Genomic DNA, 56,872 nt, shown 5'->3' with positions numbered 1-56,872 from the left:
TTATAGATAGGGGTATTTTACCATAAAACAAGCAGGATATCAACACGGCTCCTCCGCACTTCGTGCTCTCGGATCCGTGACACACATTCGCATTCCGGACTATTGGCATTCGCAGCTCTGGGTATTAACTCGGCTCCTCCGCACTTCGTGCTCTCGGATCCGTGACACACATTCGCATTCCGGACTATCGTCCTACATGCTCATGTGTGTTTGATTTGCTAATAAAGTCCCAGCCTCGCCTGCAAGCAGTCGGTCTGGGCTTTATTGCAAATCTTAATATCCCAGGTAGCTTAAGTTCAGATCCACATTGCCGCTGATGCCGCTGACTTTTCCTGTGGATTTGTATTGCCACAGATCATAGCGTCCGGTGTAGGTGGGTGCTGCTGCATACTGGGCCAGCCAGATCTTGTAGCCACTCAGTGCACTTGCATCCATCTTCTGGCTGAGCCAGGTCTTGTTGGCATACACACCTGCGGTGTATCCTGCATTCTGAATGGTATTGCAGAATGCCTTACATACTGCCGTTCTGGTAGCGGAATCGATCTTATCACCTCTTCCGCCGCTTCCTTCCACATCCAGGAATACCGGATAGGAAATCTTGTAACCGCTGATACGATCCAGTACCATGGAGGCTTCCTGTACTGCCTCGACCTCATCCACTGCCTGGGTAAAGAAGTATACACCCACTTTCAGTCCTGCTGCCGTAGCTCCCTTGATGTTGGTCTTGAAGGTAGGATCATCGATCAGTGCTCCCTGAGAGGAACCGCGATAACCCACACGGATGATCACGTAGCTGACACCGGAATTCTTCACGGCGTTCCAGTCAATTTTTCCATTCCACTTGGACACATCGATTCCCATGGTGCCGGAACCAACTACCAGAGATCCGTCACTGGCAAAATTGTATTTTGCGCCCTGAATGACCTGTTCTCCGGTAACCTTGTTGCCATCCGCTGTAAAGAAATAAAGCTTTCCGTCCAGTGTCTGCCATCCGGTGTATTTCACATCACCTTTGATAAAGAACTTAGAGGCAGTAAAGTAATCCGCATAGACTGCTTCACGATAGCTGTCACCATCCTGTACATACAGCTGTACACCGCTCTTGTCTTTCAGCTTGGTAGTTTTATCTTCTCTCGCATTGGAAGCCTTTACTGTTACTGTGCACTTGGCTTCCACCTTGTTGCTGCCTTCTGTATACGTTACCGTTACCGTAGCACTTCCCGCTTTCACGCCGGTGATAGTAATGGTCTTGCCGCTTACAGCCACAGTTGCTATACCGGTATCACTGGAAGCCGCACTTACGGTTCCACTTCCGCTGACTTTTGCGGTAACTGTATCCGTTGCCTTCGGATAAGTCGTCACTGCCGTTTTATCCAGAGTAATTGTCGCCGCCGGAGTCGCTGTAGGGGTTGCCGTAGGGGTCGCTGTAGGAGTTGCCGTAGGGGCAGCTGTCGGGGTTGCCGTAGGGGCCGCTGTAGGAGTTGCTGTTGCCGTCGGGGTTACTGTCGGAGCCACTGTGGGCTCTGCAGTCGGGGTTACTGTCGGAGCCACTGTGGGCTCTGCAGTCGGGGATACTGTCGGTTCTTTTGTAGGTTCTGCTGTCGGTTCCGCTGTTGGTTCTGCTGTAGGTCCTGCTGTAGGAGACACTTCTGCCATCCGCAGGAACTTACCGCTGTAAGCCACCGTTACGGTCTCCGGATTGGTAATGGTATCCTTGGATACTTCTTTATAAGTATTGGCAGTTGCGGTACTTGCCACCCACTGCACAGTATCCTGCAGTGTGGACTCTACAGTAGTATCCTTGATCTGTGTATCCTCTTTTGCAGCATTGATCTCAGATTCTTTCTTGATCTCATTGGAGACATCGACCTTTTTATAGGCGATATCTTTCTTTACTTCTACTTTCTGTGCTGCTGTCGGCAGAACATAGTCCTTGTATTTATCATCCGTCAGTGCGTTTACCGCTACGGAATAATTCCCCGGCGTAATACCCTTTTTATAGATAATACCGTCCATATCGTCATCAGTCCAGGTCTCGGTCTTGCCGTTGGGATCTGTGATGGTTACGCTGAAGGGTACGTTGGAGATCAGCTTGCCGGTCTTTTTATTGTTGAATTTGATCTTCAGATCCTTCTGTACAGAGACCAGCTCCAGTTCTACCGTACCGCCGTTGGTGTACTCTGCCTCTTCATATTCCTTCTGTTCTTCCGGATCTTCTTCTACCGCATTGGCTGCCGCGATCTTTGCCATCTGTGCGTCTGCCACTGCCAGAAGTCCCTGCTCACCGATCATCTGGATGCCGTCCAGCTGTGTTCCCACGCTGACGAACTCCGATACCTGTCCATCCACTGCCCGGGCACTGGCATAGACACTTCCGGTCACGATAGCCAGAATCAGTACCGCCACTCCGGTAGCTGCCATGATCCGGTCCATGGTACTCAGGTTCAGGAATTTTGCCCAGATTACAGCAATTCCGCCCTGCTTTTTGCCCCCGGTCTTTCTCCTGCCCGTGGGAGCCGGCTCTTCCTCGTAATCCTCGTCGGCATAATACTCTTCATCGTCACTCTCTTCGATGTACTCCACGTCATCGGCATAGTACTCCTCACCGTCTTCTTCTCCGGTGTACTCTTCCTCATCGGCATAGTACTCCTCACCGTCTTCTTCTCCGGTGTACTCTTCCTCATCGGCATAGTACTCCTCACCGTCTTCTTCTCCGGTGTACTCTTCCTCATCGGCATAGTACTCCTCACCGTCTTCTTCTCCGGTGTACTCTTCCTCATCGGCATAGTACTCCTCACCGTCTTCTTCTCCGGTGTACTCTTCCTCATCGGCATAGTACTCCTCACCGTCTTCTTCTCCGGTGTACTCTTCCTCATCGGCATAGTACTCCTCACCGTCTTCTTCTCCGGTGTACTCTTCCTCATCGGCATAGTACTCCTCACCGTCTTCTTCTCCGGTGTACTCTTCCTCATCGGCATAGTACTCCTCACCGTCTTCTTCTCCGGTGTACTCTTCCTCATCGGCATAGTACTCCTCACCGTCTTCTTCTCCGGTGTACTCTTCCTCATCGGCATAGTACTCCTCACCGTCTTCTTCTCCGGTGTACTCTTCCTCATCGGCATAGTACTCCTCACCGTCTTCTTCTCCGGTGTACTCTTCCTCATCGGCATAGTACTCCTCACCGTCTTCTTCTCCGGTGTACTCTTCCTCATCGGCATAGTACTCCTCACCGTCTTCTTCTCCGGTGTACTCTTCCTCATCGGCATAGTACTCCTCACCGTCTTCTTCTCCGGTGTACTCTTCCTCATCGGCATAGTACTCCTCACCGTCTTCTTCTCCGGTGTGCTCTTCCTCATCGGCATAGTACTCCTCACCGTCTTCTTCTCCGGTGTACTCTTCCTCATCAGCATAGTACTCTTCGCCGTCTTCTTCTCCGGTGTACTCTTCCTCATCGGCATAGTATTCCTCGCCGTCGTCTTCTCCGGTATATTCTTCCTCGTCCCAATCGTAACCATCCTGTACGTCTTCTTCCCAGTTACGGTCCGGACGTTTTGTATGGTTAAATAATTTTTTCATCTGATCTATCCCTTCTGCTCATAATTCTCGGTGTAACAATTCCGTAACATTATAGCATTGTATTTTCCCCACATCAAGGCATTCACCCATTTCTTCAGAATTTCTTAAATCTTTCTAATATTATGGACTTTCTTTTCGTATAATAGTAAAATCAATATAACTCTTTTTACCACTACATTATTGAATTACCTGAAACGGAGAGAATACATGAAACGAAACAATAACAACCATAATATCCACGCATCTTCTGTGAATGACATGCCGGATATTGAGATTGTAGATCTGGAAAACGACACAATGCAAGACACAGATTCTGGTAATTTCCATTCCGGGAATACTCGTTCCGGTTCTGTGCACAATTTCCATACCGATTCCGATGACGACATAGAAGACCTTTACGTAGATGCCGATGAAGAAATCCCTGAGGGCGAAGAGTCTGCGGCCCCTGCCGGTATCCGGCGCTTTCTGAATTTTCACGTACTGTTTGCTCTCGTGCTTCTTATTGTTGTCGGCGTGGTAGGATACCGCGTCACACACTGGGGACAGAGGATCAGCCAGTCCGACATCTTCAAGGACGGACAGGGTTCCTACGACGACAGTTGGGATTCCATCCTTCCCCTGACCGACGAAAACGGTCAGATGATCATTAATGATGCTTCCAATATCGTTGTCTTCGGAAATGCTCCCTTCGCAGATGACAGGGACTCTTCCGACAATCTGGCCAATCTGATCGCCAAAGAGACCGATACCACCGTTTATAACTGTTCCATCAGCGGAAGTTACCTTGCTGCACAGCAGTTAAACTACGACCCCACCGTTGCCCCCATGGATGCTTACTGTCTCTACTGGCTGGTGAACCTGGCCGTTGGGGTTCCTCTGGATGGCTACTACACCGATGCAGCCAATGCTCTGGGCGACAAGACACCGGCCGAAGCAGAGGAAGTAATCAACACACTGAAAACTCTGGATTTCAACACGATCGACACCGTTGCCATTATGTATGATGCTACCGATTATCTGTCCGGCAATGCCATGTACAGTGATGAGAATCCCACGGATCCCACGCAGTTTACCGGCAATCTGGAGGCCAGCATTGAAGTATTGCAGAACTATTACCCCCAGATCCGCATTATCGTCATGTCTCCGACCTATGCATATGCTGTGGATGAGAACGGCGACTATGTAAGCTCCGATATGTATATTTACAACGGCCGTGATGTCTTATCCACTTATGTGATCAAGGAATGTTACTCCGCCAATATCCACAGCGTATCCTTCATGGATAACCTGTACGGCAGCATTACCGAAGACAATGCCGATGAATATCTTGTCGACAATCTGCACCTGAATGTAAAAGGACGTAAGCTCATCGCCAAACGTTTTGAATACTTCCTGAATTACTATTCCAAGGATTATGCATCCCAGGAAAAATAATTCCGGTCAAAAAAGGCTCCCGAAGCAGCCAGTTACTTTGCTGCTCCGGGAGCCACTTGTTTTTCCCTGAAATCTCATTCCTTCATAAAGTAATACAGATCCACTGTGGAATCTTTGTAGATCACATATCCGTGCATTCTTCCGAATTCTTCAAATTCCTGATCCTGCATCTTCCCCACCAGTTTTTTATCTTCCGACAGGATCACATAGGCGCAGGCCTCTTCTCTGGCCAGTTCTGCCAGCTCCTGTGCATCAATGACCTCCTGCTCCATAACATCATAAAGATCATTCTGCACCGTCCACTTGCTCACCATAATGTCCCTGCCGTAGGGCATACAAATCACATTGGAATACTGTCTCACATACTGCAGCAGTTCTCCCGGGAATGCCGCCATGACTTCTCTGCCCGGAACCTCAATGGTATCACAGATATCCACAACGCTCTGGGGTACATGATACGCATTTTCCGCCTTCTGAAAATTGGGATTCCTGTAGATCAGACTGCCGGATATCGTAAACAGCACAATAGCCAACGTTATCCCCACATATCTTTTTCTACCGGCGAGTTTTCCACAAAGCTGCACCGTACCGAAAGCAATCACCGGTGTCACAGGCAACAACCACAGGATCCGGTAATAGATTTCCCCATCCGCCATCTGAGAGACGATCTTCGCCACCAGCGGATTAAAAAAGACAAGCAGCAATACTAACGGCACATAAAGAAACATCACCCGGATATATTTTCTTTTCTCTGTGAGCCACAGATACAGCAGACTCACCAGGAACCACAGAACGATCAGTCCGGTCCCCATATATTCCTGAAACAGCTTTAAAGCATCCATTCTTCTCCTCCGGTCCTATCATCCCAACAGCAAATACATTCCGGCATACACAATGCAGGGAATACAACAGCCGATCAATGGCAGTATGAGTTTCCATTTTCTGTAACTGACCGCACCACAGAGCCCGGCCGTTCCCACCAGCATGCATGCCAGCAATGCTCCCATGGTACTGGCCAGACAGCAGGCCGTCATCACAGATCCCAACAGCACCCAGAAACCGACAGTGATCTTCTGTTCTTCCTGTATTTTTCGAAGCAGTGTCAGCAGCAGGAAAAATATCATGGGGATCAGGATACTTCCCAATGCAGCCTTCCCCTGTCTGCTCCTGGCAATCATAAAATTCTCTACAGTATAATAAGAATAATCTCCGAAAAGCACCAGCACTTCCGTACAGAGTAAAAATGCAGGCAACGCCCATTTCTTCCGGTATGCGCCCTCTCCTGCGAATAATACCCTGCTTCCCAGAAGATAGAATACTCCGTAAGTCATGGAGATCAGAGCGACCGGCACCAGAGTCTTCGCCACGATCACCGTAGTGATGCCGGTCATCTGGGCCAGCCATGCGATCCAGATAGGAAAAGGTGCCAGCCCGTGTCTCACATCCAGTTCCGTATGCATTCCCGTATAAGGGATCTTCTGATACATCCTGCCGGATTCCTCTGCCGCTGCGGAGATTGCCACATAATAGGCATCGTCACCATCACCGTAGACCATCAGCACTGCCAATACCAGCTGCACCAGCAAAAGCACACCAGCCAGCACCCACAAAATAATCTCTGCTTTCTCCGGCTTTGCTTCCCGGACTGCCCGCAGAGTACGGGACTGCCGGAAATACCGGACCGTTGCCGCTGCCAGCAGCACCAGGATGTAGCCGCAATAAGCTACGGTCACCATCCACATACGGCCTTCCAACAGGATCACCGGCACACAGATCACCTGAAATCCCGCCCATAGCAGCATCTGACCACTAATCCACAGAAATACCGGATTTCTACAGGGTTTATCCACATTTAAAAAACAATTTCCCACCCATGCCGGTATCGCTACCAGCAGAACGGCAAGCCACAGCAAACGAACTGCGATCATGTTTCAACCTCATTTCTGTCTTCTTATCATTTCATTCCTTATCTGGAAAACATATATATCATATCTCCGTGCACGCCTTCCGAAAGCAGAAGTTCCTCCGACGTATAACCATACTTATCCCGGAGCACAGACACTGTTGCTTCTTTATCCACACCCGGTTTAATCAATACGATCACCCGGTCCAGTGCCTCCACGGATTCCGTATCCTTACGTTCCTTCAGTTCCTCTGCCGTTACCAGCAAAGTTTTGGTGTAATGCATAAATTCCGGCAGGTTCTGATAATAGCCCACTCCCGCATAAACGCAGATGCATGGGAACTCCTCATATTCTTCCGCCAATGCTTCCTGACTGGCATATCCCTGATAGAGGTATTCCCCATCATAGGCCGCAAGCCGCAGCCCCTGTACCACCACGAGCAACAGCACCAGCATGCCTCCCATGATCTGTTCTTTCCATCCGGAGATCTCTGTCAGTTTTTTTCCAAGGAGACACAATAGCAAAGCAAGCAGCAATGCCACAAACGGAAACAACGGCATAATATAGCGGTCCACCAGATACGGTGACATGCGGGATGCCAGCAGAAAATATCCGGTCACCGGCACCATCAGCATCCAGGCCGCATCTCTTCCGGAATTTTCACCTTTCTGTTCCTGTTTCCCGGCCCGGAAGCTCAGATACAGCTTTCCCAGAAGCAGGATCGCTCCGGCGGCACATCCGCCGGTCAGAAGAGGCGCTCCCACTGTCCGATCCGCCAGAATTCTGCCAAATGCAGCCAGTCTCTGTCCATAACCGGCAAATCCGGAGGCCAGATTGCCGAGAGCTTCCGTCCCTCTTCCGCTGGAGAACACATCCGAAATTGCAAAAGGGAACAATACCAGTCCGATCACTGCAGCGATCACCATGGACCGGATATAGCACCATAATTCTTTGTTCCTGTGCCGGTACAGCAGGATCACTGCGGTAACCGCCGCCAGCAGAAGGCAGTAAAACAGGAAAAAATACTGTGTCAGGAAACCCAGCACCGTAATAGCGATAAGGCCCTTGTTTTTCTTGTCAAACCCGTTATTCTTCCATTTTTCCACATGGACGGAAAACAGGGCGACACACAGACAGGAAAGCAGCCCATACATACGGATCAGCAGCACCGTAGCCAGTGCTCCGGTACTCATTCCATAGAGCAGCACCGCCAGGATCCCCAGCTGTCTTCCCTTTCCTTCCAGGGAAAACACATCTGCCAGCTGTCTCCCCAGCCGCAGTAAAAGCCACAATGTAATTCCCAGACAGACCAGATTGATGCTGCATCCAAGCCACGGTGACAATGTTCCCCGAAAGACAGAACTCATGGTATGCAGCAGCATAAAATGTACCGGCGGATGATTGTCATCTTTTACATTAAAATAAACCGACAGGTAATCAAAGGCATCTTTCTGATCCACCGTAACATAATCCTGAAACTGCCGGTCCGTGATCCAGACCGGTTCCTCATAGACATCTGCTTTATAAGACAACAGCTTACTGTTTCCCCGGTTCCTAAGCACATCTGTTACTGTATTTTTCAGATTCTCCAGAACCTCTCCCGCACTGTCCCCCTCGATCTCCTCGTTCACGAATTTGGCCAGACGCCCTTCCGGCTGGGTAGGTACGATCCAGGGATTATACCTGGCATTTGCCAGTTCAAAGCTCAGAAGTTCGTCCATGTGATAGCCTTCCTTCCGGCTGACTCCCGCACCCATCAATACCAGGCACAATATAACTGCCAGCAGTTCCGGCAGGTTTTTTTTCCATTTATCCCGTTTTTCCTGTCCAATCATAGGAATCTTCCCATCTCCGTTATTATTCATTATCCATTACCCGATAGAGATAAATGCGGTAATAGCTGTTCTCTGTCTCAAAGGCCTCCGGCCTCATCAGTTCCAGACCGGTATCCTCACTGTGATCGATATAGGCTGCCGACAACAGATAGCTTCCGCCCAACTGCCTCAGACTTTCCGCATCGATCGTATAGTCCTGAAAATAAAAGCCGCCTTTTTCGATCGTATAATAGCCGGGGCATTCCGCGCTGAACAAATAGCAACGATTCCCCCAATGGTCAAAGCTGTCTTCCAGATATTCACTCTTGTCCAGCTCCGGTGCAATGATCTCCCGGAAACGGTGCTTGTACTCCAGAGAATAGTTATTTGAATAGCCGTCCAGACAGTAAAATCCATGATACAATGCCGCAGCGGGATCGATCCCCAGACTTACGACCCGGTAATCCTGTGGTTCTTCCCCGGTATTCTCCCGCAGGTACTCCTGTACCTGATCCAGCACATCCACGGCATAATAATCCCGGAAGCTCATGGCTGCATAATTCCGGTTCACCAGTTTTTGCAGATTGGGCTTCAGATTGCTCTCCAGCAAAATCTTCCCGGCTGTTGCCACGGTAAGAAGCATTGCGGCCATTACGATGATCCCCGGGATCACACCGTTCCTGCGTCCGTTCCCTGTTTTCTCCGCTCCTGTGTCTCTTTCCGGGAGCTGTTCCGTCAGCAATAACAGGCTGCACCCCAGAATAAAATACCACAGGCAGGGACTCAGCCACAGGACTCTGTTGGCCTGAAAGCCCTTCAGAGCACCCAGACTGGAACGGATAGCGATTCCGATACTGCTGTCCCACAGTGCGGCCACTGCCGCAAAGCCTGCAATAACGGCCAGTGACAGGCCCACGGCTTTCCATAACCGTTTTTCTCCGCCCTCAGGTACATTCTTTTTATCCGCTATGTCCTTCTTCGTTGCCCGATTTAGGAAAAATAAAACAACTGTTGTCATCAACAGCACCACGAGGATCAGTCCATGATAATCCACACTGTGCTGTCCTCCCTGCAGGAGGTTTGTTTTCAACTGACTGAAAAAGTCCACCGGGCTGAGCAGATATTCCGATTTGTGAGAAATCTCTTCTCCCTGTCCTCCTGACAGCTGAAGCAGTAACGAACCGTTCTCGACGATATACGTAAGCAGCAAAATCCCCCAGGCTGCAGCCTGTCCGGCGGAGAACTGTTTCCTTTTGTCCACCAGTGTGACGATCTCCCATACCGCCCAGATTCCCAGCACAGCAAAACCGGATAACACCAGGGAAGAATTACATCCGAAAAGCAGTACATAAAAATAACAGAGAATCCGAAAATTCTTCGGTCTGTCCTTTTCCCCCAGTCGCAGTACACAATACATTAACAGCGGCAATCCATACTGGGACAGCCCGTACACCGGCAAAAACGGCAGATACGCATACATACATCCGGTCAGCATGGCTATGAAACCGACAAGTCCTTTTCTTCTCCGCAGTGTTTCCGATGTTTCTCCGGCCCATCCAAGCAGGCAGAACATTCCCAGATATCCGGCAAAGCTGCCAGCCACCTGCATACAAGCCAGTGCCAGTTCCGCAGGCAGCCACCGGTATAACAGCACACAGGCGGGGGCCGGCATGGTAAGCGCTGTTTTTGCTGCACCGTTCATGAATTCCGGCAATACACCGCTGCCATCCCACAGATGTCTTGCCTGCAGAAGATAGGCGATCACTTCACCGTCCAGCTGATCGTGATACACGAACACAGAGTCCTTCCCTAATACAAGATACGGAACTCCCATAAAAAATACTGCCAACGCTCCCAGAAAGAACCAGACTTTTTCTGATTTCTGCGTTTTCACTTTTGTTGTCATCTTCGTCATGGTTCCTCCTTCCCACGTTTCTGCTGTCACAACTCTATTATTTCTCCGGGTTGTCTTCTGTATCTCCGGCGCTTATGGTCCTATCGGTCCAGAGGATCATTCCCACAAGCCACAGAGAACCCGGCAGCAATCCGTTCTTGTAATCCAGGCATCCGGCATCCCGCATGGTATACCACAGGATCATGCCTGCCGCAGTGATCACACAGACTCCTGAGATCTTCCAGAACAGGCTTCTGTCCGGTACTGTTTTTTCTTTTTTCTGTCGGAGCATGGCAATGATCCCGCATATCATGCCGCTCACGACCACAACAGCGATTCCCGACAGGAACCACCAGCTGCTGTATTTTAGCAAAAGCTCTGTCAGCCTTGGATCTCCCGTCATCATAATGTCTACATTTCTGCCAGAGAAGGAGTCATATCCCCTGCCGTCCAACAGCAGCTGCAACAGTACCGTAGGCATGGCATATCCGAGGCAATCCCAGGCGATCTGATGGATATTGTCTGAAGTATACGTCTTCAGATGATACTCGGCATACTCTCTGAATATCTTCTGTGCTTCCGCCTTGCCGAAACGATCCTCCAGCGTCTTTTGTATGCCGGACTCCATGGTTCCCGCATAATACCCGGCATTCCTCATCTCTTTCCAGGTCATCCAGGTACGCAGCTGTTCCGGCCATTCATCGTATTCTTCTTCCTCTCTCATATGCGTCCAGCTGAACCGGCGCATCATGGCGGCGCTCACCGTATTCTCCGCCTTCCCGTAGCTGCCCGGTGTCTGCCACATGGGCACCAGCGTGAATAAAATTCCCGCCATTGCCAGAAGGAGCAAAAGTTCCCGGCCTACTCTCTTTTTCTCCGTCTTTCTGCTCCGCAGCTGCCACAGATGTATCAGCCACAGAACCATAAGCGGTACCAGCCCCAGATACAGATTCTCCACCACACACAGTGTACTGAGCGCCCACCAGATTCCGGCTTCGAACAGACCATGTAACGGTCTGGCCGGCGCTGTCGTCTCACCATCCTCCGCCACAGCATCCTGCCGCAGGATCCGGATCACCGCCGACAGTTCCAGCAGTAAAAAGGAATATCCCGGAGAATTCGGCAATACGGCCAGATGACTTTGCATGGCACAGGGAAAGGTCAGAAGCGCCAGGCTTCCCCAGCACAAAAATATCTTTTTCCCTGTCACTCCGCATGCCCGTAAAAATACTACACCGGCATAAAATGCAATCAGGATCTGTACCGTATATACAAAAAAAGTATAAGGGATAGAACTTATGGATTCTATCCCTTTTACAAGCATCAGAAAAAGAGGGTAGCCGATCCCCATGTAGTCATCACACACAAGTGTCTCTGACGCTTTCAGCCATGTGTAGCTATCACCGAATTCCGGAAAAATTCCAAAGGATCTGACGCCCCAGCAGATTCCCAGAAGAATCTGCACGGAGACACCCAGGAACAGAAATCTGCCTGCAACCTGTGCAGACGCTCTGCCAATTTTTTGCATGTTACTGCTCCTCTAATTCAAAAAAGTTTTTCACCAGTCCACAGATGAAATCCACCTGATCCAGTGTCAGCCCATAGTACATGGGAAGTCTTACCAGGCGCTCGCTCTCTCTGGTAGTATAACGGTCCTCGCCGTGGAACCGGCCGAACTTCTGTCCTGCGGGAGAAGTATGCAGCGGGATATAATGGAATACCGTAAGCACACCGTTCTCCTTCATATAGCTGATAAATCTTGTTCTCTGTTCCAGATCTCTTGCCTTGATGTAGAACATATGCGCATTATGCACACAGCCTTCCGGTACGGTGGGCAGGTCGATCTTTCCCGCTTTCTTTAAGGGAAGCAGCTGCTCATAATAGCGGTTCCAACAGGCAAGTCTTGCCTCATTGATCTCATCAGCGATCTCCAGCTGTGCATAGAGATAAGCCGCATTCATATCACTGGGAAGATAGGAAGATCCGTAATTTACCCAGGTATATTTATCAATCTGGCCCCGGAAGAACTTGCTGCGGTTGGTTCCCTTCTCCCTCATGATCTCCGCTTCTTCCACATCCTTCTTATCACGGATCAGCAGTGCTCCGCCCTCACCCATGCTGTAGTTTTTGGTCTCATGGAAGCTGTAGGCACCGAAGTCACCGATGGTTCCCAGTGCTTTTCCCTTGTAAAATGCCAGCACACCCTGTGCGGCATCCTCTACTACCTTTAAGTTATGTCTTTTTGCGATGTCCATAATGGTGTCCATCTCGCAGGCCACACCGGCATAATGCACCGGAACGATGGCTTTCGTCTTCTCCGTGATGGCATCCTCGATCAGTGTCTCGTCAATGTTCATGGTATCCGGGCGGATATCCACGAACACAGGAACCGCACCGCGCAGTACAAAGGCATCTGCGGTGGATACGAAGGTGTAAGCAGGCATGATCACTTCGTCCCCGGGCTGAATGTTACACAAAAGTGCTGCCAGTTCTGTCGCATGGGTGCAGGAGGTCGTCAGCAGACATTTTCCGGCTCCGGTCCTCTCCTCGATCCAGGCATTACATTTTTTCGTATATTCTCCATCTCCGCAGATCTTCTGATTTTTTACACATTCCTGAATGTAATCTGCTGCTTTATCCACATAAGGCGGTACGTTAAACTTAATATCAATCTCTCTCATAACACATCCTCTTTTCTACTGTCTTTTAGCTTTCTCTATGTTCCCGCTTCCAGCTTCCTACGGCTGTCCCAGGCACATTTTCCGTCACATGACTGATAATATATTTCGGTCTTCCCTTGACTTCTTCATAGATTCTGGCAATATAATGGCCAATCACACCAAGGCTTAACATAATAAATCCGCCAATAATGAGGATCAGCAGGATCACCGTGGTAAAACCTTCCACCGCCGTTCCCATCAGATAGCGCACCAGGGTCTGAATCGCCAGGATCACACTGAACAGGATGGATACCCCGCCCATGATCGTCACCAGCTGCAATGGCAGTGTGCTGAAGGAAGTGGCATTGGTAATGGCATATTTCATCAGACTCCAGAAGGACCACTTGCTCTGTCCGTATTTCCGCTCCTGTACTTCATATTCCACAGTCTCCGTACGGAACCCTGCCCAGAAGGTCAACGCCCGGAAAAAGGTATTGCGTTCCGGCAGTTCCAACAGGACCTGTACTACTTTTCTGTCCAGAAGTTTGAAATCGGAAGAAGCATTCATGTCCATCTTGATCAGTTTGCTCATGATCTTGTAAAAAAGTCCGGCAGACAACTTATATCCCAGACTCTCCTTACCGCGGTCGGCCTTGATACCTTCCACGATCTCGGCACCCTGCTGCCATTTTTCCCACATCTGTGGAATCACCTCAGGCGGATGCTGCAGATCACAGTCCATAACGATCACCGCATCCCCCGTAGTCAGCTCCAGGCCTGCAAAAATTCCGGCTTCCTTTCCGAAATTCCGGGAAAACTCCGCTCCCCGTACTCTCGGATTCTTGGCCGATTCTTCCTTAATACGTTCAAAGGTTCCGTCCTTCGAACCATCACTGATAAATACCAGCTCATAATCGATCCCGTGCTGTTCCAGCAGTTCCCCCAGTACTTTTGCGGTATTGGCAATATTCTGTTCTTCGTTATATGCCGGTAAAACAATCGATAATAATGACATCCTCTAATCCCTTCCGCAGTTCTCGGTCTTGACATACAGGATTCCATCCACAACCTTGGTGGAATTCGCTCCCGGAAAAGTATCCATGTCAATGTATTCCTGCGTCATATAAATCTCACCCACGGTATCCGGATCCAGAAAATTCAGGGTTGCACCCAGATAGTTCTGCATAAATGCCTGATAATCCGCTCCCTTATAGATCAGATAGTCTCCGCTGAGACCGATCATACCGTCCGTGACTTTTCCGGTAATATCCGTAGTGGGGAATTCATCATACCCGATGACACCCACCAATGCAATGGGAATTCCCTGATAGTACCCTTCCGTCTGCTCGATCCTGTCCAGCAGACGTACACAGTACGCATAGGTCTTCTCGTATTTTTTCTCCAGATTGGAATATCCGATATTATCCGATACTCCATAATTGAATACCAGGATTCCGGCCGCCAGTAATGCCACCCACTGGATCCCGATATCTGTTTTCCCGTCCTCCGACGTATATCTTTCCACAAATGCCAGCATCAGGATCAGATATAATACCCACTGATACCGCATCAGCAAATGATAGGTCAGATTCGGAGAAATCACCAGAATCACATTGGTCAAAAGCGGAAGTCCCGCCGCCAACAGAATTATTATAACGAAAAATGCCGGATTCTTCCACCATTTTCTTCGCAGCATGCTTCTCACCAGCAGATAAGCCACCAGAAGCACCAGTGCCGCACAGGCCGTAAAAGAGAAAATATTGTTCACCAGCACATTTCCATGCACCGTAAATGCCAGAAAATCAACATACATTCCCCGGATCGTTGCAAACAGCCCCAGACCGGAACCTCCCTGCTCCATGGAATTGATCCCCTGATAGGTATCCAGCACCTTTCCCTGTAATTTCAACAGAATCTGCAGGATCACGTAATACAATGCAGCTCCGGCAACTCCCATGCCCAGGTAACGAAGTACATAGAACGCTTTCGTCTTCCAGCCCTTCTCTTCCATAAAAAAGAGCAGGATCACATATACGCACAGCAGAATGGCAAAGGGCAGATATGCCTGATAGATCCCCATACTGAACGCAAGACATACCGCCCCGGCCAGCCAGCCTTTTTTCTGTTTTTTCGTAAAAAGCACTGCCAGAATTGCGAGGAACAGTGCCATCATATAACCATCCATGGTAAACACATAGGCAAAAGTGGATGCCAGTGCCGGAAAAGAAATCAGCAATCCGCTCACTGCCATGATTACCAACGGGTCTGCAAGTTCCAGCAGTTCCGTCAATGCCACCGCCGCCAGCGCCAGCCAGAGCAGACCGATCAGACCAATGATCCACGGAATGGTAAAATACGAAGAAAAGCCGCATGCCACAGACAGAAACCATCGTCCGGAAGTGATCATATTCTGATCAAAATACATACTGCTCAGGCCGTCATGATTCGGAATATCCGAAAGCATCACCGGCAGATGGATCAGAATCCCCAGTACAAACGCTGAGAGAAAGGCGATCTTCCATGTATTTTTTATTTTTGTTCTACTAGATTGAAAAAAATCCCACGGGGTCTTCATCCGTCTGTCACTCCTTATTTAGTCTTTCCGCGATCGTCTGTGCGATCTTCTCTCTGCCGGCCTCATTGGGATGCAGGCCGTCATCGGTATAGAGATACAGATCATCCCAGGTGTCATGTGGATAATAGTCATGATAGATGTCTATGACTTCTACATTCAAAGCCTCACACAGCCCGATCTCCGCATTGACATAATCCTCCAGCACACCACCGCCCAGATCATATTCCTCACAGGTCAGTTCCGGATCCGTATACCAGGTATAGGGTGGGGTGATGAAGATAATGCGCAGCTCCGGATAGGCTTCCCGCAGTTCCTTCACAATACTGCGGATAGCTCCACAGTAGGTATATTCATCATATGGATCTGCCGTGGATTCGATGGGAGTGCCGGAGTGATAATCATTCAGTCCGGAACCGATAAACAGGATCTTCACCTGGTCAAAATCGATCTGTCCCAGATCTCCCAAAGTATCCTCAAAATAATCCGTGGCTGCTTCTCGGATGTGCACGGTCCTCTGGACACCGAAATCCTTCACCACAAAGGAACGTACCAGTCCGGCCGCAGAAATGGAATCCTTGGTATATCCCAGTCTTCTCTCCGCATCCGCTCTGCCAAGGACCGTTCCTCCCAGCCCACCGTTGTAGCATTTTAAACCTGTCTTCTCCTGAAGCTTTGCTGCGATGGATGTCTCATCCCGGCACAGACCATATACACTGTCTCCCAGAAACACCACATCGTAAGGAATCCTCTGATATTCACGGTCTCCCGGGAAAAACAGTACCAAAAGCAGCACGAACAAAACAGCCGCTGTCACACTATATAAAATTTTCCTCTTCCGGCTACTGTTTTTCTTCATAAACCTCAGATATTATCCTTCTATTCTTCCACTCCCGCCGTCCGCAGGATCTCTGCGATCCGGGCAGCCCCCTGCCCGTCGATCAGAGTTCTCTCCGCTTCATAGGTTCTCTGCCGCAATTCCCTGTTCTCACAGGCATTCCGACACCAACTGCCGATAGCTTTTCTTGTCTCTTCCGGGGCGTGATGCCATTTTCCGGCATATCCGGCTTTTTTCTGCTTTCCCAGCCATTCCGTCAGCCCTTCCTGGTTCTCTGCGTAAGAAAAACAGACAAAAGGCACTCCCAGAACTGACAATTCATAGATTGTCGTTCCACCGGCAGTCACCGCCAGCTGACAGGCCGTCATCAGTCCCGCCATGTCTTTCACATTGCAATGCAGAACCACGTTGTTTTGCTCCGATGCATATTGCTCCAATTTTTCCCGGTTCGGATTAAACCTTCCCACCACCAGATGATACCTTATATTTTTTCCCGCCAGACTGTGCTCACACAGTTCCCGCAGGATTTCTCCCGCAATGTTGTCTTTGTCTCCGCCACCGGTGGTGATCAGGATATCCGTTACATCATCCTGCAAAATATACTGTGCTGCCGCCTCACAGAACTGCTGCCGCACCGGCACATAAGCAGCTCCGAGATACTGTCCGGCATGAGTGCCATACAGTTCCCGATACTTTTCCGGGGAGGCAAACAGATTGTAATTGATCACACCGTCCACCGGAAATGCGTGCTGCTGCATATCATCCAGCAGATACACCCTGCCAAACCGGTGCAATGCCTGCAAATAAGCATCCGTCACCGCATAGCTGTCCACCAGAAAAACATGCCCGCTTCCCTGTATCAGTCGTTCCAATGCCGGAAGCTCACCTTCCAGATCGGCAGGATCCGTCCCCAGGATCTTCACTGGCATATTCCAGCTCTGCAGCAGTTCCGCAGATGCCTGCTCTGCGCACAAAAAGCAGAGTTCTTCCGGATGCTCTATTCTTTTTTGTAATTCCTGTGCCACCGTGAGGCAACGCATCAGATGCCCTGCCCCCGTAACAGCACTGCCGTCCGCACGAAAATAATACATTTCCGCTCCTTACTGCTGTTCCTTCTCTGTGAAATCCACAAGAGACCAGTCCATAGGGGTTCCCAGCCTGGCATCTCTGGTGATCCGTTTGCCCAACAGTTCCTCATAATATCTGGTATGCAGTCCGCAGGAAGGTCTCACAGACCGCAGATTCTCCGGAGTAAACACATCCCCGGCCTTCATATCCTGTGCCACGAACAGAGAACGGGAATGTTCTCTGCTCTTTTTCTGCTTCGGTGTCAGATCGTAGGTCACCTTTCCTACTGCTTTCTCGATCATGCGGATGTGATCCACCATCTCTTTGAATTCTTCCGGTTCCATGGAGAATGCCGCATCCGCACCGCCGTCTGCTCTGCGCAGTGTCAGATGTTTCTCCACCACCTTGGCTCCCAGCGCCACGCCGGCACCGGCCACGGCACAGCCCATGGTATGATCAGAAAGACCTACCACACAGTCAAAGACTTCCTTCATGGAAGGAATCGTCTTCAGATTAATATCCTCATAGGGTGCCGGATAAGCGGAGGTACATTTCAACAGGATCACATTCTCGTTGCCCTCTTCCTTACAGGTACGCAGTGCCAGCTCGATATCCGCCAGATAGGCAATTCCGGTAGACATGATAATCGGCTTGCCGGTACGGGCGATCTTGCGGATGAAAGGAATGTCGTTAATCTCGAAGGATGCCACCTTGTATACCGGTACCTCCATCTCTTCCAGAAAATCAATGCTGGTCAGATCAAAGGGAGAAGAAAAGAATACCAGTCCCATCTCCTCTGCGATCTTTTTCAGCTTTGGCTGCCACTCCCAGGGAGTATAGGCGGTCTCATACAACTTGTGCAGTGTGGTTCCGTCCCAGATGGTTCCCTGTGTGATCTGGAAGCAGGGATCATCACAGTCCAGTGTGATGGTATCCGGGGTGTAAGTCTGTATTTTAATGGCATCCGCACCGGCATCCTTTGCCGCCTGCATGATAGCCACTGCTCTGTCAAAATCCATCAGATGATTCGCAGACATCTCTGCAATTACAAAAGTGGGAGAATCTTCACTGATTTTATGATTCCCGATCATGATCTCTTTGTTCATAATAGTGCCTCCTTAAGGAAATACAATATGTTCGTACTTCTTGCTGTCCCGGATCCCTTTCCAGTGTTCCGCTGTCATGCGCATATATGTCACGTCATAAGCAGCTCCGTTTTTCACCACGTGGGCTTTTTTCTCTTCCACGACTTCACAGCCGCAGATCTTATGGAGCTGGATGACACCCTGATTCAGGGTGAATACATCACTGTATACCGCATTTTTCCCAAGATCCAGAAACGCATGGTCATACATACTCATCTCCAGCGCCAGTGCCGTCTGGATGCTGCGCAGTTTTTTCTCGCCCACGTAATAGGCCCATCCCAGATCTCCTGTGGGATTCGTCAGCCCTGTGTAATTGATGACGCCGGCTGCTGTGCCGTCGATCTCAATGATCCAGTAGCTCACATCCGGATCCTGCTGCACTTTGGCAAACCATTTCTTCTGCCCTTCCAGAGTCAGCTTCGGATCCGTATTCATATAGCGGGTAATCTCCGGATCCATGCGCCAGCGCATGATCTGTTCCAGGTCTCCCTCTGTCACTTTTCTTAATGTAACACTCATTCGCAGCCCGCCTTTTCCAACAGTTCACGCATTCCTTTTAAATCAATGGCTTCGTCTAAGGGAATGCTGACACCAAGCTCTTCCTCCAACTGTCCGATGATCATGACATGCGCCAGGGAATCCCACTGTTCCACATCTTCGATCATGGTATCCTCGGTGATGGTTCCCGCCGGAACCTTTAATACATCTTCAATCAGCTTTATGATCTTCTCTTTCATATGGTTATCCTCTGCTTATCCTCATTTTTTCTAACATTTACCACTGTCCGGTCTTCCGTCCGGCAGCCGTCACCCAGCCCCAGGTCAATCGTATAAAGTCTCCTTCAGCCAGTAGGCCCTCTCCGGTCTCTCTGCCAGTGTGATCTCATAGCAGGTACCGCCCTCCTGTGTACTTTCCGTCCTGTGGTAACCCAGCTTTTCATACAGAGCCTCCACCGGCTTATTCCTGGCTGTCGGGATATATCTGCCGCGGAGCCCGGTATATCCTTCCTCCTGCATCTGCTCCTCGATACGGTCGATCACCGCATTCTCGATATTCCGTCCCATGACACGGCAGCTCATGACCAGATCCGTGATCTCCGGCAGTTCTCTGGCAGTATCCACGATGGCTGCTGCCACGATTCCGTTGTCTCCAAACGCATCCGTCACCTGATACAGAAATACTCTCTTTCCGGCATCTTCCACGATCTGCTGCATCTGCTCTCTGGTGTAGCGTCTGGTGGTCAGGTTGAACTGGTTTGTTTTATTCAAAAGCTGTGTCAGCCGGTCCAGATGTTCCTTCGGATCCACCGGGATCAGACAGATCTCCAGCTTTTTCACATAGTCTTCAAAGCTCACCGCCTGCTCTGCCATGGCATTTCTGCCGGCATTGGCCCGGTACTGTGCGGTCTTCTCCCGGTCCTCTTTCGTGATCACTGCCCGGGCAAAATATTCTTCATAAATCTTTGCCATGCAGGGCGCCAGTTCCTCCGGTCTTGCCGGGAAATCGGGCACAGTCACCTCCGGCAGCATCTGCCGTACCATTTCCCGTTCCGCTTCGCTGTCATCAAAAAAGACAAAGGAATCCGTTCCAAGATTCAGTTCTTCCGCCATCTTACGGATATTGTCCGGCTTCGGATCCCAGTTGATCCTGCGGGCTGCGAAATCTTCCGGCCCAAGCAGCATATGGGGATGATGTTCCAAGATCTCCATGGCATCCTCTTCATTATTTTTGGATGCTATGGCTAACAGCACACCCTGTTCCTGCATCAGCTTTATGACCCGTTGCAGATTTTTATAAGCCAGACCGCTGTGGTCTTCCGACAAAAGCACCGGTGTGTGATCCGTCTCTCCGGCCAGACCGCCCCACAGGGTATTGTCCAGATCCAGAACCAGCACCTTTTTAGGGGTGCGTTCCTCCAGTTCCGCCTGCTGTAATATTTTTTCCGCCAGAAGAGACTGGGTCTCCATCCCCAGCAATACTTTTCCCATATACCACATTTTCAGGGAAAACGCCTTCTCCTCGCCCTGATGCTCTATGATCCAGCGATAAGGAAATATCCGCACATTGGAATGTTTCTCCGTCAGCTGCTGCAGTGCAGCACTCCACAAACTCTCCAGCTGCTGTTTGCGTTCCGGATCCGCCAACACAGCCAGTTCCACCGCCCACAGATATGCATCGGAGACATAGAACACACCATGCTCCGGCAGACAGCCTTCCAACGTCTGAAACCAGTTTCCGATCCGCTCTTTTGCTGTCTGCGGATCATAGTCATGTTCCAGCAGTTCTGCCAGATCCATGATCAGAAAGGTAATGTCCGGCTGAAAGGCATGATAAGAGGAAGCCGGGTTCAGCAAAACTCCCAGTTCATTTCCATAGCCTTCCGCATCGTAGACTTCCGCCTGTTTCTGTAACATACGGATCACCATATTCATATTTACATTGGACAATACTGCCAGTCTGCCTGTTGCCATAGTCTCAGATTCCTCCGGGATTATTTTTCCTCCGTCATCAGACGGTATTTCATCTCTGCGATCTTCCAGTCCGTCAGATTATCGATATCCTGCACTTCCAGTTCCGATACGATCAGGGGCAGAATATTTCCCACCATCAGCTTCTTATTCACTGCAAAGCGGTCCGTACGGAAGACATAGAACTGTCCCACATCATGATAATGGGGCTGCAGGTCCTGGGATCTGCTGTCCAGATATTCGGGATATTTAAATACCAACCGTTCCTGCTCCACTACCATGGCCCGCTGGGGCGGGTAGGAAAAGCTGACCACCGGAATCAGGGTGTCCGCATCGCTTGCTTCCAGCTGTTCTACCGCTGCTTTCAGTTTTTCCGCTGTCACAAAAGGCGCTGTGGGATAGATGCAGCATGCCACATCAAAATGCATGTCACGCTTCTCATATTCCGCCAACACTTCCGCCAGCACATCATTGGTGGTGGCAAAGTCTCCGGAAGTCGCCTCACTGCGGAAAAACGGCACCTCTGCACCGTACTTTTTCGCAATCTCCGCAATCTCCGTATCGTCCGTGGATACCATCACATGGTCAAAAAGTCTGCTGGACAATGCCGCCTCGATGGAATATGCCAGAATCGGTTTTCCACAAAAATCTCTGATATTTTTCTTCGGGATCCGCTTGCTCCCACCTCTGGCGGTGATAATCGCTAATCTGCTCATTTTCCTAACCTCATCTTTCTCATGCCCCATGGCCGCCCTTCAGGCCCGTAGCTTCCATACAAACTGCCGGATCCTGTAATAGAGATAGAACCGCAGATCGCTCTTTTTCTGCATGGCGATGAATTTGCGTTCCTCCGGCCCGGTATATTCCAGATAATATTTGTTCCTGTCGAACTCCGGAAAATGTCGTTCTGTCCCCTCCCGTAGTTCTTTTACAAAAGACAGCTTCGGCTTCTCCACTCCCGACAGATAGGAGAATAAAGTGATCACATAATACAGCTCCGTAAAACGGTATTCGATCTGCTCCCGGTATTTCGCAAGAAACCCTCTGTTCTCGCATTCCGTGTACAAAAGTTCTGCTGCTTTCATACGATCACGGCATTTTTCCTCCGTGATGTGATGTACCGTGGACACCGCATGCTGGTAATAATAATACAGCGGTTCCTCCACTCTCTCAAAACGTCGAAAGTACAGGCTCCACAAGGGGCCTGCACAGTTGTCTTCGTAGAAAATATGCTCCGGAAAATCCAGATGATTCTCCCGGATCACACTATGTTTGTAAATTTTCAGCACCATACTGCCGGGACGCATGAACAGTCTCTCATGCTTTTCCTTCGTCAGATCCCCGGTCTGATCCGGTGTATTGTTGACGATGACCTTCCCGACCTCAAAGGTATGATGATCCACCAGACTGTAATCGCAGCCCACCAGATCCGCTCCGGCCTCTTCCGCTTTTTTCAGAAGCTTCTCGTAATAGTCCGGTGACACCCAGTCATCACTGTCGATGAAACCGATCCATTCCCCCTGCGCCACCCGCAGTCCGGCATTTTTGGCACCGCCCTGTCTTAAATTCACAGGGTTCGGAATGACACAGACCAGCTCCGGATAACGCTTCTGATAATCCAGCAGGATCTCCAGAGAATCGTCTGTAGAAGCATCATCCACGCAGAGGATCTCATAATCGTACAGTCCCCGGATGGTCTGTCCTACCAGGCTGTCCAGACAATAATTCAGTTTTCCCTCCGTCGCCATATTATAGACGGGCACGATGATGCTCAGTTTTTTACTCATAGGCGTTACAGATTTCCCCGTTCTATTTTTGCTCTGCCGTCTTCTACCCGATAGACAATGTCACATTTTTCAATGGTCTGCAATCTGTGGGCGATAATGATCAAGGTCTTGCGGCCGTGCAGTCGGTTGATAGACTCCATGATGGCTGCTTCCGTATCATTATCCAGTGCGGAAGTGGCCTCATCCAGAATCAGTACCTCCGGATCATTATACAGCGCTCTGGCGATACCGATACGCTGTCTCTGTCCTCCGGAGAGGCGGATGCCCCGCTCGCCGATGCCAGTCTCCAGACCTTCCGGCAGAGTCTTGATAAATTCATCCAGCTGTGCCTCTTTCAATACTTCCCACAGTCTGTCCTCATCAATCTTGTCCTCCGGCACACCGAAGGCTACATTTTTACGGATGGTGTCATCCAGCATGAAGATCATCTGGGGGATGTAGCCGATATTCTTCAGCCATTTCCGGTAATTGCCCGGCTCCTTTACATCCACGCTGTCTGCATAGATATGTCCCGTACTGGGCTCCAGCAGTCCCAACAGAATATCCACCACGGTACTCTTGCCCGCGCCGGAAGTACCCACGATACCTACCGATGCACCCACCGGGATCTTCAGATCCGCATGGTCGAAGATCAGACGCTCCGTATTGGGATAGGCATAAGTAATATCTTTCATCTCGATGCTTTCTTTTACATCCAGCTTTTCATCCTCATCGGTAGCAAAGGACATGTCGATATTCTGTCCGTTGATCTCATCCTGTAAATTATCGCTGACACCCATGAAGAAAGGTTCAAAATAGGCGATGGAATTGATCTGGTTGTTGATACGGTTCACGCAGGGCAACAGTACCAGTGCCGCTGCCGCCAGAGTTCCGAACACTGTCAGCATATTTTCTGTAGGCACACCGGTGGCCACCAGGAAAATCATGTATCCTACCATAGTGGCAACGCAGGCTGTCTCGATCAGCAGCTTCGGCACCTGATTGTACAGGCTGTAACGCTGTACGGCATCCACGTAGCCTTTTCCACATTTGCGGTACTCGGATACGAAATACTGCTCCTTGCCGGAAATCTTTACTTCCTTGATACCCTGTACCGTCTGGGAGATCCATTTGAACAGACTGCTGTAATAGTCCTGATTGTCCTTACCGGCCTTGTACATGATGGGCTTCAGCACTCTCTTGATCAGCCACATCAACAGAAGCAATACCACCGCCATCAGAATCGTCATGGTACCGCTGGAAATAAAGCAGTAGCTGATGACAAACAGGGAAACCACGCTGTCGGATAACAGCTGTAACAGTGCCAGGATCAGTGCATACATATTGTTGACATCGGAAGTGATACTGCGCTGTACCACAGCGGTATCCGCATTCAGATAAAATTCATAACCTCTGCGCAGGTAATTACGCATCATGCGCTCGGAAGTGCGGAACTGGTTCGTATAGACAAAGGATAAAGTCAGCTTCTGCTGTACATAAGTAAACAGGTTCTTCACCACAAATACCAGAATCAGCAGCACCATGACAATAATGGAGAACGTACGATAGCTCTCCACACCCATGATCTCATAGCAGGCTTCCGCCACCCGGCTGTGTTGTACCGCTTCGGGATCAATGACGATCTGCATGACCTCCACCAGCATTCCCACACCGGCAGTCTGCAAAAAGGCACTGATCACCATGAGGATAATGAGTCCCACCATGGTTCTTTTCTGTTTTTTGTCCAGCAGGACACGTAATTTCTTGATGATCTGTATCATTGACGGTCTCCAAACTTATATCTGTTCATTCTGTCTGTGGATCAGTGGATCTTCATAGGCATCCATAAAATCAGGTCCGAGGCGTACCGCTTCATCCGCAAAAGGAAGCCCCTTTACCTCCGTAAATATGGTTACCACCTTTTTAAAACGCAGATTCGGGAAAAAATTCAGCATCTCCATGGGCATGGATGCATCGAACTGGGGATATTCCGCAAAAAGCTTCTGGTAATCCAGCAGGTCTCTGGGATGGGGCTTTAAAAATATGGTGCCCTCTTTTTCATACATTTTGATAATATCCCGGAAGATCTGTTCTCTCACATCCAGTGCGCATACCGGATCCGTGAGGATCAATATTTTATCTCCCACCTTATTGCTCTCTTCGATCTGGTGTTCCAGTTCGTCTTTATTTCTCACGAATGCCTGCAGGAGCAGCTGCTTATCCTCCGCTGTCAGCCGGTCTTCCAGCGGCTTTCTGGGAAGTTCGATATATCGGGGACAGGGATAGCGGATGGCGGAAATGTCATTTACTTCCATATCCATGCAGTATTTTCCGTAGCCGTTCTGAACAAAGATCAGGTTCAGATACATGGACAGGAATGCCTTGATCTTAAAATGTCCACGGTTGTCATATCGCGCCGCGTCAAAATTCTTGAGACAGTTCAGGCCGTCTTCCACGGCATGATAGCGGATATGGTTCTGATTCAGGTAGTAGCCGATGGGATCGGAATCGCAGTAGACATAAATGTCCTTGTAAGTCCGAAGATCTACCGGCACATAAGAAGCCTCGAGTCTGGCGTACTCCTTCGTAAAGCGGATCCGGTTCTTCAGATTCCCCAGAAAGCTTCCGGTGTCCTCCCGGTATTTTTCCAGTTCCGGGAAGAAATCTTCACGCTTCTCATCGAATTCCAGTACCTCTTCGAACAGTCCCGTGCTCTCCACCCGGGATTTCAGGTTCTCGAAATTATTGGACATTTTGGACAGCACTAAAGTAGCAGCCCCTGCTTTCTTCGCAGGATCTGCCTCCGCCCTTAATTTCAGTTCTTTTAAAAAAGTCACATATACATGATAGTATGTGTGACAGATATAGATTCTGTCTTTCATATATAATCTCTATTATTGCTTATTTCCATATAGTTTTGTAACTATTCACTCCCCATCCGCAAAATCGCTGCTATGCGGATTCTATGAATAGTTACACTATAGCACACTTTTCTCTTCCAGTAAAAAATCTTATGAAATTTTAAGAAAGTTGGGGTAACAGTTCAGCCATAGGATGACAGAATTGGTGCCTGGGTGCTTGCACACAAGGCAACGATTCTGTCATTCTATGAGCAGAACGCAAGGTCAATGAAATAAAAGATGAGCTGCGATGCGGCGCCGGCTGCGAAGCAGACGCTTTTATGAATTGGCCTTGCGCTGAACTGTTGCAACGGCTGAACCTTTACAATCTATACACCCAGATCCCCCAGTAAGAGTCTTCTGTTTCAAAGTATCCCACAAGTTCCATACTCATCCTGTCGGCATCGCCGATCTCAGCTCCGGAGAACAGGTACTCACATCCCAGTTCCCGCAATGCCTCCATGTCAAATTCCAGGCCTTCATAGACCAGTGTGTTTCCCTTTTGCAGGCGCATGTAATTGCCGGTAATGCTGTTGAACAGATAGCAGCGGTTCCCCCATGTATCAAAGTATACCCGCACTTCTTCGTTTTTCTCGATCTCCGGCGCAATAACTTCCCGGAATCTGTGCTTGTACTCCAGAGGATAATTGTTGGAATATCCGTCCACCGTATAAAAACCATGCATCAGTGCCGGTGCCGGACTGATCCCCAGATGCGCCACACGATAGGTGCTCTTGTCCCGGCCAATCGCATCATCGATCTCCTGCATCAGATCCTCTGAAAACCAGCTTTCCCAGGAGATATATCCCGTGATTCCGGATCCGTTATTGATCTGGTTCACATTGAGATACATTCCGGAATTCACTTTCAACAGCTGAAGCGTCGGCAACAGACACACTGCCAGGATCACCAGTTTTCCCGGCAGCATCCTGCTGTCGGTATGCGGCACTTTCGTTCTCCACAATACCGCTGCCGCCAGTGCGAACTCCAGATACCAGTCCGCAGGATACAGCCAATAGAACCGGTGGATCTGAAAATAGTGTAAAAATCCCGTGACGCTGTTTTTGAAATCAACGACCACCGTCATATGACAAAATGCATAAAACAATGCGATGCCGATCAGGAATAAAAAGTTGATAACAGCCGCCTTGTATATCATTCTGTCCGTTTCTTCCTTTTTGCAAAATGCTCCCAGAAGCAGGAATATGACAATCGGCAGGATCAGATATTTATGTAAGGACGGTGCGTGTTGTGCGCTGTTCCGGAAGAGGCTCCAAAAAGTCTCAAAAAAGGGAGTCGCGGAAGACACCATTTCTTCCCGGTGGCTGACATAACTGCTGTCTCCCACCAGAATCTCCAGGATCAGTGACCAGTTGACAATGACATAAGTCACCAGCAATTCTGCAAATCCCAGAACCGGCCATTTATTCTTTCTTTTCTGAAAGAAGGCAACAAGGAGTGCCAAAAGCCACAATCCCAGCACCACATAACCGGTATACACCAGGTGGCTGGTCAGGCCGAACAGTAACGTACACATCAATGCGGGAAGGATTCTTTTCCGTTTCCACAGGCACAGAAAGGCATATGCCACCAAAGGAATGCCGAATTCCGAAAGACCGTAGACCGGATATAAGGGCAGCACACAGAAACATGCCCCGGCTATCACCGCCAGAATACTGCTCTCCGTGCTCTCCTTTACCAACAGATACATTCCCAGAAACGCCAGCACAAAACAGATCATGTATTGTGTAAGAAACGCCACCCTGGCAGAAAACAGACAATACAGCGGCAGGAATAGAATGGCCGACGGCTGCATACCGCTGGCATTGACCCCTCCCAGCATCTCCGGATATACCGTACTGCCGTCCCATAAATGTCTGGCGGGAAGCATATAATTCATAATGCTTTCATCCAGCTGGTCGTTGATCTCAAAGATGCAGCCATCCCCCAGAATAAAATAGGGGGAAAAAAATACAACCACGATCAAAATTCCGGTCCACCAGAGAGGAATCCTGTCCAGCCACAGGAGGAACCGGTTGATCTGTCTGCCTATTGCAGGTTTTTCATCAGAAGTGAACAATAATATAGTCCCCCTTATCTACAATATACCCCTCCTGCGGATATTCCGGCAGATCCAGAGACTCTTCTTCCGCTGCCGCATAGAGGCTGATGTCCTCCAGAGCCACCAGCTGATGCCCGTGCATTTCAAAAAATTTCACCAGCTCCGCATCGGAATCAAAGGCATAGCGTCCCCAGTCGATAACAGACAATGCCGGTGTCTGTGCCACCCACACTCCTCTGGATCCACGATTGTATTTATCCAGCAGATCCGGGTCCACCAGATCCGCCAATCGTTTCATCTTATAATAAACAGGGCTGCTGTAGCTCACATAGGCATCCTGAACTATGCTGCAGGGAATATCATAATTTCCCGTGAAGATCACCGGTTTTGAAGTATCAAAGTCCCGTTCCAGATCCATTGCAATCTGATCCACGGTCTTCACTGCCGCATCATATTTTTTCTTGTCAATATAGAACCATCTGGTCATATCCATACACTGGTTCCAGAGGATCACCGCCAGCACCAGAACTGCAAGTGCCCTCACACCAGCAGAGATTTTTCTGCCAGCCGTATTCTTCGCTTTTGGGGACATAGTTCCCGTCAGCTGCCAGATCCCATACACAAAAAGCAGCGCTCCGTATCCACAGAAGACCGGCAGGAACTGTGCCGAACGGTACAATGTGGCTTTTCCTTCAATGAACAGAAGAGAAAATGCTGCCAAATAAGCGGCAGGCAACAACAGAAGTGCCCACAGATCTCTGCCGCGGATCACCCGCACCAGCGTCACCACAAGGATCACAGCCGCTGATAATATAAAAATCCGGATCGGCAGATAAGCATAGGCAAATACCCCATACAGCACAAAGGTCCTCTTGAGGATCATGGCAAGCTCCCCGAAAGCCCCCGGCTGCAGCATCCAGCCCAGCATTTCCGTCACGGAACGCTGTACCGCCTCTCCCCGCAGATATTCCAGGTGAAATGCTTTCGTCACTACCACGATCATCACACTACGCAGCACAATGGCCACAAGCGCCGCCACCGCACCGGCCACCAGTGTGGCAAATATGTCCTTCTCCTGACGTCCCCGTGCGATCCGCTCCGTCAGCAACAAGAGCATCAGCCCCGCCAGCCACAGGATCATAAAGGACTCGTAACATCCCATGGCAATCCACAAAAAGACTGCCGCCGTCAGGATCTTAGCCACTGCCAGGCATCCCAGTTTCTGCCGGATACCGGATCCTTTTTGCATTTTCCGGGTACTGCTCTGCCATTCCCTGACACAGCACAGGCTGATGCCACAGCACAGATAGCCGATGGCGATACCGTTATGCAGGAAATAAGTAAAGACTTCACTGATCAGGGGACTGGAGAGAAAGACAGCACCGAAGAAAGCATAGCCTGCCGTCGGAACCTTCTCTCCCAATACAGAATAAAACAATGCAGACCAGACGACCGCTGCTAGCACCAGTATCACAACTGCCGCAAAATCCGTCACGAAGGGAACAAACTCTGCCAGCGATACCACCTTATTCAGCAAAAACAGAACCCACCGCCCCACAATGGCGATCAGTCCTTCTTCAAAATAATATAAGGATGGCGTATCATCGATGCCGATGGTTGCATTTGTCACCTTATAGCCGTAGGCACACACCGCTGTCAGTAACAGGATCCCCATATACAGGCGGTTCTGCTGGAAGTGTTTCCCGTAGCTCTTCCATTTCTGCATCACTTTTTCCATGCTTTTCATCCATTCCTTTTTCTTATTCGTCCATTACTGTGCTACTCTTCCTCCAGCTTCTCCAGGCGGAAGATTGCAAAATCATAATACATATAATGAAATTCCAATACCTGTTCATAGCTGTACTCATCTTCCATTTCATTGGGGTAGCCCCCCTGGAAGCAGATATACCACAGATTATCATAAGTGTCCAGCTGACTGTAACTGCTCAGTGCTTCCGTATTCACAAAAGGAAGACTGTACAGCTTATATGCGATCGTGTAGTAATGCAGTTCAGGATGATACACATTCAAAAAGATCGTATGCGTATACGGTCCGATGATCGCATCATTCTCCGTCATGTATTCCTCCACGAAATTCTCGTAGGTTTCCAGACCGTCATCATATTCCAGACTGATCTCGGAGGTATACTGTAACAGGAAGCAGAGACCTGCCGTTCCCAGAAGGCCTGCAGCCCATATTTTCCTGCTTTTGCCTTTTGTGTTCTCCGTGATCTGTGCAAATCCCACGGCATACCACAGCATGACAAAGCCCATGCCCGGGAACGCATAACGGCCCATAAAACAGTTATTGACCGTAGCGGAGATCACGCCTCCCACGATACCCGTCAGGGCAAATGTGCCAAACGCGATGGCCGGTGCAATGTTATGATTCTGTCTCACCCAGTCCACGGCTCCGTAACTGAGTACCAGACATAATGCCATTCCCAACAGTACGACAATGCCAATGGGAGTCTCCACCGCTGAGAACCATTCCTTACAATAATCCATCACGGAATACAGCGTTGCCAGTTCCGCAGTGGAACCGTCATCGTAGCGCATCCGCAGGACAAATTGCCGGATCGTCACCGCCAGCCAGGGAGAAAACACCAGCGCCACCGTAAATCCGGAGATAAAATACCCCTTGATCAGCTCCTTCTTATGGCAGATCAGGATCACCGCGAAAAACAGCAGATAGAATAAGAACGTCTGGATCAATGCAAAGGTATGACAATATACCGTGCCGATACTGGCGATGCAGAATACGATCCATTTTTTCCGGGCCGGCTCTCTGAAAATGTCATAGGCAGACAGTCCCGTCAACGTCAGAAAGAACAGGGCCACCGCATACATTCTCACATTTCCCGCCTGTACACTGAAGATCGGCATCAGCAGGGAAAACAGCATAAAATACACCGAAATCTTACGATCAAACAATTTTGCCACATAATATTTTCCCAGCAGCATATATCCCAGCATGAACAGCACGGACATCAGCTTCAATGCCCAGAAATGGGTTCCTCCGCCGCACAGATGATAGAAGCTTTTTAACAGCACATAGTAAAACGGTGAGTGATCATCCGTGGCTGTAATATAGATCAGCCGCTTCCAGGGCAGGGATACCATGGATGCCGAATAAGCCTCATCATACCAAAGGCTGTTGGTAATGCAGAAGGCTCCCCAGAGAAGCAGTGCCGCCACCGGCAGTCCATGCCACAGCAGTGCCCACATATTGTTCTCTGTGAAATTATGCTGTTTTCTTCTCTGTGTCTCCATTACGTCCATAGTTTCTTCCCGTTCTGTCTTTTTTTATTTCACATATCAGATTTCAGATCTTTTATCAGTATCTCCGGTACAGCACCATATCCGCATCCCTGCCGAGCTCTTCATACCCTGCCGTCCGGCACATTTCATCGATGGCTCCACCGCTCACCGTTGCCAGATAACGACTCTGCAGCTCTGTCAGATGCTCCGTAATATATTCCCGTTCACAGCAGCTGATGCCAAAGCCCTTCGGTGCACTGTACAAAAGCTGCCATTTCAGATTCTGATGGCCTTCCGGGGTCTCATCTCCGAAGGTCCAGATCACTACATTCTCATAATTCGGCACCTGTTCTGTGTCCATGGCCAGTTTTTCCGAGAAGATTTCCCGCCAGTACTCCACCTGTGCCTGCCGTTCCTCTGTCACATAGGGAATCTGATAGTCATAAGGCTCCACCGCCTTGAAGCTGTACAGATACAGGAAAGCCGCTCCCAGAAGCACCGCTTTCTTATAATATCTGGTCTCCAGCATACTGACGATGAAAATGCCTGCTGCGATAAAGGTCAGGAAATGTTTGCTGCCTTCCACCATTTTGTACATGAGCAAATGTGCGAACAGCATGGCGATGAGGCTCAGGGCAAAATGCACTTCAATAACCAGCTGGTTGTGCAGTTCCCGTTTTCTGTCCTCTGTCAGTGTGTACGGTCCGAACAGCGCCTCCCGTACCTTCTTATCCTCCGGCTCCATAGCGATCCGTTCCACCCGCTTCGCCCGGCGCAGTGTGCGGATGTCCAGAAAACTCTGCACCAACAGGATCAGCAGTACCAACAGATAACCGTCAAAAAAGGCTCCGGAAGCCAGGCCATTCCGTCCCCCTTCGATACAATGTCTGTAGAATTCCAGTCCTTTCCAGTAAAGTGTTCCGAAAAGGTTGCGGAAGCCCGCGCCGATCCCATCAGTGAAAAAGGTAGTGATCCAGTCCGTATAAAACAGCGGTGTAAAATATTCCGCTCCCAGATAATGTTTGATCAGGGCATAGGTAATTCCCGTTGCCGCCACTATCAGAATCGATCCGATCCACCCTGCCTTTTTATTACGGCAGATCCAGAAATAGCAGGCCAGAGCCAGAAACAGCAGCATATAAGGCCGCATCAGGGTCAGCAGTACCGAGATCACGAACATGGCGATCAGTTTCCCGCGGCTCTCCTTTTTCAGATAGCTCATGGCCAGTCCGTAGAACAGGATCAGCAAGCTGAAGCAGATCACCTCCGGCATACCGGACAGCATATATCTGACAAACAGGGAATACAGGCTGAACAATACCGTCAGGATCCCCAGCTGTTTCCAGGTGGGCTTCACCAGCCAGACAAATACAAACATGGTGATCGTCAGCAGCACGATATTGCAGATCACCGGAGACAGCAGATTCCAGCCGAATAACAGTCCCCACAGGATCCAGGGAAATACCAGCACCGGACTCCATGCTGCAAAGGACAACTGCAACGCATGACTTTCGTTAAAACCGAAATATCCCCGGGGAAAACCGTAATTTACGATTCCCTCCACCTGCTTGAAATAGAATAATTCGTCGTTCCATTCCGAAGAGGGAAGATACACCTGTCCGATGCTTCTTCCTTCCGCTGCCGTCCGTACCAGACAGCAGAGCAGGGGAAGCAGTGCCATCAGTACCGCTTTCAGCAGTGTCATATAACGTTTGTCCTGTTTCCACCAATCCACAAAACGTTCTTTCTTCATCCGTTTTCCTGTTACCCTTCTGTTTTATTTCGATTTACCGGTCTTCCTCACCCAGATGGATCTTTTCCCGGATCACATACTGGGGAGAATTATTCATGCTGATGTAAATACGTCCCACATATTCCCCGATCAGTCCCAGCATGATCATGATCATGCCGCCGAAAAATACCACGGCTGCCATCAGGGCACTAAAGCCCATGGGCACATTAGGATTCACCAGACGCTTGATAATGGTATAGATTCCATAGAGGAAGCCCATACCGGCACATCCCACACCCAGTGTAGTGGCAATCCGCAGCGGTTTCACCGAGAATGCGGTAAATCCGTTGAACCATAAGCCCAGCAGCTTTTTCAATGTATATCCGGAACTGCCTTCCTCTCTTTCCCTGTGACACACCGCCACATTGGTAATGTTTTTGGTGGCCCGGAGCACCAGTCCAATGACATAGGGGTAGGAATTCTCATAGCGGATCATATCCTCCACCACGAATCTCTTCACTGCAAAATAGCTGGAAATATACAGATCCGCCGGTTTATCCAGCATCATCCGGGTCATCAGCTCATTGACCTTGCTTCCCATATTCCGGAATGTGGAATGCTGTTTATGTTCGTAGCTGGCGTAAACGGCATCGAAACCCTCTTCCAGCTTGCCCAGCAGCTTGTCCACTTCATCCGCCGGTGTCTGTCCGTCATCATCCAGACACACCACGTAATCGCCGTCGGAATGACGAAGTCCCGCCATCAGTGCCGCATGCTGTCCGAAATTCCGGGCAAAGCCGATTCCCTTGACATTGTCATATTTATCACACAGATCCCTTATGGTTCCCATGGTATTGTCCGGGGAAGCATCGTTCACCAGAAAAATATCGTATTCATACTGCGTGAGTTCCTGCATTTTTTCCCGGATCTCCTTCACCACATGGGGTAAGGTATGTTCCGAGCGATAACAGGGGATTACAAAACTTACTTTTTTCATAATTGTGTTCTATTCCTCGTTTTCCTGATCATTTCCGGAATTCACTGCTGCCATCCAGACGATGTCCCGGTAGTCGCCTTCAATACACACATCGTCCCGCAACAGGCCCTCTCTGCGAAATCCCGCTTTTTCATAGCTGCGGATCGCCTGCCCGTTCTCCGACAGAGCCCGCAGGTACACTCTGTGCAGCTGTTCTTCCTCGAAGCAGTACCGGAGCATCAGCTTTGCCGCTGCCGTACCGGCACCTCTGCCTCTGGCATCGGCCTCTCCGATGAAAATACCGTATTCCGCCTTGTTATGATGTCTGTCAATATCCCGGATATAGACGGATCCCAGTGGCTTGTCGTTTGCCAGATCACAGATGATCATCTGCACCACATCGCCGGTCTCCACATGGGTCCGGATCCAGTTCTCATGGGACTCTCTGGTAAAAAGAGCCTGATAGATAAAATTTTTCCGCACGGCATCACTGTTGCGCCATGCCACGATCCGGTCGGTATCCTCACGGGTCATCAGCCGTAAATAGATTCCTGCTCCGGTATCCCGGTAAACTCCGGGAATCCGTTCCGGCGCTATCCGCTTTTTTATTTCTGTCCGCATGGTATCCTGCATAATATTCACTCCTTATGCCTGTCTGTAGGCATTGCACAGATCGATCACTCTGGCGATCTCATCCTCCCGCATCTCCGGGAACAGCGGCAGGGTCACGCAGTGTGCGGCCAGATATTCCGCATTGGGACAGTCTCCCGGCTGATAGCCCAGATTGGCATAAGCCTTCTGTAAATGGCAGGGTACCGGATAATGCATGTTACATTCCACATCATTTGCTGCCATATATCGGATAAAGTCTTCATGATCCGGCACCGTGATGACAAACAGATGGAAGACCGGAGTGGTGTTCTCCGGATGTCTCTGCATGGTGATCAACGGATTTGTGATCTCCTTCAGATAACGATGTCCGATCTCCTGCCGTCTCTTCGTCCACTCCGGCAGATATTTCAGGCTGACACTCAACACTGCCCCCTGCAGACCTTCCAGCCGGTAGTTGTAACCGATCTCATCATGATAATACCGCACATCACAGCCTTGATTCTTCAGACGGTCGATATGCTTATAATATTTTTCTTCCTGACAGGTAACACTGCCGCCCTCACCAAAGGCGTAGAGGTTCTTGCCCGGGTAGAAGCTGAAGCAGCCCAGGTCTCCCAGTGTTCCCACATTTCTGTCCTCAAACTTTGCTCCGTGAGCCTGGGCACAATCCTCCACCACAAACAGTCCGTGACGGTCTGCGATCTTGCGGACTCCCGCATAGTCAAAAGGCTGACCGTAGAGGTGAACACCGATAATGCCTTTCGTCTTTTCCGTGATCTTAGCCTCCAGTACGGAAGGATCGATCTCCCAGGTATCCGGCGTACAGTCTGCGAACACCGGTGTGGCTCCTGTATAGCTTACCCCCCATGCAGTTGCTATATAAGTATTGGCCGGAACGATCACTTCATCCCCGGGGCCTACACCCAATGCCAGCATTGCCAGATGCAAAGCGGAGGTACCGTTGTTGACACCACTGGCAAATTTGCTTCCCACATAGGCGGCAAACTCTTTGTCAAAGGCATCTGCATATTTCCCGCCGGAAAAAGCGGTCTCTTTACATACGTTCTCAATGGCTTTCCGGTAGGCTTCCGCATGCGCCTCCACATCTCTTGTCAGATCGATTCTTTTAATATGTGCCATGGTATTATCCTTCTTTCTTCCGTTTCCGGGGCAAAAGCCCTCAACCTTGATGCCTACGGATTGTTCCGTGCTACGCACTTATGAGCGAGTTCATGTGGGCTTAGACCTTTTTCCCCTGGCATCTTATATATGCTTCTTAATATAAAACTCGTTAAACAATCTTGCAATCTGTACCAGATAATTACAGATCGTCTTAAATACCTTAACGGTAGTATTGTAATCTTCCTGCCACTCCACCGGGTAATCCAGGATCTTCACGCCCCGCTTCTCCGCCCGTAACAGGAATTCGATCATATAGAACCAGCCGTTATCCTGACTGCAGCCCTCAATCAGGGAAAGAGCAGTCTGTCTGCGTACAAAGGTAAAGCCGCAGATGGCATCCGTGGACTTCATCCGCAGGAACAGTTTCAACAGAATCAACAGTCCCTGGGACGTGATCCTGCGATACCATTTTCTTCCCTTTGTATCGGATTCTCTGGCGAAACGGCTGCCGTTAATGTATTCGATCTGAGGCTGTGTTTCAAAAAGATGGATTGCCTCTCCCAGATGTTTGATATTGGTAGACAGGTCAATGTCCATATATCCCACCACGTCACCGTGGCTCAATTCCACACCTCTGCGGAAAGCCGCACCGACACCGCGGACATTGATTCTCTCATATCTTACTTTTTCATATTTCTGACAGAGCATCTCCGCGATCTGCGGGGTCTCGTCCTCGGAACCGTTATCCACAATAATGATCTCATAATCTTCAAATGCGATCTTGCGCAGATACTCCACCGTCCGTGTCACACCGCTTTCCAGCCGCAGACGCTCATTTAATACCGGAAAAATTATCGTAAACATCATTTTGTCAGTTTTTCCACTCCTTCTATTACATAACGCTGTCTCTTAAAGCTCATATTCAGAATGACGGACAGGTATTTGAAGATCAATGTCAGCATCACCGACATCATGAAAAATCCAAAAGAAATCAGAGTCATCAGGCTCATCCAGCCTTCCACCGGGCGTACCGTGCTGAAGATGGAATAAACGATCCACCCGAACATGATCACCATGACTACAAACAGAATACTACTGATCAGCATGGAAAATTTCTCCAGTACATCCGTGAAAATGATCAGCGTATCCAGAGCCAGACTGCTGCGGGTATTCCGCTCTTCCCGGTTCCTGGTTCCCTTTGCCATCTCTTTATTGTCATAGACTATGGTCTCCGCCCGCAGTCCGCAGTTCATATACATGGCCTTGCGGTAAGGAATATACGCATTCATCTGATTCACACGGTTCACTGCCCGTCTGGAAATAATGCGGAAACGTTCCTGACGCAGCTTATGGGTATTACGGCTTCCCAAATTGTACACCGCATAGAAAAGTCTGGAGGTAAATGCTACATTCCGCTTCGGTGCCGCAGCCACCACGTCATAGCCTTCCAATGCCTTATGATAGATATCCATGATCAGGGACGGTTCAAAATCCAGCAGACAACGGTCGAATTCAAAGAGAAAATCTCCAACAGCCAGATCTCTTCCGGCGTTCATGGCCATTTCCACCCCCTGATAAAAGCTCAGATTGATCAGGCTCACCACATGGCGGGTATTGCTTTCTCCCAGATACCGGTGGATCTCCTCAATGGTATCATCCATGCAGCAGTCATTCACACAGACGATCTCATATTTTTCAAAATTCTGTTCCATGGTCCCGCAGACAGTCTTCAGAAACTCTCTGATATTTTTTCCATCGTTGTGCAGATACAGCACGCAGGATACGAAATTTTTCTCTTTATTCTGTATTGCTTCTTTCTCCATAATGTTTCCTTTTTCTTCGCGATTAATCTAAAAACGGATCCAGATCATATACGGTATTGATCTTGCCCGATAATACACTGATAAAAACAGGATCTTCGGAAAGAGCCCGGATTACTGTGGGTCTCGAATCGTCGATCTCCGAAGCCTTCAGAATGGGCTTCATGGAAAACAAAGATTTCTCATAGCTGAACGCATACTCTTCCCGCATATATTTCCGTGCCAGTGTGGACATATACTCCCAGGCGCTCTCCGGTCTGCCGGGGCAATCGTTACAGTTCCCCAGAAAACCTCCCTGACAGCAGTTGCCATTCTCTCCCACACAGGGAAACTGTGGTGTCGCATCATAGCTGGTCTTATGAGGAGTAAAGGTTACCGAAGTCAGGGAATGATAACCGGTCTTTCCAAACGGCATAATGGAGAAAAAGGGGCCATCCATTACCGTAAAACCGATATTCCGGATCTTATCGCTGGCTTTGCAGAGAATGATCTCGCACAGTTCATATTTCAGTCCGAAATCCTGAGTCTCTGCGCCCTTTACTTTCCTCAGGATCTGATTCACAGAAGCATAGGTGGCATTCAGGACAAAGGGAGCCCGGTAGACCTCCTGTTTTCCTTCGTGAAGTGCCGTCACCTCATAACAGTCCGTCTGCTTTTCGATCTCCGTGATCTTCCGTCCGAAATGCAGCTTTATGCCGGGATATTTTGCAATCTCCTCCATGAGGTAATCCCGCAAAATATGGGCATCGTACGTATATTCCTCCGTCAGGAACGCTCCGTCACACAAGCCCGGCTGAAAATACTCTTCCACCGGAAGAGGTTTGCAGGGGATCCCCGCATCCTTGCAGAATTTGCGGAACTCGGTTGCGTCTGTCCAGGAAAAATGGCTGGAAGTCGCGTAGATCTGCTCAAACTTCGTATGAATACAGAAGGAATAGTCCTCCACAAAACGCTTGAAATACCCCGCTGATTTCATAGCGGTGGACAGAGATCTGGGATAATGGTAGCCCATGTGAACTCTGGCCTGATTGATATATGTGGCTCTGGTAAAAGGAGCCTGTTCGATCTCCAGTACCTCTACCTGTTGTCCTCTTTTTCCACAGTACAGGGCCGCGTACAAGCCATACAGTCCCGCACCGATGATCAGTTTATCCATTTTTCCTCCTGCCGGTGACAAGCGCCAGTACATAAGGCAGCGCCAGCATCACCGGATATACATATCGCATCTGTACGGTGGGCCCGAACAACATGGTCCCGTAATAGCCTGCCACAATGGCAAGGGGCAGACAGAACCGCTTCCTGTCTACGATCACCAGCACTGCTGCCAGGGCCAGATACAGCCACAGATAGCTTCCCGGCACGAAGAGATATTTCAATACCGGAGTCCGCAGATAACTGTTGTTCTCCGCCCAGCTCTCCAGCTGTTCAAAGAGCCACGGCCATTTGCTGTCCTTGTAGATCCCTCTGTCATTCAGCGTGTCTTCTTCCCATCTGGTCTGCACATAGCTTAATCCTGCTCTGCCCTCCACACGGTTCACATCCGCATGGGTCGTATCAAACGGAGACAGGAACCCGGCATTGGTAGCCAGTGCCGCATTGATCATATCTCCCGGATACTGCGTCAGCAGGTGCAGATATACCCGGATAAATTCACCGGAACGGTAGCGTGCCACATAAGTGTTGGTATGTCTTTTGACAGGATCCGCAATTCCGGGATCATAATCCCGATACGCCTCATCCAGAATAAAATCATTGATCAGTGCTTTGTCCGCCGCATCCATGGTATTGTCATCCTCCGCAAGGACGCTGACTCCCCCGTGATAGATCATACAGCGGGATAACTGCTGGATCGGCATGCTCAGCATCTCCCGGCGGTCTCCCTGTTCCGCATGCGTGACGGAAAATACCGCAGACAGCACAAAAAGCCCTACGCAGAAAGCTGCTCCGCATACCACCAGCAGTCTCCCCCAGAGCTTCCTCGCTTTTTTTCCGAAACAAAAGGTCAGGAATGTAAAAGCCAACAATACGATCATTGCATATTTTCCGTTGTTACGGAATAAGATCATCCCCACGGTTCCCAGGGCAAACAGCAGATCCCGGATCCCGGGCCGCCAGGCATTGCGGTCTTCCCACAGCAGATCTGCGAGACTGACCAGCTGCAACAGCAAAAATACACTGAATACCGTGTCCTTGGTCATGCTGACACTCATATACCAGTGAAACGGGAAAAACATCCCCAGTAACTGAATGGCCAGCTGCCACCCTGCGGCAGTTTTCCGGTGATGCAGTACCAGCATTCCATAAGCCATGCTTCCCGAAAGCAGCAGCATCTGTACTGCCGTATAGAATGCCATTCCGGCATTCACACTGCCGAAGATATGACTTCCCAGCCACAGCATCCCCTGTAGAAACAGAGTATGCACAATGGGGTGATGATCGAAATAATAATGTTCCATGATCTGTCCCGTCTGCACCGGTGCATCATAGGCACAGATTCCGGGATAATATGCCAGATATACCGGCAGCCAGGCCAACAGCAGAAACAACAGACTTCCGAAAAATATCTGCACACCGGAGCGGCGCTGCAGCCAGGCGGAAAGGCGGGCATACCATGCAGCCTGCTTTTTCCCGGTGTCTTCGGCGGTCTGTGCCCGGTTCCAAAGTCGATGCACCACCCAGGTTCCAAGAAATCCCAGAAGGCACCCCAGCACTACCGTCCACAGCAAAGTACTTCCGATGTAGTCTGCCGTCCACAGGATGTTTCCCGCAGATGCCAGATCTTTTTCTGTTTTTGCAAAAAATACAAACAGACATCCCAGAACACTCAGCAATACAACGCCTTTGCGTCTGGGAAGAATTTTCTTTTCCTGCATATTACAACCCTTTACGCACCTGATGCTCCCCATGGACGCGATTCAGGCGATATTCAAAATCTTTCCGGTCCTTGGCCGCCATGACTTCCAGCATCATACCGGCAAAAAACGACTGGATCCCCGCCAGCAGGATAAAGCCACAGGCGATCAGTGTCGGGAATCTGGGCACCAGACCGGTATTCAGATATTCCAGGAAGACCGGTACGAACAGGATCACGGAAACAGCGATCAATAACAGGGCCAGCATACCGAAAAAGTGCAGCGGCTTGTAATTTTTGTACAGCTGCATCATTTTACGGATCACACGGAAGCCATCGCTGTAGGTATTCAGCTTGGACTCACTGCCCTGGGGACGATTGCGGTATTCCACCACTACGTTTTCCACCTGCATGTTGTAGTTCACCGCGTGGATCGTCATCTCTGTCTCGATCTCGAATCCCTTGGAAAATACCGGGAACGTCTTTACAAATTCATAGCTGAAAGCGCGATAACCAGTCATGATATCCTTAATGTTGGCATGAAACAGGCTGTTGATCCCCGCCCGCATCAGACTGTTGCCGAAATTGTGGAACGGGCGCTTGTTCTCCGTAAAATAAGTAGAGGAAAGCCGGTCTCCCACCACCATATCCGCCTGGTGCTGCAATACCCTGTCTACCATCTCCTGTGCGCAATCCAGCGGATATGTGTCATCTCCGTCGATCATCAGGTAACATTCCGCATCGATCTCACGGAACATCCGGCGTATTACATTTCCCTTTCCCTGTGCATATTCATAGCGTACGATTGCTCCTGCCTCCGTAGCCAGCTCCACAGTGCGGTCGGTGGAATTGTTATCATATACATAGGTCACTGCCTGGGGCAGGAACTTTTTCACATCCGACACCACCTTGGCGATGGTCTTTTCCTCGTTATAGCAGGGAATCAATACCGCAATTTTATCCATTTTCCATTCCTCGTATTTCATTTTATCATTCAGAGCATCACATAAATTTGCAAAACCGCCTGATAAATCGGGCTTTCCTTTTGCATATATAAAACTATTGTACCACGCTTATTGATTTACAGCCACTGTTTTTTTATGCTATAATCAAGCGTGAAAATGCAGCGCTCAAAAGTTCCGGAAGACTTCCTGTCTCTCGCCGGTGCTTGCTGGCAAGAAAGGACTTTTCCCATGCAAAAGTTTTATCGTCTGTCTGTAAATATCGTAAAGATCCTGACACTGCTGCTGGCAGTTTTTCTGTTTATTGGCAGCTTTCTCACTACCTGTTATGCCGAAAACATGGAGACCCAGCAGGTGCTTCTGCGCTTTGACAATCCCTTGTGGAATCTGCCAGAGCTTGCCGGATACGGGCTTTTATTTGCCTGTTGTCTGTCTCTGTCCGGCAAGGCCGGTGCGAAATTCCGCCGCGGGCTGCTTGTTTTTACTCTGGGGCTGATCCTGCTTCTGGGTGGGGTGCTCATCGTCTTCGGCCGCACAGTTCCTGCTGCGGACGCCTTATCTGTATACAATGCTGCCGCTGAATGGATCCTTGGAAATAAAGATATTATCCACCCCACTGTCTCTTATCTGTCCTATTATCCACAGCAGATCGGCCTGATGGCCTTTCTGGAGCTGCTGCTCCGCCTGTGGAATCTCACCGGGCTGAGCGCTCCCGCCTGGCATTTTGTCAAGCTGGTCTATGTCTGCCTGCTGTGCGTGGCCGTTCTGTTCCAGTACCGTTCCCTGCGCTATCTGTGGCCGGATGATTGGGAACCGGTCTCCTGCTGTTATCTGATTCTGGTATGCTGTAACCTGCCTATGATCCTGTACAGTTCCTTCGTCTATGGCGAGATCCCTTCCTTCGCAATGCTTTCTGTGGGACTATTTCTTCTGTTAAAGCTGTTGGCAGACTGTATTCCGGCACATTCCGTGGAGACCACTTCCCCGGACGGCACCCACGTCGTGGGTACTTCCCACGCATTATCCGCAGTTACGGTCTTTACCGCCCTTGGCAGTATCCTGTTCCTTACTTTAAGTGTGATGCTGCGCAAGAACTCCCTGATCCTCATTATTGCTGTGCTGCTGGTGCTGTTCTTCGAAGCGCTGCGTCCGGGACGCAGCGGCAGGGCGTGCATCGGCCTGATGGCTATGGCAGTCTGTCTTTCCATTACCTCCGTGGGAGTCCTGCCGCTGGTGCAGAAGTGCTACGAGAAAAAAGCTGGCAATACCTTAAGTTCCGGTGTCACCGCCGTGTCCTATTTTGCCATGGGGATGCAGGAATCTTCCCGGGGATGCGGCTGGTACAACGGCTTCAATATCGATACCTATGATGCTGCCGGGATGAATTCCGACGCAGCCAATGCAATCAGCCGGGCGGCGATCAACGAGCGTATAGCCTATTTCCGGGAGCATCCCGGCTATGCCGTGAACTTCTATCTCCACAAGCATCTGTCTCAATGGGCAGACGGTACTTATGCCAGCCGGCAGGCCACTCTGGCCACCTACGGTGGGCGAAGCGACTTTTTGAAGGAAGTCTATGAAGGTTCTCTTGCCTCTGCTTATATCGAATGGGGCAATGCCTGGCAGAATGTGTTGTATCTGGGCATGCTGTTGTTCTGTATTGCTACAGTCAGAAAGCGCCGTCCCGGCAATGGCTCCGCGAATGCCGCAGCCAACGACGATTTCCGTTTCCACAACATCTGCCTCTACACCTATACGGGACTGATCGCCGTGCTGGGCGGTTTCCTGTTCCACACGATCTGGGAAGCCAATTCCCGCTATATTTTCGTGTACAGCCTGCTGCTGATGCCTTACTGTGCCGCCGGGATCCATGATGGACTCGTGCGTCTGGCAGCATGGCGCAGCAACAGAACGCTGACACGTCACTCAAATTCATAAAAGCAAAAAACTCCCGTGAATCGAATAAAATAACATTCCATTCGGTTCACGGGAGTTCTCGTTTGTATTTTAAACCTCAAAATTCACAAATAAAATACAAAAATATGTTTTTTCAAGCCCAAAAAAATTATTATTTTCGTTAATAAAATATTTTGAACAAATTTCGTACAAAAAATCCTATCTTACCATACTTTTTGTACGAGAATGCTTATAAACGGCTTATTTACGAAAATCCTACGGAAACAGTATTTTCTAATAATACATGGCCCCCTGTAAAAAGCCCCAGAAGTAATACAGGCCACACACCAGATGCCACAGATAGGCCAGCCATTGTATCGCAGCCAGTCCCTTTTTCTTCTTCGTATCCGCCTTTCCGGTAGCCCGCAGCAATACCAACAGTGCTCCCACAAATGCAAAAAAGATACCGTACATATATCCCCAGGAAAAGTTAAAATCCATCTCCCGGAATCCCTTCTCGTACAGGCAAAACGCCATCAGAAAACTCATACCGTAAATCTGCCAGGAGAAGCGGTAAATGCTGTCTCTGCACAACTCCTTATAGTTCAACAGAAGCACCAGGATCGGGAAACCGACAGCCAGACCGATAGCCAGCGGAAGATTACCGCAATACTGCAGCCACACATGTCCCAGCGTAAAACCGATGCCGCCTTCCTGTCCCTCCTGCGGGACGAACACACCGCGGAACTGGTACAACAGATCCGCAAAAGTAGGAAGGAAGCATACTCCCAGCCAAATGGTGGGCATGAAGTTCCGGAATTTGCTGTGGAACATTCTCCACAGCATCAGAATTCCCGCGGCCCCCACCAGTACGATCGTAAAGCTCGGCTTCGCCATCGTTGCCAGTAACAGATAAACAGAAAAGAGGATATAATCTCTTCCATACTCCTTGTGGGCATTGTCCTGTTCATACAGAGGCATCAGCTCTGCATACTTGAAAAATGCCAGGATTGCAAAGGGTCGTGCCGCCATATAAGTAGCGTTATGGAAAGGATTTGCCGTAAATACTCCCAGATACTTGTACTTGATCCCCGGCAGATAGATTCCCATTGGCGGATATACCATGGATACGAAAAACAGGGATACCGCTACCGTTCCTGTGAGTACGCCGGGAAGCCAGGCTTTCCCGGGCATGGCTTTACGCAACTCCGCCCCCACGTGCCTGTCCAGCATTATTTTCAGGGCGATCATCGCTGCGCTGTTCAGCAACATCGCTGCCAGCGCCATGGCCAGTTCCGTTCCGGTGGGCAGACTGCCTGTGACCAGATGGATCACTGCCGCCAGCTTGAAGAGGATCGGATAGGGAAAGCTGTAACCGCTGTCCAGTCCCTGCATTTCCAGAATGTATGCCTTCATATCGGAATGATACAATCCCGTCCCCAACATACTTTCCACGCACTGCCGGTAAAACAGCCAGAGAGTAACCGCCGAAGCAATCCCCACCAGTACGGCAAACACAACGATCTCTATGAAATTTTCGACATTATTTCTTTTTCCCGTACTATTTTCTGCTGTTTTCTGTCTCATGCCGCCTTTTCCCGCTATCCGTCCAGGTTTCACAGTCGGATCCTATTTCAGCTTCGTGTAATATGCTACCACTTTTTTCACCGCATGGATCACATCTTCCACGTCTTCGTCGGTCAATCCGTAGTACAGAGGAATACTCATGACTTCGTTGTAGTATTTCTCCGCATTCGGGCACAGCCCTTTTTCATAACCCAGTTTTTCATAATAAGAGTGCCAGTATACCGGCAGATAATGTACCTGTGGGCAGGTATTCTCTGCATACAGCGCGTCAAAGAACTGCCGTCTGTCGCAGTTCAGATTCTCCAGATTCAGATGCAGTACATACAGATGCCAGGTCGTGTCAGACTCCGGGATCTCCTTCTGCAGGATCAGTTCCGGCATGTCTGCGAAGGCTTCGTTGTAGCGTTTGCGGATTTCCTTTCTACGTTTCTCAAAAGCAGGAAGCTTCTTTAACTGGCTAAGTAACAATGCTGCCTGAAAATCCGTCATACGATAGTTAAAGCCCAGTTCCACCTGCTCGTTGTACCACAGAGCATCTGTAGGATGTACCATTTCCTCCGGATCTCTCGTAATACCATGAGTTCTCAATCTCCTCAGATGGCGATATAGTTTCTCATCATTCGTTGTAATTGCTCCGCCTTCTCCACCGGTTACTGTCTTCACCGGATGGAAGCTGAAGCAGGTCATATCTGCCAGGCTTCCCACCGGCTGTCCCTTATAGGTTGTCCCAATGGCATGCGCCGCATCCTCGATCAGGAGCAGGTTATGCTCTTTGCAGATTTTCCTGATCTCATCCAGTTCCACAGCCTGTCCGGTGAAATCCACTGCGACAATTGCCTTGGTTCTGGGGGTGATCAGCTTCCGAATGGATGCCGGATCAATATTATAAGTCTCCGGGTTAATATCCGCAAAGACCGGCTTTGCACCGGCATATAATACACAGTTGGAAGAAGCTGCAAATGTAATGGAGCTTACGATAACCTCATCCCCTTCGCCAAAACCCGCTGCCAGAGCCGCCAGATGCAGGGCTGCAGTTCCGTTGCATACTACTACTGCATATTTAGCATGTGTCAATTCACACAAATGTTCTTCCAGTTCCTTTACCTTAGGTCCACAGGTAATGTAGTCGCTGGTCATTACTGCTGCCACTGCATCTACATCTGCCTGGTCAATATATTGCCGTCCGTAGAAAATTTTATTCTCTCGTACAGGTTTTCCTCCAAAAATAGCTAATTCTTCCATAGGGGCCTCCTTTGGTCACTTTTTGCCTATTTACTGACTCATCTTATCATATTGAAGAAAGAAAAACAACAATGGTGTTGGCATCCATCGCTTTGCTGCGGTATAATTAAACCGTTATAAATCCATACTTACTGTTCACAGAAAGGATCTCTTCGCCTTATGAGTTCAAATACGAAAAAGAAAATAAAATCATGGAAACTCTTTTCCGGTATCGTTATTGTAGTTCTGCTGCTTGCCGTAACAGCCGCCGGAATTCTCTATGTGAAAATATATGAACCCGGAAAACGTTCCGCCGATCTTGGGCGCCTGCAGCAGGAATCCTATCAGGGAGTCTTCTGCTCCATGTATGCGCCGGAAGCTTTCCCGGAAGACATTTACTCTACCTATATGGGTTACGATGCTGTCAGCTGTTCCCATCGCCTGACTTCCTTTTCCGATATCTCCGATTATCTGAAAACTGCTTTTTCCTCCGGAAATGAGGTCACTCACGTATTGCTCATTTTGGACCCCTTACTGCTGTGGAACAGCAATTTCCATAATAACAGTCGATTTTATGCCTCTTTCGATGAGTATCTTTTGGCATATGTCGATTCTTATTCCGGTGTTGAATTTACCATAGTATTCTCCTGTCCTTCTCTGAAATACTGGCAGGCCCACAGCAGCGACACCGAAACCTACAAAAATCTGGTGCAGGTTCTGGCAGCTCCCCTGTCTGTCCGGGAAAATGTCTCTCTGTTCTTCCCCGGCGGAGAAGAATGGCTGATCTCCAATCCTGATGCCTATGACACTCCTCTGGAATTAAATGCTGTCGCTGCCCGATCCGTCATGCTGCTGGTATTGAGCGGCACCTTGCAATACCATGGTATAGATGCCGATAACTCCAGTCTGACACAGTTTGATACCTTGGTGCAGGCAGCCATTAATGCCCCTGCTTCCTACTCCGATCTGTCCGATTATGACATCGTCTTTTTCGGTGACAGCGTATTCGGAAACTATCAGGATTTTGCCTCCATCCCCGGTGTTATCGGTGCCCTGACGAAAGCCTCCGTTCACAACCGTGCCATCGGAGGTTCCTCCGCCACACAATTGACCCCCGATGACAAATCCTTCCCCAGTGCCGTACAGCGCTTTTTATCGGAAGATACTGCCGAAATCTCCGGGGAGAAAAAACTTTGTTTCGTAATCAATTACGGATTGAATGACTATTTTACGGGATATACTGTGGAGCAATACCGTGACGGTCTGCAAGCAGGGGTGCAATCTCTGCAGGATGCTTACCCGGATGCTGAAATTCTGATCGCTTCCTCGAATTTCATTACAGCGTTCGACAACGGTACCGCTTTCAACAATGATCTGGATGAAATTCTGAACGATTATGTGACCGGTGCCGAAGAAACCGCGGCGGCCATGAACGTTTTCTTTCTCAATACCAACGAGGCATTGCAATGGAATCCCCAAAATGCTACCTGCTATCTGGTGGATGCCGTTCATCCCAACGAAGAGGGACGTTTCCTGTTTGGCACAGCAATTATAAAGGCTTTAGAGGAGGATATTTTTTCTTATCCTGTACACTGATATCTTTTCCCAGCTGTACTTCGATCACCTGGAGCTCCGTGTCTGCCAGAAGCATATGCCGGCATCCCGCCGGCATCCGCAGCACATCACCGGCCTTTACTCTGCATTCCTCACCATCTATCACTGCCCGGCCTTCTCCGTAGATCACCGTCCATACCTCATCCCGGAATTCATGGCTGTGATAATTCATCTTATGTCCGGGATTCAATGTCACTTTGATCGTCAGACTTTCCTTTTCCACATCCATAATCCGGAAGCTTCCCCAGGATTTTTCTGCGAACATGACCTGCTGGGTAAAACTGCTCACATATGGTTTGATATAGCTGGACTGCTCTTTGTCCGATACCAGAATCCCCTCGGGGCTGGCCGCCACGACAATATCCTGCAATCCCATGCACAGCACCGGCATATCCAGCTCATTCACCACATGGACATTCCGGCAGGTCTCATTGAGCACCGCCTCCCCGACGCATGCACTGTCCATGGCTTCCGTCAGGGTGTTCCAGGTACCCAGATCCTTCCAGGTTCCGGCAAAACGCATGACCTCGATCTCAGGTTCCTTCTCCACCACCGCATAGTCGAAACTGATCTTCTGTAGGGTTTCATATTTTGCCAGCAAATCTTCATAATCGGTAAACTCTATGAGTTCATGAGCTTTCTGCAATACATAATTCAGGCGGAAGGCAAACACTCCGCCGTTCCACAGCGCTCCCTGTCTGATATATTCCGCTGCCTGCTCCTTGTCCGGTTTCTCCTTAAACATTTCCACCGGGCTGATATTTTCCGCTGTTTTCGGAATGATATAGCCATATTTTTCGCTGGGATACGTCGGTTCCATACCCATCAGCACCAGATGTGCCGCACTCTGTGCCGCACGCTCCTCCAGCCGGTGCAAGGCTTCGAAATAATCCTTTTCCACATACGGATCCACCGGACATACAATCACCGGCTCTTCTCCCGTCACTCCCTGCACATCCTGCAGATATGCCACCGCCAGTGCAATCGCCGGGAAGGTGTCTCTTCTGCAGGGCTCCATGCTGATACCGACATTTTCTCCCAGCTGGTTGTGGATGGAAGAGATCTGTGCCTTGGATGTGGCAATCGTGATCTTTGCCTCCGGATCCGCCTCCCGGATCTGCCGGTATACTCGCTGCACCATGGACTCCAGGCCGCCGTCTTCCGTATGGAATATTTTGATAAACTGCTTGGAACGGATCTCGTTGGACAGGGGCCAAAGCCGCTGTCCGGAACCGCCCGATAAAAGTATGATATTCATAAGCGTCCTCTCTTAATTCTGTACGGTAAGCAGCAGATAATCTCCTACCGTATCCACTACATCATAGGAAAAATCAATGTATTGCAGATCTCCCTGATACAATACCAGCAGGCCGTCTCCCACCATCTCCACCAGTTCTGCGGCCTGTTGCTCTGGATAGATGTAGTGATACCGGTCCGCATAAGCCGGAAGCTCTCTTCCGTTGGAGACATTACTCTTCCCCTGATAATACTGTGCGTCTATCTTACAGACATACTGGGTCAGGATCTCCGTGGCATCCCGGTTGAACTACCAGCCCAGATTGCCGGTGATGTACAGACTTTCGTATTCCTCCAGAGAATCCGCTTCCGCCACCGCCTTCATGAAATCTTTGTTATAGTACTCTCTGCTTTCTTCCGCATAGGTAGTAAAATAAGTCCCGAAGAACAGAATACTGCTGATTCCATAGGCAGCTGCGGCCACCGGCCACAGCTTTTTCCATTTTCGAACCGCCAGACCGATTCCGTAGGCACATAACAGGATGATCGGATAGAAAATAATATTCACACGGTTAATGTTGACTTCGTAAGTGATCAGGCCGACCCAGATCCCGGTGACCAGGAAGCCCCATAATGCCAGCATCCGTGTCTGTTTTTCAATGTTTTTCTCCCGGAAGAGCTGTATGGTAAATACAATGATCCCCGCAAAGACAAACGGGATCGACACATGATACAACGGGCCAAAAGCCGGAATCGAATTGAAGAAAATATCCGGCAGCTGCAGGAATACATGGCTGAACAGAGCCCAGGCATTTTTCCCCAGCTGTGCAAAGGAAAAGTTCAAAAGCAGAATATCTGCGCTTCTCACACTGTCCGGGAAATACGGCATGGTAAAAAGCGGAGTACTTATGGTTCTGCCAAAGTGTACCGCATTGATTCCCAGAACTATGACTTCCGGCAGGGCCACTACCGTAAAGATCAGTGCGCACAGCAATCCTTCCCGGAATTTCAGCCGGCGCTTCCACAGGCACCATATGAAGAATACAAAAAGAAATGCAGTTACGGAATAGGCAGCGATACCGTAACAGTAAAATGTCAGTCCGAAAAAGACCATGGACAAGTATAAATAGCGTCGTTTTTCCAATCCAAGAAGCAGTAAATAAAATCCCAGCAGGAAAATATGCGGGAAGAGATTGCAATCCAGCGACCAGCGGCTCTGCATAAACTGCCAGGGATTCACAGCGGTCAGCAGCATTGCCACCAGGGCGATCCGTTCAGAGAATAATTTCCTGCCCACAAGATATACCAATGCCACCGCGCCAGAGGAGATCAGTACCATCGGCAGACGCACCGTTACCGTGTTGAATCCGAACAGTTTGATAAAGGGGACCATGCAATAAGCAAGGAGAACGCTCATCTGACTGTATCTCCAGGCAGTAAAATGAACCGGCAGAAAAGTACCATATCTGTCGGTTCCGTATTTTGATAATGCCCAGGCATCCACCGCTCCCATGGCCTCGTCCTGGTTGATACCGTCCGGCACTGTGGCAAAACGGATGCAACGCAGGATCATGGCAAGCGCAAGGATGCTCCAGAAGAAAATTTTTCTGTTTTTACTGTTCCAAAGACCGGTGGAAGTATCCTGTGTCATAGTATTCATAATCGTACGATACCTTTCGATGTTCTCTTTCAGGCTTCCCGCGTCATTTTTTCCGCCGCATATGGCCTGTCACTATCACATCATACCACAGAATGTTGCATTTGTCCCTAGTCTTCCGTATACCGGTCCAGCATTTTGAGATATTTCAAAACCGCTTTCTTCTTATCCTCCGGAAGATTACGATATGTATGCAATATCAATTCTTCCTCCTGTGCATGTACTTCCACCATTTCCCGCTCATCGAAGATATCTGTGATCGAGATTCCCAGCTGATTGCAAAGAATCATCATGGTATCGATTCTGGGAACTGTCTTGCCGGTCAGAAAACAGCTTACCGTAGAGGATGACAGTCCCGAATGCCTTGCAATCTTATAAGGTGTCGTGCCTCTTTCGGCACAGAGCTGTTTGAATTTTTCCGCAAGTTCCCTGCATTTTTCTTTGGTGTCGTACATATTGTTTAACCGCCTTTGTCATTTATTTAGGTCTCTATAAAGTACATGACAAAAATCGACGGATTCTTACAAAAAATTTTTTGTGTGGTGTGCGTGCGCTCCGCAGAAAGAAAGCAAAAAGACCTGCCTGTCGGCAGATCTTTTGAGTATTATAATATTTTCTGTTTTACATCATCAGCAGGCTTTCATGATTTATTTCATCATAAATAAATTCCGCCCATTCCTCAACAGTATCATGGTCGACAAAATCCTTGTCCATTGCCAGTGCCTTGGATAAATAAGAATCACGAACGGCACGAGCTGCTTCCACTTCATTCAAATGATACTTCCTGACCAAGGTATCCCGTACATAACTCTTAAATTCCCTGATTTCCGCATTTGTCATACCATTCACCTTCTTCCCCTTGCGTTCAAATATTTCTTCTTGTTATTTATCATATCACAAGATAATACTTTTATGCAAGATATCGCTTTTAAAGTATGAAAGGAATACTGTTGCGGATATACCTCTCCATTATCTTTCAAAAACTCCTTATAATTAATGTCTTCCGGTATGACTTGGCCTCCGTTAACCTTATACGCTATATTAATTATATTGCCATCCGCAATTTCTCCATAGCAAATATCGTATTTTCCATCCTGATTGTGCTCTAGTATATTGTATGCAGACAGCATCTGTGGTTTCAATCGATTATTCAGGACAAATTTTCCCCATCTTTCCGAATGTCGTGGATAGGAACCTATTACTAAATCCATTGCACTTATCGGTTTATAATCTACTTCTACAATGTATGGTTCCTCGTTTTTATTATTTTTCGCATTATATTTCTGAGTAGTTCTTATTGCTGCCAGCGCTGCATGATCATAGCTTGGCGTTGTATAAAAACCCGGGCCAAAATCCAGATAGGGTTTACTATATTTCAGATCGATTCCATGATTAACTATATTTATTGCTGAACTATAATTGGTTCCATGATATAATTTCATCTTATGTTTACTTTCTTTCACAGTATTTTTACTTCAATATGTTTCCCTAATGCACTGGCATATTTTTCCAAAACCACCAATGTAGGAATTCCCGAACCATTCTCCAGTCTGGCAATATTAGACGCTTTCATCCCTGTACGATCCGCGATATCACTCTGTGTCAAACCCTGTCGATGTCTCTCTGCCACCAATTCCTTGACAACTTCATCCGTATGACTCGACACTTTTTTCTGTATTGCTTCCACATATGCCTGCAATCTTTTTAGCTGATCTTTTTTCCACTCCTCGTCATCTTGCAAAATTTCAAATTTTATGCCATTCATATCTTCTCTTATATCGTTTTCTTTCATAATTCATACCCTTCTTCTGTTGTCCTGATTACTTTGTTATTTCATATTATATCATTGATGATAGTATCTTTCAAGATATGTTGCAAGGAATATTTATTCATATATAAAGTGCCGGAATTCTGATTCGCAGAAATTACGTTTTCCATATAATATGGTATGAATTGCAATTCTCCGCTCCACGATTCTTAAGTTCCCTCGATTTATCGAAATCCCTTTAGCCGTCAAAAACTTTACTCCCTCATTAGATAATGTTATACTTTTTATAAAACATCCCGAAAGGAGCCTGATCTTAAATGCGGAAATTTATTATGGATAAATATAATCTGATTGCATTTGCCATCGGATTGATTCCCACCATTCTACTTTACCTGTTTCCTCCGGATGCCGCTGTCCCCTTTTGGGCATTTTCTATTGTTTTATTCTTTCTGTTAATTGCCATCTGGATGTGTGCAAAGCTATGGTTAGAATCCAAAAACGATAAGGCTGTTCCCACGATATCCATCATCGAATGCAGTCACAATGTCTGTATTTGTAAAACACATGATTTTATCACATACAACTCGATTGTTACATTTTATAAGAAGGATGGGAATTTCGAAAAATTAATTGGATTTGGATTAGTAGAAACTATAAACAGCGGCGGAAAATCCGCACAGATTCGGATCGTTCCCGGTGACATGCGGAGCAAGAACCCAGTCTCCGCTTCGGAAATTTCCGATTTTGTCTCTTATATTAATGACAATAAAAATAACATTATTGTGCGCCCTACTATAACAAGCGATATTGTGCCTTATATCTATAAAATATTAAATCAGGAGGTTTCCAATGAGTAAACAGATTAAGATCGTACATGTATCCGATGATAATTGTGATGTTTCTCTTAATGTTGGTTCTATTAATGGGGTGCAGGAAGGGGACAAATTTCTGGTATATTCTCTTTCCGACCACGAGATCGTGGATCCGGATACCGGGGAATCCTTAGGATATCTGGAATTTGTGAAGGGTACCGGGGAGGTCGTCCATGTCCAGGATAAGATGTGCACCATCACATCCGTCACATATCGGAAACCGGTAGCCAAAAAGACAATCCGTAAGACAACACCGTCCATGACTATGTGGGCCGGCAGTACCGTGGAAGAAATTGTTCAGGATGATAACCGGGAGCAGATACCTTTTGACAATCCTCATGTGGGAGATCTTGCAAAACCTATTTAAATACTCTTTTCAAAAACGCCAGAGCTTTTAGAAGCTCTGGCGTTTCCCAATTTTTTATTCCACCGTAACACTCTTCGCCAGATTCCTGGGCTTATCTACATCCAGTCCCTTTGCGACACTGACATAATATCCCAGCAGCTGTAGCGGTATCACCGCAAGGCTGGCCATGAAATGCTCGTCCACCTTCGGCACATAGACAGCGAAGTTCACCTGATCTTCGATTTCGTAGTTGCCATAGGTAGTCATGCCCATAAGGTATGCACCACGGCTCTTGCACTCCAGCATGTTGCTTATGGTCTTCTCGTATAACCCGTTCTGGGTCAGAACACCGATCACCAGCGTTCCCTGTTCGATCAGACTGATGGTTCCGTGCTTCAGTTCCCCGGCCGCATATGCTTCGGAATGAATGTAGCTGATTTCCTTCAGTTTGAGACTTCCTTCCAGACAAACGGCATAGTCTATACCACGTCCTACGAAGAATACATCCGACGCATTGGCATACTTTGCGGCAAACCATTGCAGCCGCTCCTTGTCTTCCAGAATTTTCTGTACCTTCTCCGGAATCGTCAGCAGTTCGGCAATATAATAACCATACTGCTCTTCTGTGATCTTACCACGAACTTTGGCAAACTGCACTGCCAGGCAGTACATTGCTGCAAGCTGCGCACTATAGGCCTTCGTGGTTGCCACCGAAATCTCCGGGCCTGCCAGTGTGTAAAATACTTTATCTGCTTCTCTGGCAATACTGCTGCCTACCACATTGACAATGGCCATAGTGGTAATGCCCTTTTCTTTTGCAAGTCTTAATGCAGCCAAAGTATCCGCTGTCTCACCGGACTGGCTGACCACGATCATCAGTGCCTTCGGGTTCAAGGACATTTTCCGGTATCTGAATTCTGATGCAAGTTCCACACGCACCGAAATATCTGCCAAGTCTTCCAGAACATACTGTGCCGCCATGCCTACATGCCATGCAGAACCACAGGCTACAATATAAATCTGTTCAAAGCCCTTGATCTCATCTTCGGTAATTCCCACTGCTTCGAAGTCAATCCTGCCATCCTTGATCACAGAATTCAGGGTATCCTGAACTGCTTTCGGCTGCTCATGGATCTCTTTCATCATGAAATGTTCAAAACCGGCCTTTTCCGCCGCTTCTGCATCCCATTTGATTTCCGTAGTCTGCTTCTCGATTTCATCCCCGTCCAGGTTATAGAAATGAGCTTCTCCCGGAGTCAGCTTTGCGAACTCAAGGTTGCCTATATAATACACATTTCTGGTATATTTCAGAATTGCCGGAACATCAGATGCCACATAGGTCTCCCCATCCGCAATACCGATGATCATCGGGCTGTCCTTACGGGCTACCCAGATCTCACCGGGATAGTCACGGAACATCAGCTCCAACGCATAGGATCCGCGAATGCGCACCATGGTTTTCGCAATGGCATCAATGGGACCGAGTTTATACTTCTTGTAGTAATAATCCACCAGCTTGATCGCTACCTCTGTATCGGTCTGGCTGTAAAATGTATAACCATGCTTCAGCAGTTTTTCTTTCAGTTCCGTGTAATTTTCAATGATACCATTATGTACGCCTACCACTTCCGATTCTACCGCGCCGGAACCGGATCTGCTGCAGTTGCCGGAGACATGGGGATGGGCATTGATCTGACTGGGTTCGCCATGGGTTGCCCAACGGGTATGTCCAATACCACAGGTTCCTTTCAACGCATTTCCATTGTCCGTTTTCTCGACCAGATTCGAAAGACGGCCTTTCGCCTTTACTACCTGTGCCATGGCATCGCCATCGCGGACTGCAAGTCCTGCAGAGTCATACCCTCTATATTCCAGTTTTGACAGTCCGTCCAACAGGATCGGTGCTGCCTGTCTGTTTCCTGTAAATCCTACAATTCCACACATATACTAGTCCTCTTTCTAATTGTCTGCTTATTTTCCTACTACGATTTGCTATTTAAGAAATAAGCCCCTGGAATAAAAGCAAAAGATCTGCTCTCATACCGGCAGATCTTTTTAAAATTATTTTTCTAAATCAATTGTCTTTAACAATTCGCGAATCTGCTCTACACTCAGCCATTCGGTATTATTACCGGAACTATAGGAGAATCCCTCAGCGACTCTCTTGCCAGTAGGAACAGCACGTCTGGATTCACTCCATACCATCTGGGGATATACAATAAAGTGCTTGTCATATTCGTATGTGTTCATGGAATCTTCCACGGTTACCATGATCTCATGAAGCTTTTCGCCTTCGCGAATTCCGACTTCCGGCATCTCACATCCCGGCAGCATTGCCTGAGCCAGATCTGTGATCTTGAAAGAAGGAATCTTGGAGATGAAAGTCTCACCACCCTTGGACTCTTCCAGAGCCTTGATCACCAGTTCCACGCCCTGCTGAAGACTGATCCAGAAACGGGTCATGCGATAGTCGGTGATGGGGAGCTCAGTACCGCCGTTCTTGATAATGTTGTGGAAGAACGGAATAACAGATCCGCGGCTTCCAGCCACATTACCGTAACGAACGATGGAGAAGCAGATATCCTTGCTTCCGGCATAAGCGTTAGCAGCAATGAATAACTTGTCAGATACCAGTTTGGTTCCGCCATACAAATTTACCGGATTGACAGCCTTGTCTGTGGACAGAGCAACCACCTTTTTCACACCGGTATCCAATGCGGCATCAATAACATTCTGTGCACCGTGGATATTGGTCTTGATCGCCTCAGCTGGATTGTATTCGCAGGCAGGCACCTGCTTCAGAGCTGCAGCATGGATAACATAATCCACACCCTCAAATGCTCTGGTCAGACGTTCCTTGTCTCTGACATCACCAATGAAGAAACGAAGTTTATCAGCATACTGTTTGAATTCATTCTGCATGATAAACTGCTTGAACTCATCACGGGAATAAATGATGATCTTCCTGGGATTGTAGTTGTCCAACACATACTTGGTAAATGCCTTACCAAAACTGCCGGTACCACCTGTAATCAAAATGGATTTATTATCTAATAACATAATGTCCTCACTTTCAACACTTAAAATTCCTAATCATCATAACATATTATATGGAAAAACGCAATTGTTACGCATATTCTCTGAGACAGTATAATTCCAGAAAAATAGCCAAAGTCCTTTTCATAAAAGGACTTTGGCTCAGGCTGTAGACAAAGCGCCTTCCTGCGAGGGAGCTTTT

Annotated in this window: 46 protein-coding genes; 5 read left to right on the top strand and 41 right to left on the bottom strand. The window is 48.8% G+C overall.

From position 1 onward, the window contains the following. Positions 1–273: 273 nt before the first annotated feature. Entirely contained in the window at positions 274–3,576 is a 3,303-nt protein-coding gene (locus DW835_RS10830) for a GH25 family lysozyme (RefSeq protein ID WP_118731097.1), read from the bottom strand. A gap of 207 nt (positions 3,577–3,783) precedes the next feature. Here DW835_RS10830 and DW835_RS10825 point away from each other — a divergent pair, with 207 nt between their 5' ends. After that, positions 3,784–5,010: an SGNH/GDSL hydrolase family protein gene (locus tag DW835_RS10825; protein ID WP_022312210.1), complete on the top strand. Its 1,227-nt coding sequence runs from the start codon at positions 3,784–3,786 to the stop codon at positions 5,008–5,010. Between the two features lie 74 nt (positions 5,011–5,084). Here the strand turns inward: DW835_RS10825 and DW835_RS10820 are convergent, their stop codons facing one another. The 30 genes from DW835_RS10820 to DW835_RS10675 all read right to left on the bottom strand — a co-directional run bounded on the left by DW835_RS10820 (position 5,085) and on the right by DW835_RS10675 (position 41,440). Beyond that, positions 5,085–5,852, bottom strand: a complete 768-nt coding sequence (locus DW835_RS10820) for a hypothetical protein (protein ID WP_022312211.1) — start codon at positions 5,850–5,852, stop codon at positions 5,085–5,087. Between the two features lie 18 nt (positions 5,853–5,870). Next, positions 5,871–6,938, bottom strand: a complete 1,068-nt coding sequence (locus DW835_RS10815) for a DUF6077 domain-containing protein (RefSeq protein WP_118537922.1) — start codon at positions 6,936–6,938, stop codon at positions 5,871–5,873. Between the two features lie 38 nt (positions 6,939–6,976). Next, positions 6,977–8,779, bottom strand: a complete 1,803-nt coding sequence (locus DW835_RS10810) for a hypothetical protein (RefSeq protein ID WP_207665426.1) — start codon at positions 8,777–8,779, stop codon at positions 6,977–6,979. Next, positions 8,772–10,643 (bottom strand): DUF6044 family protein, encoded by a 1,872-nt coding sequence (locus DW835_RS10805; RefSeq protein ID WP_118731095.1) that lies wholly within the window; start codon positions 10,641–10,643, stop codon positions 8,772–8,774. Before DW835_RS10805 ends, DW835_RS10810 begins: the two co-directional genes overlap by 8 nt. Positions 10,644–10,680: 37 nt before the next feature. Then, positions 10,681–12,150 carry a hypothetical protein gene (locus DW835_RS10800; protein WP_118731094.1) on the bottom strand — a complete coding sequence of 490 codons (1,470 nt, stop codon included), beginning with the start codon at positions 12,148–12,150 and terminating at the stop codon, positions 10,681–10,683. 1 nt (position 12,151) lies between these two features. Next, a complete protein-coding gene (rffA, locus tag DW835_RS10795) occupies positions 12,152–13,303 on the bottom strand; it encodes a dTDP-4-amino-4,6-dideoxygalactose transaminase (protein WP_118502351.1) in 1,152 nt (383 codons plus the stop codon). Positions 13,304–13,328: 25 nt separating this feature from the next. Then, positions 13,329–14,297: a glycosyltransferase family 2 protein gene (locus tag DW835_RS10790; RefSeq protein WP_022312217.1), complete on the bottom strand. Its 969-nt coding sequence runs from the start codon at positions 14,295–14,297 to the stop codon at positions 13,329–13,331. A 3-nt stretch (positions 14,298–14,300) separates the two neighbouring features. Continuing rightward, positions 14,301–15,857: a glucosyltransferase domain-containing protein gene (locus DW835_RS10785; protein WP_118731093.1), complete on the bottom strand. Its 1,557-nt coding sequence runs from the start codon at positions 15,855–15,857 to the stop codon at positions 14,301–14,303. 7 nt (positions 15,858–15,864) lie between these two features. Next, positions 15,865–16,713 (bottom strand): SGNH/GDSL hydrolase family protein, encoded by an 849-nt coding sequence (locus tag DW835_RS10780; RefSeq protein ID WP_118731092.1) that lies wholly within the window; start codon positions 16,711–16,713, stop codon positions 15,865–15,867. Positions 16,714–16,733: 20 nt separating this feature from the next. Continuing rightward, the gene (pseG, locus tag DW835_RS10775; RefSeq protein WP_118731091.1) at positions 16,734–17,783 is read right to left on the bottom strand and encodes a UDP-2,4-diacetamido-2,4,6-trideoxy-beta-L-altropyranose hydrolase; all 1,050 of its coding nucleotides are present in this window, start codon (positions 17,781–17,783) and stop codon (positions 16,734–16,736) included. A 9-nt stretch (positions 17,784–17,792) separates the two neighbouring features. Further along, complete coding sequence (gene pseI / locus DW835_RS10770) at positions 17,793–18,866, bottom strand: pseudaminic acid synthase (protein ID WP_022312221.1); 1,074 nt, start codon at positions 18,864–18,866, stop codon at positions 17,793–17,795. A gap of 12 nt (positions 18,867–18,878) precedes the next feature. Continuing rightward, a complete protein-coding gene (locus DW835_RS10765; protein ID WP_022312222.1) occupies positions 18,879–19,424 on the bottom strand; it encodes a GNAT family N-acetyltransferase in 546 nt (181 codons plus the stop codon). Continuing rightward, positions 19,421–19,642 (bottom strand): acyl carrier protein, encoded by a 222-nt coding sequence (locus DW835_RS10760; RefSeq protein WP_022312223.1) that lies wholly within the window; start codon positions 19,640–19,642, stop codon positions 19,421–19,423. Before DW835_RS10760 ends, DW835_RS10765 begins: the two co-directional genes overlap by 4 nt. Positions 19,643–19,726: 84 nt before the next feature. Further along, a complete protein-coding gene (locus DW835_RS10755; protein WP_118731090.1) occupies positions 19,727–21,376 on the bottom strand; it encodes an HAD-IIIC family phosphatase in 1,650 nt (549 codons plus the stop codon). 20 nt (positions 21,377–21,396) lie between these two features. Further along, positions 21,397–22,089 carry a pseudaminic acid cytidylyltransferase gene (gene pseF / locus DW835_RS10750; RefSeq protein ID WP_022312225.1) on the bottom strand — a complete coding sequence of 231 codons (693 nt, stop codon included), beginning with the start codon at positions 22,087–22,089 and terminating at the stop codon, positions 21,397–21,399. A gap of 39 nt (positions 22,090–22,128) precedes the next feature. Beyond that, a complete protein-coding gene (locus DW835_RS10745; protein WP_118731089.1) occupies positions 22,129–23,160 on the bottom strand; it encodes a glycosyltransferase family 2 protein in 1,032 nt (343 codons plus the stop codon). Positions 23,161–23,165: 5 nt separating this feature from the next. After that, the gene (locus tag DW835_RS10740) at positions 23,166–24,920 is read right to left on the bottom strand and encodes an ABC transporter ATP-binding protein (RefSeq protein ID WP_118731088.1); all 1,755 of its coding nucleotides are present in this window, start codon (positions 24,918–24,920) and stop codon (positions 23,166–23,168) included. A gap of 15 nt (positions 24,921–24,935) precedes the next feature. Further along, positions 24,936–26,021 carry a glycosyltransferase family 52 gene (locus DW835_RS10735; RefSeq protein WP_022312305.1) on the bottom strand — a complete coding sequence of 362 codons (1,086 nt, stop codon included), beginning with the start codon at positions 26,019–26,021 and terminating at the stop codon, positions 24,936–24,938. A gap of 340 nt (positions 26,022–26,361) precedes the next feature. Then, positions 26,362–28,119 carry a DUF6044 family protein gene (locus tag DW835_RS10730; protein WP_118669060.1) on the bottom strand — a complete coding sequence of 586 codons (1,758 nt, stop codon included), beginning with the start codon at positions 28,117–28,119 and terminating at the stop codon, positions 26,362–26,364. Then, entirely contained in the window at positions 28,106–29,848 is a 1,743-nt protein-coding gene (locus DW835_RS10725) for a glucosyltransferase domain-containing protein (RefSeq protein ID WP_118669061.1), read from the bottom strand. The genes DW835_RS10730 and DW835_RS10725 overlap by 14 nt, the downstream gene beginning before the upstream one ends. A gap of 32 nt (positions 29,849–29,880) precedes the next feature. Next, positions 29,881–31,383 (bottom strand): glycosyltransferase family 39 protein, encoded by a 1,503-nt coding sequence (locus DW835_RS10720; RefSeq protein WP_117466136.1) that lies wholly within the window; start codon positions 31,381–31,383, stop codon positions 29,881–29,883. A 55-nt stretch (positions 31,384–31,438) separates the two neighbouring features. Then, a complete protein-coding gene (locus DW835_RS10715) occupies positions 31,439–33,115 on the bottom strand; it encodes a hypothetical protein (protein WP_118537912.1) in 1,677 nt (558 codons plus the stop codon). 34 nt (positions 33,116–33,149) lie between these two features. Beyond that, positions 33,150–34,091, bottom strand: a complete 942-nt coding sequence (locus tag DW835_RS10710; RefSeq protein WP_117466134.1) for a glycosyltransferase family 2 protein — start codon at positions 34,089–34,091, stop codon at positions 33,150–33,152. Positions 34,092–34,100: 9 nt separating this feature from the next. Then, positions 34,101–34,703, bottom strand: a complete 603-nt coding sequence (locus DW835_RS10705) for a GNAT family protein (RefSeq protein WP_022312311.1) — start codon at positions 34,701–34,703, stop codon at positions 34,101–34,103. A 12-nt stretch (positions 34,704–34,715) separates the two neighbouring features. Then, positions 34,716–35,822 carry a DegT/DnrJ/EryC1/StrS family aminotransferase gene (locus DW835_RS10700; protein WP_118669095.1) on the bottom strand — a complete coding sequence of 369 codons (1,107 nt, stop codon included), beginning with the start codon at positions 35,820–35,822 and terminating at the stop codon, positions 34,716–34,718. A 123-nt stretch (positions 35,823–35,945) separates the two neighbouring features. Then, a complete protein-coding gene (locus tag DW835_RS10695; RefSeq protein ID WP_022312313.1) occupies positions 35,946–36,671 on the bottom strand; it encodes a glycosyltransferase in 726 nt (241 codons plus the stop codon). Continuing rightward, positions 36,668–37,627 carry a glycosyltransferase gene (locus DW835_RS10690; protein ID WP_118669062.1) on the bottom strand — a complete coding sequence of 320 codons (960 nt, stop codon included), beginning with the start codon at positions 37,625–37,627 and terminating at the stop codon, positions 36,668–36,670. Before DW835_RS10690 ends, DW835_RS10695 begins: the two co-directional genes overlap by 4 nt. 22 nt (positions 37,628–37,649) lie before the next feature. Beyond that, on the bottom strand, positions 37,650–38,780 hold the full coding sequence (locus DW835_RS10685) for an FAD-dependent oxidoreductase (RefSeq protein ID WP_243037136.1): 1,131 nt from the start codon (positions 38,778–38,780) through the stop codon (positions 37,650–37,652). Next, positions 38,773–40,497, bottom strand: a complete 1,725-nt coding sequence (locus DW835_RS10680) for a DUF6020 family protein (RefSeq protein ID WP_118669064.1) — start codon at positions 40,495–40,497, stop codon at positions 38,773–38,775. Before DW835_RS10680 ends, DW835_RS10685 begins: the two co-directional genes overlap by 8 nt. 1 nt (position 40,498) lies before the next feature. Beyond that, complete coding sequence (locus DW835_RS10675; RefSeq protein WP_118669096.1) at positions 40,499–41,440, bottom strand: glycosyltransferase family 2 protein; 942 nt, start codon at positions 41,438–41,440, stop codon at positions 40,499–40,501. Between the two features lie 228 nt (positions 41,441–41,668). On the opposite strand from DW835_RS10675, the gene DW835_RS10670 reads away from it, so the two are divergent. Then, entirely contained in the window at positions 41,669–43,375 is a 1,707-nt protein-coding gene (locus DW835_RS10670) for a hypothetical protein (protein ID WP_118669065.1), read from the top strand. A gap of 252 nt (positions 43,376–43,627) precedes the next feature. Here the strand turns inward: DW835_RS10670 and DW835_RS10665 are convergent, their stop codons facing one another. Together DW835_RS10665 and pseC are read right to left on the bottom strand one after the other, a co-directional pair. Beyond that, complete coding sequence (locus DW835_RS10665) at positions 43,628–44,920, bottom strand: hypothetical protein (protein WP_118669066.1); 1,293 nt, start codon at positions 44,918–44,920, stop codon at positions 43,628–43,630. Between the two features lie 42 nt (positions 44,921–44,962). Continuing rightward, positions 44,963–46,162 carry a UDP-4-amino-4,6-dideoxy-N-acetyl-beta-L-altrosamine transaminase gene (gene pseC, locus DW835_RS10660; RefSeq protein WP_118669067.1) on the bottom strand — a complete coding sequence of 400 codons (1,200 nt, stop codon included), beginning with the start codon at positions 46,160–46,162 and terminating at the stop codon, positions 44,963–44,965. A gap of 159 nt (positions 46,163–46,321) precedes the next feature. Between pseC and DW835_RS10655 the strand changes: the two genes are divergently transcribed. Continuing rightward, positions 46,322–47,737, top strand: a complete 1,416-nt coding sequence (locus DW835_RS10655; RefSeq protein WP_118669068.1) for an SGNH/GDSL hydrolase family protein — start codon at positions 46,322–46,324, stop codon at positions 47,735–47,737. Here DW835_RS10655 and DW835_RS10650 read toward each other — a convergent pair. From DW835_RS10650 to DW835_RS10625, 6 genes are all read right to left on the bottom strand, one after another. Further along, positions 47,691–49,013 (bottom strand): sugar phosphate nucleotidyltransferase, encoded by a 1,323-nt coding sequence (locus DW835_RS10650; protein ID WP_118669069.1) that lies wholly within the window; start codon positions 49,011–49,013, stop codon positions 47,691–47,693. The genes DW835_RS10655 and DW835_RS10650 overlap by 47 nt on opposite strands. Positions 49,014–49,301: 288 nt before the next feature. After that, complete coding sequence (locus tag DW835_RS10645; RefSeq protein ID WP_118669070.1) at positions 49,302–50,651, bottom strand: glycosyltransferase family 39 protein; 1,350 nt, start codon at positions 50,649–50,651, stop codon at positions 49,302–49,304. A 107-nt stretch (positions 50,652–50,758) separates the two neighbouring features. Beyond that, positions 50,759–51,103, bottom strand: a complete 345-nt coding sequence (locus DW835_RS10640) for a helix-turn-helix transcriptional regulator (protein ID WP_118502392.1) — start codon at positions 51,101–51,103, stop codon at positions 50,759–50,761. A gap of 166 nt (positions 51,104–51,269) precedes the next feature. Beyond that, positions 51,270–51,488, bottom strand: a complete 219-nt coding sequence (locus DW835_RS10635; RefSeq protein ID WP_022312325.1) for a hypothetical protein — start codon at positions 51,486–51,488, stop codon at positions 51,270–51,272. A 5-nt stretch (positions 51,489–51,493) separates the two neighbouring features. Next, entirely contained in the window at positions 51,494–52,090 is a 597-nt protein-coding gene (locus DW835_RS10630) for a DUF3990 domain-containing protein (RefSeq protein ID WP_118669071.1), read from the bottom strand. A 17-nt stretch (positions 52,091–52,107) separates the two neighbouring features. Continuing rightward, the gene (locus DW835_RS10625) at positions 52,108–52,440 is read right to left on the bottom strand and encodes a helix-turn-helix transcriptional regulator (RefSeq protein WP_243037134.1); all 333 of its coding nucleotides are present in this window, start codon (positions 52,438–52,440) and stop codon (positions 52,108–52,110) included. A gap of 308 nt (positions 52,441–52,748) precedes the next feature. Between DW835_RS10625 and DW835_RS10620 the strand changes: the two genes are divergently transcribed. Beyond that, a complete protein-coding gene (locus tag DW835_RS10620) occupies positions 52,749–53,273 on the top strand; it encodes a hypothetical protein (RefSeq protein ID WP_147353715.1) in 525 nt (174 codons plus the stop codon). Then, positions 53,266–53,655, top strand: coding sequence for a hypothetical protein (locus DW835_RS10615; RefSeq protein WP_022312329.1), 390 nt, complete (start codon positions 53,266–53,268; stop codon positions 53,653–53,655). The genes DW835_RS10620 and DW835_RS10615 overlap by 8 nt, the downstream gene beginning before the upstream one ends. 54 nt (positions 53,656–53,709) lie before the next feature. Here DW835_RS10615 and glmS read toward each other — a convergent pair whose 3' ends face one another. Both glmS and pseB read right to left on the bottom strand, forming a co-directional pair. After that, positions 53,710–55,578, bottom strand: a complete 1,869-nt coding sequence (gene glmS / locus DW835_RS10610) for a glutamine--fructose-6-phosphate transaminase (isomerizing) (RefSeq protein WP_118669073.1) — start codon at positions 55,576–55,578, stop codon at positions 53,710–53,712. 117 nt (positions 55,579–55,695) lie between these two features. After that, entirely contained in the window at positions 55,696–56,694 is a 999-nt protein-coding gene (gene pseB, locus DW835_RS10605; RefSeq protein ID WP_118731087.1) for a UDP-N-acetylglucosamine 4,6-dehydratase (inverting), read from the bottom strand. Between the last annotated feature and the right edge of the window lie 178 nt (positions 56,695–56,872).

Origin of the sequence: Clostridium sp. AM34-9AC (assembly GCF_003480225.1) — a bacterium.
Classification (GTDB): domain Bacteria; phylum Bacillota; class Clostridia; order Lachnospirales; family Lachnospiraceae; genus Acetatifactor; species Acetatifactor acetigignens.
This window is presented reverse-complemented; position numbering and strand designations above follow the sequence as displayed.

Bases quoted from the DNA above. Each gene is read 5' to 3' on its own strand.
- DW835_RS10830 (WP_118731097.1), bottom strand. From the start codon at position 3,576: ATGAAAAAATTATTTAACCATACAAAACGTCCGGACCGTAACTGGGAA.
- DW835_RS10825 (WP_022312210.1), top strand. From the start codon at position 3,784: ATGAAACGAAACAATAACAACCATAATATCCACGCATCTTCTGTGAAT.
- DW835_RS10820 (WP_022312211.1), bottom strand. From the start codon at position 5,852: ATGGATGCTTTAAAGCTGTTTCAGGAATATATGGGGACCGGACTGATC.
- DW835_RS10815 (WP_118537922.1), bottom strand. From the start codon at position 6,938: ATGATCGCAGTTCGTTTGCTGTGGCTTGCCGTTCTGCTGGTAGCGATA.
- DW835_RS10810 (WP_207665426.1), bottom strand. From the start codon at position 8,779: ATGAATAATAACGGAGATGGGAAGATTCCTATGATTGGACAGGAAAAA.
- DW835_RS10805 (WP_118731095.1), bottom strand. From the start codon at position 10,643: ATGACGAAGATGACAACAAAAGTGAAAACGCAGAAATCAGAAAAAGTC.
- DW835_RS10800 (WP_118731094.1), bottom strand. From the start codon at position 12,150: ATGCAAAAAATTGGCAGAGCGTCTGCACAGGTTGCAGGCAGATTTCTG.
- rffA (WP_118502351.1), bottom strand. From the start codon at position 13,303: ATGAGAGAGATTGATATTAAGTTTAACGTACCGCCTTATGTGGATAAA.
- DW835_RS10790 (WP_022312217.1), bottom strand. From the start codon at position 14,297: ATGTCATTATTATCGATTGTTTTACCGGCATATAACGAAGAACAGAAT.
- DW835_RS10785 (WP_118731093.1), bottom strand. From the start codon at position 15,857: ATGAAGACCCCGTGGGATTTTTTTCAATCTAGTAGAACAAAAATAAAA.
- DW835_RS10780 (WP_118731092.1), bottom strand. From the start codon at position 16,713: ATGAAGAAAAACAGTAGCCGGAAGAGGAAAATTTTATATAGTGTGACA.
- pseG (WP_118731091.1), bottom strand. From the start codon at position 17,783: ATGTATTATTTTCGTGCGGACGGCAGTGCTGTTACGGGGGCAGGGCAT.
- pseI (WP_022312221.1), bottom strand. From the start codon at position 18,866: ATGAACAAAGAGATCATGATCGGGAATCATAAAATCAGTGAAGATTCT.
- DW835_RS10765 (WP_022312222.1), bottom strand. From the start codon at position 19,424: ATGAGTGTTACATTAAGAAAAGTGACAGAGGGAGACCTGGAACAGATC.
- DW835_RS10760 (WP_022312223.1), bottom strand. From the start codon at position 19,642: ATGAAAGAGAAGATCATAAAGCTGATTGAAGATGTATTAAAGGTTCCG.
- DW835_RS10755 (WP_118731090.1), bottom strand. From the start codon at position 21,376: ATGGCAACAGGCAGACTGGCAGTATTGTCCAATGTAAATATGAATATG.
- pseF (WP_022312225.1), bottom strand. From the start codon at position 22,089: ATGAGCAGATTAGCGATTATCACCGCCAGAGGTGGGAGCAAGCGGATC.
- DW835_RS10745 (WP_118731089.1), bottom strand. From the start codon at position 23,160: ATGAGTAAAAAACTGAGCATCATCGTGCCCGTCTATAATATGGCGACG.
- DW835_RS10740 (WP_118731088.1), bottom strand. From the start codon at position 24,920: ATGATACAGATCATCAAGAAATTACGTGTCCTGCTGGACAAAAAACAG.
- DW835_RS10735 (WP_022312305.1), bottom strand. From the start codon at position 26,021: ATGAAAGACAGAATCTATATCTGTCACACATACTATCATGTATATGTG.
- DW835_RS10725 (WP_118669061.1), bottom strand. From the start codon at position 29,848: ATGAAAAGCATGGAAAAAGTGATGCAGAAATGGAAGAGCTACGGGAAA.
- DW835_RS10720 (WP_117466136.1), bottom strand. From the start codon at position 31,383: ATGGACGTAATGGAGACACAGAGAAGAAAACAGCATAATTTCACAGAG.
- DW835_RS10715 (WP_118537912.1), bottom strand. From the start codon at position 33,115: ATGAAGAAAGAACGTTTTGTGGATTGGTGGAAACAGGACAAACGTTAT.
- DW835_RS10710 (WP_117466134.1), bottom strand. From the start codon at position 34,091: ATGAAAAAAGTAAGTTTTGTAATCCCCTGTTATCGCTCGGAACATACC.
- DW835_RS10705 (WP_022312311.1), bottom strand. From the start codon at position 34,703: ATGCAGGATACCATGCGGACAGAAATAAAAAAGCGGATAGCGCCGGAA.
- DW835_RS10700 (WP_118669095.1), bottom strand. From the start codon at position 35,822: ATGGCACATATTAAAAGAATCGATCTGACAAGAGATGTGGAGGCGCAT.
- DW835_RS10695 (WP_022312313.1), bottom strand. From the start codon at position 36,671: ATGATGTTTACGATAATTTTTCCGGTATTAAATGAGCGTCTGCGGCTG.
- DW835_RS10690 (WP_118669062.1), bottom strand. From the start codon at position 37,627: ATGGAGAAAGAAGCAATACAGAATAAAGAGAAAAATTTCGTATCCTGC.
- DW835_RS10685 (WP_243037136.1), bottom strand. From the start codon at position 38,780: ATGGATAAACTGATCATCGGTGCGGGACTGTATGGCTTGTACGCGGCC.
- DW835_RS10680 (WP_118669064.1), bottom strand. From the start codon at position 40,497: ATGCAGGAAAAGAAAATTCTTCCCAGACGCAAAGGCGTTGTATTGCTG.
- DW835_RS10675 (WP_118669096.1), bottom strand. From the start codon at position 41,440: ATGGATAAAATTGCGGTATTGATTCCCTGCTATAACGAGGAAAAGACC.
- DW835_RS10670 (WP_118669065.1), top strand. From the start codon at position 41,669: ATGCAAAAGTTTTATCGTCTGTCTGTAAATATCGTAAAGATCCTGACA.
- DW835_RS10665 (WP_118669066.1), bottom strand. From the start codon at position 44,920: ATGAGACAGAAAACAGCAGAAAATAGTACGGGAAAAAGAAATAATGTC.
- pseC (WP_118669067.1), bottom strand. From the start codon at position 46,162: ATGGAAGAATTAGCTATTTTTGGAGGAAAACCTGTACGAGAGAATAAA.
- DW835_RS10655 (WP_118669068.1), top strand. From the start codon at position 46,322: ATGAGTTCAAATACGAAAAAGAAAATAAAATCATGGAAACTCTTTTCC.
- DW835_RS10650 (WP_118669069.1), bottom strand. From the start codon at position 49,013: ATGAATATCATACTTTTATCGGGCGGTTCCGGACAGCGGCTTTGGCCC.
- DW835_RS10645 (WP_118669070.1), bottom strand. From the start codon at position 50,651: ATGAATACTATGACACAGGATACTTCCACCGGTCTTTGGAACAGTAAA.
- DW835_RS10640 (WP_118502392.1), bottom strand. From the start codon at position 51,103: ATGTACGACACCAAAGAAAAATGCAGGGAACTTGCGGAAAAATTCAAA.
- DW835_RS10635 (WP_022312325.1), bottom strand. From the start codon at position 51,488: ATGACAAATGCGGAAATCAGGGAATTTAAGAGTTATGTACGGGATACC.
- DW835_RS10630 (WP_118669071.1), bottom strand. From the start codon at position 52,090: ATGAAATTATATCATGGAACCAATTATAGTTCAGCAATAAATATAGTT.
- DW835_RS10625 (WP_243037134.1), bottom strand. From the start codon at position 52,440: ATGAAAGAAAACGATATAAGAGAAGATATGAATGGCATAAAATTTGAA.
- DW835_RS10620 (WP_147353715.1), top strand. From the start codon at position 52,749: ATGGATAAATATAATCTGATTGCATTTGCCATCGGATTGATTCCCACC.
- DW835_RS10615 (WP_022312329.1), top strand. From the start codon at position 53,266: ATGAGTAAACAGATTAAGATCGTACATGTATCCGATGATAATTGTGAT.
- glmS (WP_118669073.1), bottom strand. From the start codon at position 55,578: ATGTGTGGAATTGTAGGATTTACAGGAAACAGACAGGCAGCACCGATC.
- pseB (WP_118731087.1), bottom strand. From the start codon at position 56,694: ATGTTATTAGATAATAAATCCATTTTGATTACAGGTGGTACCGGCAGT.